Genomic DNA, 56,568 nt, shown 5'->3' on the forward strand with positions numbered 1-56,568 from the left:
GGGCATGGGCCTGTCCGGTGGTCAGCAGCAGCGCCTGTGCATCGCCCGCGCCATCGCGGTCGAGCCGCAGATCCTGCTCATGGACGAGCCCTGCTCGGCGCTCGACCCGATCTCGACCTCGGCGATCGAGGACCTGATCCACGAGCTCAAGGACGAGTTCACCATCGTGATCGTCACCCACAACATGCAGCAGGCGGCGCGCGTCTCCGACGACACCGGGTTCTTCAACCTCAAGGCGACCGGCGAGCCCGGGCACCTGGTCGAGTTCAACCCGACCAAGAAGATGTTCGCGAACCCCGACGACCCGTCCACGGAGGCCTACATCTCCGGCCGCTTCGGCTGAGCCGGACGGTCTCGGACCAGCAGATGGGCACTCGGGACCGACGCCATGACGCCCGTCGCCAGTCGGTGCGCGCCTACCTCCACCGGTGGGTCGAGTCCTCGGGGGCACAGCTCCTCGTGGTCGACCCCTCCGACGACGGGGGTGCGCTCGCGGAGGCGATGGCCGGCCGTGGCGTCCATGTGACCTGGGTCGGGTCGACCCTCGACGGCCTCGTGGAGTTCGGGCGCACCGATCCGCACGCGGTGGTGGTGACGCCCGAGGCGCCGGGCATCCCGGCGGACCAGTTCGTCGGCGTCATCCGGCAGCACGGGGCGCCGTACGTCATCGCGGGGACCTGCTCGCCCGCGGGCGGCGGAGCGGACGGTGTGGGGCCGCTCATGCTCGCCGGCGCGTCGGCGGTCGCGCTGCGGCCGTACGTTCCCCAGCACCTGTGGGAGCTGCTCACCCACGCGCCGCGCTCGCTCGCCGAGCACGCCCGGCTCGAGGTCGGTCCGCTCGTGCTCGACGCGGCCGCCTACAGCGTGCGGGTCAACGGCGAGCGGATCGCGGACCTGCCGCTCAAGGAGTTCGAGCTGCTCCGGGCGCTCATGCTCGCCTCGCCGGGCGTCGTCACCGACGACGAGCTGCGCGACGCGCTGTGGGGCAGCGACGGCAAGCGCCCGGGCGGCAACACGATCGCCATGCACGTCACCCGGCTGCGCACCCGACTGGGTGACGTCGCCGACGTACGCCGGATCCGGGGGCGGGGCTACAGCCTCACCGTGGGGTGAGGTGGGCAACTGTAACTACCTGTTCGCGCCACCACCGCACCCGTCTACCGGTACGCCAGTGGCGCGAACAGGTAGTTACAGCGGTCTCAGAGGCGGGTGATGCCGTGGATGATGCCGTAGCTGAGCGCGGCCACCGACGCCGCGGCCGGGAAGGTCAGCACCCACGCCGCCAGGATGGTGCGCGCCACGCCCCAGCGGACGGCGGACAGGCGCTTCGTCGCGCCCACGCCCATGACGGCCGAGGTGATGGTGTGCGTGGTGGAGATCGGCGCCTCGTAGACGTAGGCGGTGGTGTAGAGCACCGACGCGGCGACGGACTCGGCAGCGAAGCCCTGCGGCGGGTCGAGGTGGATGATCCGCCGGCCCAGCGTCCGCATGATCCGCCAGCCGCCGGCCCAGGTGCCGGCGGAGATCGCCGCGGCGGCGGAGAAGATGACCCACAGCGGGAGCTCGTCGTTCGCGCCGACGTACCCGCCGGTGAGCAGGGCCAGGAAGATGACGCCCATCGTCTTCTGGGCGTCCTGGAGGCCGTGGCCCAGGGCCATGGCGGCCGCGGAGACGGTCTGGGCGATCCGGAAGCCGCGGTTGGCCTTGTGGGGGTTCGCCCGGCGGAAGACCCACAGCAGCGCCAGCATCACCAAGAAGCCCATGCCGAAGGCGAAGAGCGGCGAGATGAACATCGGGATGACGACCTTCTCGAGCACCGTGCTCCAGGAGACGCCGACCCCCGCGGCGATGGCCGAGCCGACCAGGCCGCCGATGAGCGCGTGCGAGGAGGACGACGGCAGGCCGAAGTACCAGGTGATCAGGTTCCACGCGATCGCCCCGATGAGGCCGGAGACCACGATGATCAGGCCGTGATTGGTCTGGGGTGGATCGATCGTCTCGCTCACCGTGTGGGCGACCTTCTGCCCGAGGAAGGCGCCCACGAAGTTCATGATCGCGGCGAGCCCGAGTGCGACCCTGGGGGTCAGCGCGCGCGTCGAGACCGAGGTGGCGATCGCGTTCGCCGCATCGTGGAAGCCGTTGGTGTAGTCGAACACCAAGGCGACGATGACGACCGTGATCACGATCGCGAGGGTGATGTCCACAGGCTCGCGGTCAGCTTTCCTTGACGGCGATCTGCTCCACCGTGTTGGCCACCCGCTCGAACGCGTCGATGGCGCTCTCGAGGGACTCGACGATGTCCTTGAGCTTGAGCACCTCGATGGTGGGGTACTCGCCGGAGAACAGCTTGGCCAGCGTGCGCCGGTGGTTGCGGTCGCCGGTGTTCTCGAGGCGGTTGATCTCGATCCAGTAGTCCTCGAGCGACTTCATCGACTGCAGGCGCGGCATCGCGGCCGCGGTCAGCTCGGCGCAGCGCTGGAGGACCTCGACCTGCTCGGAGAGCTCGGCGGGCAGCGCCACCTGCACCTCGTAGAGGAGGATCAGGTCGACCGCCTCGTCCATCATGTCCATGACGTCGTCGAGGCCGGACCCGAGTGCGTAGATGTCCTCGCGGTCGAAGGGCGTGACGAAGGTGCTGTTGACCTTCTTCACGATCTCGTGGGTCGTCTCGTCGGCGGCGTGCTCGGCGGCACGCATCCGCTCGGCGACGGAATCCTTGTCCGAGGACTCGGACAACATCTCCGCGAGGAGCTCGGCGCCGGCCACGAGGTGCTGGGCCGACTGGGTGAAAAGGTCGTAGAAGGAGGTATCGACCGGACGCAGACGCAGACCCACATGGACTCCCGTTGAGGCGGAGGCGAACGCGCTCATGCTAGGGGACCACGAGCGCGTGAATGCAACTGCGGGCGACCTCGGGAGCTGTGGAGCGCCGCACGGCGACGCGTTGTCGCAGGTCAGCGGCGGTTCAGGCGGTGGTACGCCGCCTCCGCTGCTGTTCGATGAGGGTCTCCTGCAGGTGGACCGTGCCGGCGTTGCGCTTCCACTCGCCGTCGGCCCCCAGCTCCCAGGCCTGGGTCGTCGCGGCGAACGCGAGATCCAGCAGGCGGCGTACCTCGTCGCGGCTGGTGTCGGGCAGGCGCACCAGGACCTCGACCCGGCGGTCGAGGTTGCGGTGCATGAGGTCGGCCGAGCCGATCCAGGTGACCGGCTCCCCGCCGTCCTCGAAGGAGAAGATCCGGCTGTGCTCCAGGAAGCGGCCCAGCACGGACCGCACCCGGACGTTCTCGCTCAGGCCGGGTACGCCGGGCCGCAGCGCGCAGATGCCGCGGACCAGGAGCTCGACGGGGACCCCCTCGCACGAGGCGAGGTAGAGCGCGTCGATGGTCTCCTCGTCCACGACCGAGTTGGCCTTGAACCGGATGCCGGCGGGCCGGCCCGCCCGGTGGTGCTCGATCTCGGCGTGGATCTGCTCGACCAGGCCCGAGCGGACCGAGTCGGGCGCGACCAGCAGCTGCTCGTAGGTCGCCTTCCGCGACCAGCCGGACAGGTTGTTGAACAGGTGGGCGACGTCCTCGCCGATGGCGTGGTCGGTGGTCAGGAGGCCGAGGTCCTCGTACATCCGCGAGGTCTTGGGGTTGTAGTTGCCGGTGCCGATGTGCGTGTAGCGACGGATGCCGCCCGCCTGCTCGCCCTCGTCGCGGACCACCATCGCCAGCTTGCAGTGGGTCTTCAGGCCGACGAGGCCGTAGACGACGTGGCAGCCGGCCTGCTCGAGCTTGCGGGCCCAGCGGATGTTGGCCTGCTCGTCGAAGCGGGCCTTGATCTCCACCAGCACCAGCACCTGCTTGCCGGCCTCGGCGGCGTCGATCAGGGCGTCGATGATGGGCGAGTCGCCGGAGGTGCGGTAGAGGGTCTGCTTGATCGCGAGGACGTGGGGGTCCGCCGCCGCCTGCTCGATGAAGCGCTGCACCGAGGTGGCGAAGGAGTCGTAGGGGTGGTGCAGCAGGACGTCGCGCCGGCGCAGCGCCTTGAAGACGTCGACCGGGGCCGCCGACTCGAACTCCGCCAGCCGCGTGTGGGTGCTCGGCACGAACGAGGGGTACTTCAGGTCGTCGCGGGGCAGGTCGGCGATGGAGTGCAGGCCGCGCAGGTCGAGCGGGCCGGGCAGCCGGAACACCTCCTTCTCGCTGATGTCGAGCTCGGAGACGAGCAGCTCGAGCACCGACGGCGCGATCGACTCCTCGACCTCCAGGCGCACGGGTGGGCCGAACTTGCGCCGCAGCAGCTCCTTCTCCAGCGCGGTCAGGAGGTTCTCGGCGTCGTCCTCCTCGACCTCGAGGTCCTCGTTGCGGGTGACCCGGAAGGTGTGGGCCTCCAGCACCTCCATGCCGGGGAAGAGCCGGCGCAGGTGGGCGCCGATCACGTCCTCCAGCGGGACGAAGCGGGCGTTGCCCAGCGCGACGAAGCGGTCGAAGTTCGAGGGGACCTTGACCCGGGCGAAGAGCTCCTTGCCCGTCTTGGGGTTGCGCAGCACCACGGCGAGGTTGAGGGAGAGCCCCGAGATGTAGGGGAAGGGATGCGCGGGGTCGACCGCCAGAGGGGTCAGGACCGGGAAGATGCGGTCCTTGAACAGCCGCTTGCACTCCTTCTGCTCGTCGCGGTCGAGGTCGGCCCAGCGGACCAGCTCGATGCCCTCGGTGCTGAGCGCGGGGATGACGTCGTCGTGGAAGACCCGGGCGTGGCGTTGGCTCAGCTCGGCCGACCGCTGCCAGATGGCCTCGAGGACCGCCAGCGGCATCAGGCCGCTGGCGGCGCGGACCGCGAGCCCGGTGGCGATCCGCCGCTTCAGGCCGGCCACCCGGACCATGAAGAACTCGTCGAGGTTGCTGGTGAAGATCGCCAGGAACCGGGCGCGCTCCAGGAGCGGCAGCTCGGTGTCCTCGGCCAGCTCGAGCACGCGTTCGTTGAACCGGAGCCAGGACAGCTCCCGGTCCAGGAAGCGGGTGTCGACCGCCTCGATCGCCGCGACCAGCGCGGGATCCGGGACGTAGCCGGGCGCCTGCCCGTCGTCCCCCCGGTCGTCCGGGACGGCCGTGAGGGTGCCCGGGTCGGCGTCCGGGACGAGGGACGTCGGCTGCTGCTCGGTCGACATGCTCGCGAGTGTGGCATCTGCGGGTGAACGGCAGGTGACGCCTGCGGGGCGGGCCGTACCCGAAGTATGTTGGCTCCCGTGAGCATGCGAACCGCCGTCGAGGCCCGGGCGCTGGCGATGTTGATGGGCCTCCCCGCCGGGGTGCAGCGACGGGTGTCCGGAGGTGCGCTCGTCCTGGACGGGCAGACGCTCGCGGACGACCTGCACCTCATGCTGACGCTGCAGCGCCTGGCCCGCCGGGGCGACCTCGCGGGGGAGGGCGTGCTCGAGGGTCGAGCCGCCATGCGGGCGAACGCCGTCCTGGCCGGCGGGCGTCAGCCGATCGGCCGGGTCCGCGACCTCGCCGTCGCCGACCGGCCCGCTCGGCTCTACGAGCCCTCGAGGCCGACCGGGCGCGGGCTGCTGCTGTTCTTCCACGGCGGCGGCTTCCTCTACGGCGACCTGGCCTCCCACGACGCGCCGTGTCGGATCCTCGCCGAGAGGTCCGGGGTGCGCGTGCTGGCCGTCGAGTACCGCGTCGGCCCGGAGGAGGCCTTCCCCGCCGCCTTCGACGACGCCGAGGCTGCGCTGCGCTGGGCCCACGAGCACGCCGACGAGCTCGGGATCGACCCGGAGCGGATCGGCGTCGGCGGCGACTCCGCCGGCGGCAATCTCGCCGCCTACACGGCCGTCGCGGCGGCCCGGGCCGGCCTCCCGCTGGCGTTCCAGCTGCTCGTCTACCCGTGCACCGACGCCGACCGGGAGACGGAGAGCCTGCGCCTGTTCGGTGAGGGCCTCTACCTCACCGCGGCCTCGATCGCCTCCTTCAACGACATCTACCTGCCCCGTCCCGAGGACCGGGACGACGAGCGGATGAACCTGCTCGACATCGACCTTCCCGCGGGACTCGCACCGGCGTACGTCGCCACGGCGGGCTTCGACCCGCTCCGCGACGAGGGCGAGGCCTATGCCCGCCGGATGGCGGACGCGGGCGCCGAGGTCGAGCTGCGCCGGTACGCCGACCAGATCCACGGCTTCCTCAACATCGTGGGCGTCGGCCGCAGCAGCCGTGCCGCGGTGCTCGAGATCGCCGGCCGGCTGCGCGCCGCGCTGGCGTAGCCGCCCGTCAGCCCCCGCGCGGGGCGCCGTCGGCGAACATCGCGCGCAGCGTCGCGATGACCCGTTGGGCCGCCGGGGAGGTCGATCTGTCGGGCATGGTGACGATCCCGAGCGTGCGGTCGACCTCGGGGGCGACGAGCGGGGTGGATGCGAGGTCGGCGAACGCCATCAGGGGCAGCACCGTCGCCGGCGCCGCCGCGACACCCAGGCCGGCCGCGACCAGTCCGGCGATGACCGCGATGTTCTGGGCCTCGATCGTGTCGGCGGGCCGGGCGTCGAGGGCGTCGAGGGTCGCGTCGGTGAGGATGCGCAGGCTCGCGGACGGGCCGAACATCACCAGGGTCTCCCCGGCCAGCTCGCGCCAGGTCACGGTGGCGCCGTCGGCGAACCGGTGGTCGCGCGGGTGCACGGCGTGGAACCGGTCGGAGAGCAGCGGGGCGAAGGCGGTGCCGGGGGGAAGGTCGGCGTCGCCGGCGATCGCCAGATCGGCCCGCCCGGCGACCAGGTCCTCGATCGCGTCGTGGGCGAGGACGTCGTGGATGTCGATCGTGACGTCGGGGGCGTCCTCGCGCAGCCGCGCGACGAGGGACGGCAGCAGGGTCGCCGCCACCGAGGGCAGCGCCGAGATCCGGACCACTCCGCCCGCGCCGTCGCGGAACAGGGCGAACTCGCGCATGCCGCGCTCGTAGTCGGCGATCAGGCCCGTGGCGATGCGGACGAACTCGCGTCCGGCGGGGGTGGGCTCGACGGAGCGCGTCGTGCGGTCGAACAGCCGGATGCCGAGGCGTCGCTCGGCGTCGTTCACGGCGCGGCTCAGCGCGCTCTGCGACAGGTGCGCCCGCTCGGCGGCCATCGTGAAGCTGCGCTGCCGCGCCACGTCCAGCACCAGGCGGAGCGTGCGCAGGTCGAGGTCGAAGGGGACGAGCATCCCGGCATTATCCCGCGGAGCGCATCAATCGATGTGTATTGAGGCGTGCAGAGAAAATGACCAGTGCATACGGTGACGGTCGTCATAGCGCCGGACGTGACCGGCGCCACCAGGCAGAGGCGATGCCCGACGTCGCCGAGAGAGTGAGAGATGACCTCCGTTCCCGTCCCCCCGGCCTCGTCGTCGGACGACTTCCGTCCCCTGGCGCACGTCCGCGTGCTCGACTTCACCCGCGTCCTCGCCGGTCCGTACGCCACGATGTCGCTCGCGGAGCTCGGCGCCGACGTCATCAAGGTCGAGATGCCCGGTGCCGGGGACGAGACCCGGGCCTGGGGCCCGCCGTTCGTCGGCGACTCGAGCGCCTACTTCCACGCCGTCAATCGCGGCAAGCGGAGCATCGCCCTCGACCTCACGACCGCCGGGGGACGCCGTACGGTCGACCGCCTCCTCGCGACGGCGGATGTCGTCGTCGAGAACTTCCGGCCCGGGGTGGCCGAGCGGCTGGGGCTCGGCGCGGACCAGGTCATGGCCGCCCATCCTCGGCTGGTCTACGCCTCCATCACCGGCTTCGGCCGCACCGGCCCCCTGGCGTCCGACGCGGGGACCGAGGTCATCGTGGAGGCCGCCTCGGGACTGATGAGCGTCACCGGCGTCCCCGGCGGGGAGCCGGTGCGCTTCGGGGTGGCCATGGTCGACCTGGCGACGGGACTGACCATGATCAACGGCGTCCTCGCGGCGCTGCTCGAGCGGGGACGCACCGGTCGCGGGCGCCGGGTCGACGTGTCGCTGTACGCCACCGCCGTCAGCGCGCTGGGCACCGTGATCGCGTCGTCGTCCGCCGGTGGTGGCGCCCCCCGGCCGTGGGGGAGCGCGCACCCCTCGATCGTGCCGTACCGGGCGTTCCGCGCCGCCGACGGTCACGTCGTCCTCGGGGCGACCAATGACGCGATGTTCCAGCGACTCCTCACCGCGTTGGACCTCGCTGCCGAGCTCGGGGGGCCGCGGTGGCGCACCAACGCCGACCGGGTCACCGATCGCGACCGGGTCGAGCTCGTCGTCCAGGAGGCGGTGGGCCGGCTCACGGTCGAGGAGGCCGTGGCGCGGCTGCGCCGGCACGGGGTGCTCGTCGCGGCGGTCCTCGATCCCGATCAGGCGGCGCGCAGCGAGCAGGCGCGGGCACTGGGCCTGACCACGGAGCACGACGGTGTCGTGATGACGCGCGGCCCGCTGGCCGCGGGCGGCGTCGATCGGCTCGGGCCGGCGCCGGCGCTCGGCCAGCACACCGACGAGATCCTCGCCGAGCTCGACGACGAGCATGAGGGTCGGCAGGGACACGACGACTACCAGGAGGTGGCGCGATGAGCGCGACAGGACGCGCGGCGGTGCTGCGTGGCTTCGGCCAGGACTTCACCGTGGAGACCTTCCCCCGCCCGCGGGCCGACGCCGGGGGCCTCGTGGTCGAGATCGAGACCGCGACGGTCTGCGGATCCGACGTGCACGCCTGGAAGGGACAGCTGTCCCTCGACGTGTCGCTGCCGATGATCCTCGGGCACGAGATGGCCGGCCGGATCGTCGAGATCGGTCAGGGCGCCGACGTCGACAGCGTGGGCCAGCCCCTCGCGATCGGCGACCGGGTGGTCTGGGCGCACGCATCGTGCGGGCGGTGCCACGAGTGCACCGTCGAGCAGACGCCGGTCCTGTGCTCGCAGCGCTACATCGGCTATCTCAACGACTGCTCCGTGCCGCCGCACTTCACGGGCACCTTCGCCGAGTACGGCGTGGTCCGTCCCGACGCGGGTCGCGTGCGGATCCCCGACGGCGTCGACTCGGCCTGGGCGTCGGCGGGGAGCTGCGCGCTGCGGACGGTGGTCAAGGCCCTCGAGCTGGCCGGTCCGGTCGACCGCGACGACACCGTGGTCGTCCAGGGGGCCGGACCGCTCGGACTCTTCGCGACGGCGCTGCTGTCCCTCAACGACCCGCGCCGCCTCGTCGTGGTGGGCGGCCCCCAGGACCGACTCGACCTGGCCGCGGCGTGGGGAGCCACCCACACCGTCCTCGTCGACCCGGCCGCGGACCCCGCCGGGCGGATCGAGGAGGTCATGTCGATCACCGGCCGCGGGGCCTCCGTCGCGTTCGAGCTCGCCGGTGCGCCCGGCGTCGTCGGCGAGGGCGTGCGGATGATGGCGCGCAACGGCCGGTACGTCGTACTGGGCACGCTGGGCGGCGCCCCGCAACCGGTCGACGTCGCGACGATCGTCACGCGCGGCCTCCGCGTTACCGGATCGATGAGCGGCGCGATCGGTGACTACCACCGCGCGATGCTCGCGCTCGACCGCTACCAGGACCGCTTCGACTGGGACCGGATGCTCGGCTCCACGTACGACCTCGACACCCTCGGCGACGCGATGGAGGCGATGGTCGCGATGACCGAGATCAAGCCGATCGTCCGCCCCGCCGGCCGCTGACCACGACGAAGGAGCTCCCCATGGCCGCAACCGACCGCGCCGACCTCGACAGCCTGCGCCCCGCGCTCGACGACCACCGCACGCCGCTGCCCGGAGCCTTCGGGCTGGACGTCGCCGGCGAGCCGCGCGAGCCGCGCCGGTGGCACGACGACATCGACCCCGCGACGGGCGAGCGCCTCGCCACCGTCGCCAGCGCCACCGGCGACGAGATCGCCGACGCCGTCGCGGCGGCGCGCGCCGCCGCGCCGGCATGGGCGGCCCGACCGCCCGCCGAACGCGGCGCCCTGCTGCGGCGGCTCGCCGACCTGGTGCGTCGCGACCAGGAGGTGCTCGCCCGGCTGGAGACGAGGGACACGGGCAAGCCGTTGGCGCAGGGGCGCGCGGACATCACCGCGGCCGCCCGCTACTTCGAGTTCTACGGATCGGTGGTGGAGGGCTTCCTCGGCGACTCGATCCCGCTCGGTGCCCGCTCGCTCGCCGTGGTGGAGCACGTCCCGCACGGAGTCACCGGCCACGTGGTCCCGTGGAACTACCCGGCGCAGATCACGGCCCGGTCGGTCGGCGCGGCCCTGGCGGCCGGCAACGCGACGGTCGTCAAGCCCGCCGACGAGGCTCCGCTGGTCGCGCTGGCCTATGGCCGACTCGCCCGCGAGGCCGGCTTCCCCGCGGGCGTCGTCAACGTGCTGCCGGGCGGGGCCGAGGCGGGCGCCGCGCTGACCGCGCATCCCGACGTCGATCACGTGTCGTTCACCGGCTCGGTCGCGACCGGCCGCTCGGTCGCCCGCGCCTGCGCGGATCGCGGACGCCCCGTCCTGCTGGAGCTCGGCGGGAAGTCCGCCCACCTCGTGCTCGAGGGCGCCGACATCGACCGTGCGGCGCCCGTGATCGCCCGCGCACTCCTGCTCCACGCGGGCCAGACCTGCACCGCGGGCACGCGGGTCGTCGTCCACGAGTCGCTGCACCGCCGCCTGGTCGACGCCCTCACGCCGTACTTCGCCGAGGCGACGCTCGGGCCGGGGCTGACCGATCCGACCGTCGGGCCGGTCGTCTCGGGAGCGCAGGCCGATCGGGTCACCGGCTTCCTGGAGCGGGCCGCGGCGCAGGGCGCGGTGGTCGCCGCCGAGGCGAAGCCGCCCGCCGAGGCGCTCGGTGGCTTCTTCGTGCCGCCGGTCCTCTTCGACGAGGTCGGCCAGGACACCGAGCTGTTCACCGAGGAGGTCTTCGGGCCGCTGCTGGCCGTCACCCCGGTGGACTCGGACGCGGCGGCGGTCGCGGCCGCGCACAACAGCCGCTACGGGCTCACCGCGGCGGTGTGGTGCCGCGACGTCGACCGGGCGCTGCGGGTCGCGCGGACGCTTGACGTCGGACAGACCTATGTCAACGGCTATGCGCCCGGCGGCGGCGTCGAGCTCCCGTTCGGCGGGACCCGCGACAGCGGCTACGGACGGGAGAAGGGCGTCGAGGCGCTGCGCGAGTACTCCCAGTCCCGCACCCTCTTCGTCGACATCGCGGGCGCGTGAGCACTCATCGATCCACGGAAGGAATCGTCATGTCACAGGTAGGCACCCCGGGTTCGCCGGGGCCGGAGGCGGGGCTCGTCGAGGTGTGGGGCGACACCGTCAACGAGACCCACGTGAAGATCTCGGTCCTCCTCGGGGCGGGTCTCGCCGTGCCGACGTTCCTCGTCGCGCGCGAGGTGCTCTCCGCGACGATGGAGAACCAGGACCTGGCCAAGACCTACGCCATGCTCGCGGGCCTCCTCGCCTGTCTGGTCGCCGCGATCGTGTCGGCGCGGCTGTTCGAGCCCAAGCGGATCGTCAGCGAGCAGACCCTCGACCGGGAGCAGCAGATCGAGGCCGCGCTCGACATCGCGCGCCAGCCCCTCGGGATGGGGCGCCTGTCCGACCTCGACGACGCCGGCCGCGAGGAGCTGCGCCGTCTGGGCCTGGACGAGGTGTTCGAGGAGGCCGAGCGCCGCCTCGCCGCGCAGACCGCGGTGGACGAGCAGCAGATCGACCAGATCGACGTGGCCGGGCCGGGAGCGGCGCGGTGAGCGCCGAGCTGATCGACGGCATCACGGCCGCGTTGCTCGCCGGCCTCGCCGGTGCCGTCATCTTCTCGCTCCTCGGCCTGGTCTCGGGCACCGACGAGACGGCGACCCTGGCCCCGCTGACGCTGGCGGTGGTCCTGCTCGGCGTGCCCCCGGCCGGCGTCCTGACCTTCTTCATCGCCGGCGCGGCGGCCAAGCACATGACCCACGCCGTACCGACGACCCTGCTGGGCATCCCCGGCGACACGATGGCGATCGCCCTGATGGAGGAGGCCAACTCGCTACGGCGCCTCGGCGTGCCGCACATCGCGCTGCGCAAGATGGTCTCGGCCGCCGTGCTGTCCGCCCTGATCGCGATCCCGGTGTCGGTGCTGGCCGCCAGCGCGCTCGCGACGATCGCCGACGACATCAAGCAGGTCATCCCGTACCTCTTCCCGGTCATCGCGATCGCGATCGCCTACCTGTCCAAGGGCCGCTGGGCCTCGGTGATCGCCCTGGTGCCGTTGACGGCGATGATCACGGGCCTGAACACCTTCGTCGCCGCCGAGACCGGCAAGACCCTGGCGATCAGCTTCTTCGTGGGACTCGCCGTCGGGCCGATGATCGTCGACCTGGTCGGCCTCGCCTCACCGTTGAGCCGAGCGGCCCTGCTGCGCGAGCGCCGGCCCACCTTCTGGCTGGCCCCCGAGGACGGGGGCGACGGCTCCGCCGCGGCCGCGCCGCGCAACCCGCTGCGCGTGCTGTCCCGCTCCGAGGCGACGACGACCGCCGCCGCGGCCGGTGTCACGAGCCTCACCTTCGTGGTCAGCCCGCTCGCCATGGCGATCCTGGTCGGCGACATCGTCGGCGCCCGCGTCAAGCACGCCTACCAGCGGCTCACCCGGGTGATCTCGGTGCGCAACGGCGTGACCGACTCGACCTACCTGGCGGAGACGCTGATCCCGCTGGTGGCCGTCGGCCTGCCGCTCAGCCCGATCGCCGCCGGCGCCGCGGCGCCCCTGTTCAACGCCCCGCCGGTCTTCACCGTCGGCGGCGACGGCGTCGAGCTCCACAACCTGCACACGCTCCTGAGCCCGACCCAGTTCCTGGTGTACGGCCTCATCGGGGTCCTCGCCGCCGCGCTGATCGCCTACCCGCTGACGGTGACCTATGCGCGCCGCGCGGCGCTCTTCGTGGCGCGCAACCTGAGCCACGAGGCCGTCGTCGGTGCGTTCGCGGGTCTGGTCCTCGTCGTCGCGATGTACGAGGGCGGCATCTGGGGCGTCGTCGTGATGCTGACCGTCGGCCTGGTCGGCGGCGTGCTGAACAAGGTCATCGGCATGCACGTCGGGGTGCAGTGCATGGCGTACTACGTCTCGGTCCTGACCGTCCCGGTGCTGCTGTGACGGTCCTGCCGTGACGGCGCGTGCGGACACCCTCGGCCTGCCGGCCCGCCACCCCGGGACGGGCCTGCCGGCCGCGGTGACGGTGTACGAGGTCGGCGCCCGCGACGGGCTGCAGGCCGAGAAGCGGATCGTCCCGACCACCGCCAAGGTCACGCTGATCCAGGACCTGCTGGCGGCGGGCCTGCCGGTGGTCGAGGCGACGAGCTTCGTCTCCCCGCGCTGGGTCCCGCAGCTGGCGGACGCGGCCGAGGTGCTCGCCGGCCTGGGGCCGGACCTGAGCCGGCACCCGGTGCTGGTCCCCAACCGCACCGGACTGCGGCGCGCGCTCGACGCGGGCGCGCGCGGGGTCGCGGTCTTCGTCAGCGCCACGGAGGCCTTCGCCCGCAGCAACCTGAACCGCTCGCTGGAGCAGGCGCTCGACGCCGCCGTCGAGGTGGCGGCCGAGGCCAGGAGCCACGGGCTGCGCGTGCGCGGCTACGTGTCGATGTGCTTCGGCGACCCGTGGGAGGGGCCGGTCGCGCCGGCACGGGTGGCGGCCGTCTCCCGTGCGCTGGTCGACGCCGGGTGCGAGCAGGTGTCGCTGGGCGACACGATCGGCGTCGGGACGGCCGGGCAGGTCCGCGCCGTCGTCGACGCCCACGGCGCCGCCGGGGTCGGCCCCGGCGACCTGGCGCTGCACTTCCACGACACCTACGGACAGGCGCTGGCGAACGTGTACGCCGGACTGCAGGCGGGTGTCACCTGCTTCGACAGCTCGGTCGCCGGTCTCGGCGGCTGCCCGTTCGCCGGATCGGCGACCGGCAACCTGGCCACCGAGGACCTGCTGTGGATGCTCGCGGGCCTCGGCATCGAGACGGGCGTGGACCTGATGGGGGTCGTCCGCGCCGGCGTCGTGATGGCGGACCTCCTCGCACGGCCACTCAGCCGGGTCGCCGCCGCTCTGCTCGGCTGAGGCCGGCCCGGCCGCCGGGCACGGGCGACTCAGAGGTCGGGACGGTGCTCGCGCAGCTGGCGCACGAACTCCTCGGCGTCGACCATGGACCCGTCGATCACGAACGGGTCCATGCCCTTGCGCGGGAACCGCACCACCCAGCCGGGGTCGCCGGGGCTGCCGACCATCTCCACGCGGGTGCTCGGCTTGCGGACGTCGAAGCGGTGCGTGGACTCGCCCTGCTCGATGTAGACGATGCCGCGCACGACGCTGACCTCCACCGGGACCACGCGGGTCCGGGCCGCTGCCCAGCCGAGTCCGATCGCGATGACCACCATCGCGACCCCGAACGGCGTGCCGAGCTTGCCGTTGATCAGGGTCAGCAGCGCCACCATGCCGGCCACGATCGCGGTCGCGCCGAGCACCATCGAGAGCACCCGGGGATCGCTGCCGTCGCCGGTCAGCCGGTCGCCCGCCGTCGGCTCGCCCTCGAAGAGCGAGAGCGAGTCGCCGTCCTGCGTCTCGAGGGCGCGGACCTGGGCCCGCGCGCTCTCCAGCTCGGTCGTCAGCCGGGCCACCTCGTCCTGGCTCGCCGTGAGCCGACGGGCCAGGTCGTCGCGCTCCTGCCGGAGCGCGGCCACCGGGTCGACGTCGGGCTGGGTCATCGGCCCCGGGTCACAGGTCGGTCCGCCACTGGCGCAGCGCCTCCAGGAACGTGGACGCGTCGACCATGCGCGCGTCGATCACGACCGGCGACATGCTGCGGCGCAGGATGAGCACCCGCCACGACTTGGATCCCGGCGTGCCGGTCTGCTCGATCTTGGTGTTCGGGCTGGTCAGGTCGAAGGTGCTGTTGGTGTCGCCCTGGGTGACCTTGAGGACGCCGGTCTCGTCGATGCTGACACTGCGCGAGGAGTTGCTGGCCTTGAGGGCGTAGCCGAGCAGGATCGCGGCGATGACCGTGAGCGTCGCGCTGAAGGCGATGTCGTCGGCCAGGGTGCCCTTGATCGCCATCCGGCCGACCATCGCCGCCAGCCCGATCGCGCCGAGGATGGCCAGCGGGGCCAGGCTGTCGCTGCCGCGCTTGGCATGGAAGGGGACCCGCTTGCGGGTCGGGGCCGGGACGGCAGCCGCGACCGCGGGCTCCCGCTCGGTCGCCCGCGCGGGGGCGACCGGCTCAGCGTCCGGCTCCGGCTCGGGTACGACGGCCTCGGGCTCGGGTACGACGGCGTCGGGTTCCGCCTCCGTGACTGCCTCCGCCTCGGCCGCGGGCTCCGGCTCGGGCTCCGGCTCCGGTTCCGGCTCGGGGCTGACGACCTCGGCATCGACCTCCGGCTCCGGCGCGGGAGCCGGCTCGGGCTCGGGGGCGACGACCTCGGGCTCGGGCTCCGCGGCCTTCGGTGGCGCGGCGGTCGGCGGGCTCACGGGCGCGTCGTCGTCCTCGGCTGCGACATCGAGGGTCTCGACGTCGTCGAGGAACTCATCGGTCTCGTCGGGCTCGCCCGTCTCGTCGGCCTCGGTGGGCGTGCTCGCCGTCGCCCGCCACTGCTCCAGCAGCGAGGGGGTCCGCTCGGCGGGCGTGCCGAGCGCGTCCGCGATGTCCGTGTGGGGCTCGACGCCATCGACGGGCTCGACGGGCTCGGTCGTCTCGGGTTCCGGCAGCACCGCGGGGGTCGCCTCCGCGGCGAGACGGGCGCGGATCTGGGCCATCTGGGCGGCCAGGTCGCCCACCGGCGGGACCGCCGAGGCCGGCTCGGCGTCGACGAGAGCGGCGATGTCGGGCAGGTCGGCGGGCTCCGGCGGACCGGCCGCGGACTCCGGCTCCCCGTCGCCCGCCTCCTCGGGCTCGGCAGCGAACCGCACCTCGGGGGCGGGTTCGGTGGCGGGTTCGGCCTCCGGCGTGGGCGCCGGGCCGGAGGCCGGTTTACGCTCGGCGACCGACTCGGCGACCGACTCGGCGACCGACTCGGCGACCGGCGCGGCGGTCGGGACGGGCTCGGGATCGACCGGCGCCTCGACCGGCGGCGCAGCCACCGGGACGACCGGCTGCTCGGCGACCGGGGCGGGCGCGGCGGCCGGGGCGGGCGCGGCGGCCGATGGCGCGGCGAGGACGTCCTCGGTCAGCTGGGCGCGGATCTGGGCGACCTGGTAGGCGAGCGCGGCGGCGTCGGCGAGGGCGCGCTCGCGCTCGCGGGCGAGCTCGGCCGCACGTGCCTCGGCCTCCTCCCGCGCCCGGGCGTGCTCGAGCGCCCGCTCCTCGGCCTGGACGAGGTCCGAGCGCAGATCCTGCACGGCGCTGGCGTGGGCCTCGGCGGCGAGCTCGAGCTGCTGGCGGGCCTCCTCCTCGGCGAGACGGCGCGCCTCGGAGGCGTCCAGCGCCCGACGCTCGGCCGCCTCGGCGGTCTCGAGAGCCAGGCGGGCCATCTCGGCCTGCTCGAGGGCGGCCTGCTCGGCGGCGCTGCGGGCCTGGTGGGCCTCCTGGGCCAGGCGTGCGTGGTCGGCGGCGGCCTGTTCGGCCGCGGCGCGCTCCTCGACGGCCTGACGGGCCAGGGCGCCGTGCTCCTGCGCGCTCGCGGCGGCCTGCTCGGCGAGCAGGCGGGCCCGTTCCTCGGCCGCCTCGGCGGCGCGGTGGGCGTCCTGGGCGAGGGCGGCCTGCTGGCGGGCGGCCTCCTCGGCGAGGGCTCGTGCCTGGGCGATCTCGGCGGAGGTCCGCTCGGCCGCCTCCCGCTCCTCGAGCATGCGGCGGGCGAACTCGGCGTGCTCGGCGGCGCTGACGGCCGCGGCCTCCGCCATCACCCGGGCCCGGGCCTCGGCGGCTTCGCGGGCTGCATGCGCCTCCGCCGCGCGCCGGGCCTGCTCGACCGCACGCAGCTCCGCCTCCTCACGCTGCGCGGAGGCAGCGTTCGCGAGCCGGTCGGCCTCGGCACGGGCCTCGTGGGCGAGCTGGGCGGCCTCCTCCGCGGCGAGCCGCTCGGCGGCCTGTTCGGCGGCGGCCAGCTCGGCGTCGCGACGCAGCCGGGCGGCGAGCGCGGCGACCACCTCGGCGTTGTCGGGGACGCCGGGGGTGTCGTCGGCGACCTCGCCGTCGGTCTGAGCGGGGGCGACCAGCTCCGCCTCGATCTCGGCGCGGGCGTGGGCCAGCACCTCCTCCGGCCGGCGGGGGGCCTCGGCCACCTCGTCGATGTGGGGGATCGGCTCCTCGAGCAGGGGCGGCTCGACGATCTCCTGACGGGGCCGCGACTGCGCCTTCGGTGCGGCACTCGCGCCCGGCCGGCGTCGCAGGCGGGCCAGGCCCTTGGGCTGGGGCGCGGGGACCGGCTCCGCGAAGCCACCGTCGACGGCAGCCGCGATCACGCGCTGCCCGGCCTCCTCGTCGCTGACCCGGCGTGCAGGCGAAGGAGTCGCGGCTGTCTGCTCGGGCTCCGCCTCCGCCTCGGGCTCCGCCTCCGCCTCGGGCTCCGGCTCAGGTGCGGGCTCCGGCGCCCCGACGGAGGCCGGCCCGATGTCCTGCGCGGGCGTCGGCTCGTCGGACGCGACCGCGGGGTCGTGCCGCTCCGCCTCGGGAGAAGGCGCCGCGACGGCGGGGTCCTCGTCGTGCCAGACCTCGGCCGTCAGCGGGTCGACCTCCGCGCCGCCGGCGTCCCGGGGGAGCGTGCCCGGCGCCGCGGCGGCCACGTCGAGCGCGTCACCGAACGGCCGGCGGGTGGCGCGCGCGATGATGTCCGACCAGTCGCCGGAGGCGTCGCCGGTCTCGTCGGCGCCACGCTCCTCCAGGGCGTCCGGCGCCCCGGCCGACGCCTGCCCTGGGGCCGGGTCGTCGGCGGCATCGCGGCCGGGATCGCCGGGCTCCGGCGCCGGCTCCGAGCGCATCCGCTCGAGACGGTCGGTCAGCGTGCCGCGCAACGTCGGGTCGTCGGTGGTGGCGCTCGACCCGGCCTCGAACTCCTCGGGGTCGATCTCCGTCAGCGGGCGGCCGAGCGAGCGGTCGATGACGCTGGCCCAGTCGGCGTCCGACGGCCCCGCCCCGGCCGGGGCGACGGCGTCGGTCCCCGCGTCGGCGCGAGCCTGCCCGTCGACGCCGTCGCCCTCCGCGGAGTCGGGGACGTCGCCGGCGTCGGCCGCGCGCAGCCGGCCGCTCCGGCCGCCGACGCGCGCCACCAGGTCGTCGAAGGGCTCGTCCGTCGCGGTGCCGGCGGTCTCGTCGGGGCCGTCGCCCTCCTCGAGCGGCACCGAGGTGTTGCTGCGCCGCAGCAGCTCCTGGATGTCGTCCGGGTCGAGCTCGCCGACCATCGGCCCGTCGTCGGTACGACGCCGCAGCAGGCCTCTCCGTCCCCGGCCGCGTCCAGGACGCGACTCAGCGAGCCGGGCGTCCTCGGGACCCGGCTCGCCGTCGGTGACAGAGCTCATGGTGGGTAAATCTACTCACCGGTCGCAGAGTTACGGGCCAGTTCCGGGCGCTGGTACTGCACGTGGGTGTCGGCCGCCGCGTGGCGGAAGCCGAGGGCCTCGTAGAGCCGGCGCGCGGGGGTGTTGTCGGACTCGACGTAGAGGAGCACCTCGCTCACGCCGCGCGCGGCGAGGTGGTGCAGACCGGCGATGGTGAGCACGCGGCCCAGCCCCCGGCCCTGGGCGGCGGGCGCGATGCCGACGACGTACACCTCGCCGAGGGAGGCGTCGTGCTGCTTGGTCCAGTGGAACCCGAGGAGCTCGCCGTCGTCGTCGACGGCCAGGAGCAGTCCGGCGGGGTCGAACCACGGCTCGGCCATCCGCTCGGCCAGGCCGGCGGCGTCCATCGCGCCCTGCTCGGGATGGTGGGCGAAGGCGGCCGCGTTGACCGCGATCAGCGCGTCGGCGTCGCTCGCGCCGTAGTCGCGGATCCGCACCCCGGCCGGCGGCTCCACGGAGGGCAGCGGCACGGCGGCCGGGCGACGCATCACCCACAGCTCCCGGGTGCGGACGAAGCCCCACCGTTGCGCGAGCGCCGCGGCGGCCGGATGGTCGCCGTGCGACCAGGCGGTGAGCGGGCCCGGCTCGGCGACGGCCAGGGCGCCGAGGCTCGCCCCCAGGCCCGAGCCGCGCCTCCCCGGGGCGACGACGAGGTCGAGCTCGGTGCCGCGGCGCAGGGCGAACCCGTCGTCACTCACCCAGGACCCGATCCCGTCGAGCCCGTGGTGCTTGAGCCGGAGCGTCACGGCCTCGTCGACCGGGTCGGTGCCGTCCGCCTCGCGGCTGGCGTCGCGCACCCGGCCGATCGCGTCGAGGGCGGGCGCGTCGGTCAACAGGCGCAGCTGCGAGGTCACCCCTCCGACGGTAGCGGCACCGCGTCGGGCTGCCGCAGGTGCGGCTGGGTGCGGGTCCACTCCTGGATCTGCGCGGCCAGCGCCCGGCCGACCAGATCGTGGGCGTCGGGGGAGAAGTGGAAGCCGTCCGGGACCGCGTCGTCACGGTTCGGGTACGTCGCCGCGACGATCTCGTTGGTGCGGAAGACCCGGACCTCCCGGTCTCCCCGCGCCTCGACCGCCTCGGCCAGGAGCCGGTTGAGCAGCTCGACCCGGGCCGGCATGCCGGGGAAGAGCTGCACGCCGTAGGTGCCCGGCAGGGGCGTCTCCATGAGGATCACCAACGGGCTCTGGATCTCCCGGACCCGCTCGGTGGCGCGCATGATGTCGGCGACGGCGTGGCGGACCCGGCGCTCGCCGTACCGCGGCGGGAGCCGCCGGTCGAGCGCCGTCTGCGCACGCACGAGCGAGCGCCACAGCGGGCGCAGCACCTTGGTCCGGTACGCCGTCGACAGCCGCCTCGGCAGCCAGGTGAAGGCGTTCGCGTGACGCTCGAGCCGGTTGGGCCAGAGCAGGTGCAGGGTCTCGTAGTGCCCGACCATGTAGATCACGACGTCCGGCGAGAAGCCGACCACGTCGCGCTCCCACATCCGCACCACGGCCGAGGTCGGCATGCCGCCGACCGTGACCGTGCGGACCTCGGTGGGCTGCCCCGAGGCGAGCAGCTCGCGCTCGACGACCCGGGGGAAGCCGAGGTTGCTGCGCGGGCCGCTCATCGGGCTGGTCCAGCCGGCCGTCGATGCGCCCCGGATGAAGATCCGGGTCGGGAGCCATCCGGTCTCGTTCACGGGGACGACCCTAGGGGATGGCGCGATCAGACGCCGCGGCTCTCGACCTCGGGCGCGGGCGCCGGTGCGGACGTCGGCGCGGTCTCGGCGTCCTTGGTGGGCAGCACGAACCGGTAGCCGACGTTGCGCACGGTGCCGATCAGGGTCTCGTTCTCGGGGCCGAGCTTGGCGCGCAGCCGCCGGACGTGGACGTCGACGGTCCGGGTGCCGCCGAAGTAGTCGTAGCCCCACACCTCCTGCAGCAGCTGCTGACGGCTGAACACCCGGCCGGGGTGCTGGGCGAGGAACTTGAGGAGCTCGAACTCCTTGAAGGTGAGGTCGAGCGCGCGGCTGCCGACCTTCGCGGTGTAGGTCGCCTCGTCGACGACGACCTCGCCCGAGCGGATCAGGTGGGCGTCGGGATCGGCGGCGTCGCGAGCGGCGGAGAGCCGGCCGATGGACAGCCGGATGCGGGCCTCGAGCTCGGCGGGTCCGCAGGTGTGCAGCACCACGTCGTCCATGCCCCAGTCGTGGTGGACCACCGCGAGGCCGCCCTCGGTCACGATGAGGACGACGGGGACGTCGGCGCCGGTCGTGCGGATCAGCCGGCACAGGTCCCGGGCGCCGGCGAGGTCCTGCCGGCCGTCGACGAGCAGCAGGTCCGACTCCGGCGCGTCGAGGAGGGCGCTGCCCTCCGCGGGGAGGATGCGGACCTGGTGGCCGAGCAGGGCGAGGCCGGGCAGCACCTCCGCCGAGGGCTGCAGGGCGCTGGTCAACAGCAGAAGCGTGCTCAAGCTGGCCTCCTCGCCGACGCCGCCGTCGTGGCGGCACCGAGTCGAGACCGAAACGCACCGTTGGGCCCCGGCCAGTTTTCTGATGGGGGATGATACCGACATACGCACGCCGTGGGGAAGGGTCGTCGAGGTGAGTGAGACGCAGGTCATCCGGGTCCGGTACTGGGCCGCCGCCCGCGCAGCGGCCGGGATCGCGGAGGAGGACGTGGCCGTCGCCGGCCCCGTGACCCTCGCCGAGCTGCGGGCCGAGGTGGTGGACCGCCACCCGGGCACCCGGCTGCCGGACGTCGTCGGCATCTGCTCGGTCCTCATCGGCGAGCGGCCCGTCTCGTCGGAGGATCCGGCGGCGGTGCTGGTGCGTCCGGGAGACGTCGTGGAGTTCCTCCCGCCATTCGCCGGAGGGTGAGACCGCGGCGGTCCCGCGCACCTATACTCCCCGCGTGCTCGCCTCCTCCCGAAAGCCCCGCCCGTCCGGGCGGTATCGGGCCGACAGCATCGCGGTGACCGCCTGCCTGGTGGTCCTGGCGGTGGTGCTGGCCGCGCTGGCGAGCCAGGGCACGATCGCGACGATCGTCGCCGGCGGCGCGGCCTTCTACGTCTTGATGCTCGCGCTCGTGGGTCGCGAGCGCACCGCGGTCTTCACGCTGATGGCGGCCTTCGCGACGGCCCCGATGTACAAGGGCCTCGCCCCCTCCGCCAGCTCGCTGGTGACCGCGACCGACGGTCTGGTGGCGCTCGGCGTGCTGCTGCTCGCCCCGTCGCTGTTCAACAAGCGGATCGAGGTGCCCGGACTCTTCGCCCTCGGCGTGACGGTCGTGTTCGTGATGTCCTCGATCGCCTCGGTGGCGTCCCCGGAGCCGGCGAAGAGCTACCTGACCATGATCCTGTGGCTCGGGGTGATGGCCGGGCTGCCGGCGGTCTTCGCGATCTGGCGGCCGAGCAACGCCGTCTTCGACCTCCTGTGCTGGTGCTACGTCTTCGGGCACATGGTCAGCTTCGGCTACGCGATGTACTACGGACCGTCCGACCAGGGCCGGTACGGCGGCCTCGCGACCCACCCCAACTACTTCGCCCAGGGCGGGCTGATCACGTTCTGCGTGCTCCTCTACCTGCTCTACCGCCATCGCACGTGGGTCGTGCGGACGGTGATCGTCGGTGCCGGCGTCGTGTGCGGGGCGACGATCTACCTCAGCGGGAGCCGCGCGGCCATGGTGGTCGCCGCCGTCCTCATCCTGATGATCCCCGTGGTGGAGCGCTCGGCGATCATGGGCTTCATCTACGCCATCGGCGGGGCGCTGTTCGTGATCGCGATCCCGATCCTGGTCGACATCAGCGGCGAGACCTCCTCCCTGGGGCGCCTGGTCGGCGGCAGCAGCTCGGGCTTCTCCGATCAGGCCCGCGAGCTCGGTCAGCAGACCGGCATCGAGCGCTTCCTGTCCCAGCCCTTCATCGGCACCGGACTGATCGACCTGTTCGAGATCCACAACATGTACCTCGAGATCGCGGCGGCCATCGGCGTCTTCGGCCTCGCCGGGTACCTCTGCGTGATTTTCGTGTTCGCGCGGCCTTTGTTCAGTGACGTTCCGCATCGTCGGCTGTTGTATGTCGCGTGGGCCTTCATCGGGTTCGGTGCGACAGTGCCGGGCTTCTACGACCGCAGCATCTGGTTGCCCCTCGCCCTGGGTGCCGTGGCCGTGATGGAGTACCGCCGCACGACACCCTGGTTCCTGCCGGAGCGACCGTCAGGAACGCCCCCCACGGTGCCCGCTCCGGCCGGCGCCGCCCCCCGAAAGGCTGATCGATGACGCTCGTCCGCAGTGGCGCCCACCTGGCCAAGCGCGTACGCCAGACGCCCCAGCTGTTCCGCAACTTCCCTGAGGTCTTCTGGGATCTCGGGACGCATCGGACGCGCCTGCGCCGCCAGGAGATGACCTTCCGGATGCGCAACGGGTACGTCGTGACCTGCCCGAACGTCAACGGCGCCCGGTTCCCCCTCTACGAGATCTTCGCCGACGACGCCTACCACCTCGGCGAGCTCACCGCCGGTGTCGACGCCGACGCCGCGGTGCTGGACGTCGGCGGCCAGATCGGCAGCTTCTCGCTGGCCCTGGCCCGGGTGCTGCCGAAGAGCCGGATCCACGTCTACGAGGCGTCGCCGGTGTCGGCGTCGTACATCACGCGCAACGTCGAGGACAACGGCCTCGGCGCCACGATCACGGTCCACGGCGAGGCGATGGCCGGCGAGCCCGGCGAGTTCACCTTCGTCGACAGCGGCACCGCGAGCGGCCACAACGGCCTCACCGCGCCCGGCTGGATGAAGGAGCAGGGCGCGACCGAGGTGACCGTGCCGGCCCAGTCGTTCGACCGCGCCGTCGGCGAGATCGAAGCCGAGGGACGCGCGGTGCAGATCGTGAAGATGGACGTGGAGGGCGCCGAGTACGACATCGTGCTGCGCAGCTCGCCGGCGTCGTGGGCCCAGGTGCGCAAGGTCGTCATGGAGTACCACCCGGTCGAGGGGCACACGCTCGACGAGCTGCTCGCCTTCTTCGCCGCCGTCGGGCTGGAGCCCGGCCGGCACGACCCGGGCCTGCGTCCGGGCCTCGGCGTCATCTGGCTCTCGCGACCGGCCTGAGCCTCGATCCGTGAGCCGCCTGCCCTCCCAGCTCCAGCCGCTCTGGCCGGTCGTCAAGCGGGGGCACCGCTGGGGTGCCCGGATGGTCGGCGCCGCCGGCCGGCACACCGTCGGGCCTGCCCGCGGGCTGCCGCGCACCGGCAGCGAGCGGTCCCGTGAGACGGCGCTGCTGGAGCCGGCCACGACCCGGATCGTCCCGGTCGGCGACGCCTTCACCGTCCGGCGCACGCTGCCCGTCGGCGAGCCGCCGGCGCACTGGTACTTCGCCGAGCGGCTGGAGCAGCGGGTCCCCGAGCGCTTCGTGCTGGAGCTGACCGAGGGGCGGCTGCAGGGCCGGCACGCGGCGGTCGTCACGGCCGGCGGCGTACTCGACCTGGAGACCAGCCACTACTTCGACATCGCCGGCTGGCGCGAGCACCCGGTGTTCTGGAACCCCCGACCGCGGCCGGCGGAGCGTGTCGACGGCACCGTGGCGGTGCTGGCCGCCCGCGGCACCGGCCACAACTACTACCACTTCCTCATCGACGCGCTGCCGCGCCTGGCGATGCTGGACGCGGCCCATCCGGGCCTCCGACCGGACCGCTGGGTGGTCGACACCGCCACGCGCTACCAGCGGGAGCTGATCGCGCTGCTCGGGCTGGAGGAGGAGCGCCTGGTCGCCCCCGGCCCCGGCTTCTCGCTGCAGGCCCGGCGGCTGCTGGTGCCCTCGCTGCCGAACGTCAGCACGCTGGTCTCTCCCGAGACCAGCGCGTGGCTGCGAGTCCGGCTGCCGCCGCGAGGCGCGGCGAGCGGACTGCCGGACCGCCTCTACGTCACGCGGGGCACGACGCCCCACACGCGCCGGCTGGTGCAGGAGGAGGCGGTCGTCGCGATGCTGCGGCGGCGCGGCTTCACGGTCATCGACCCCGGGACGCTCAGCGTGCAGGAGCAGATCGACCACTTCGCGGCCGCCCGCGTGGTCGTGGCACCGCACGGCGCCGCGCTGACCAATCTCGTCTTCGCGCGCGACGGCGTGCGGGTCCTCGAGCTCTTCGCGCCGACCTATGTCAACGGCGGCTACTGGTCCATCGTCGGCAACATCGCGGACAGCCGCTACCGGTACGTCGTCGGCGACGGTCCGCGCGCTGCCCGCCCGGGTCGGCCGCAGCGCGGCGTGATGGACGACATCGACCTCGCCCCGGCCCGGGTCGAGGAGGCCCTGGAGCGCCTGCTCGCGGACTGACGTCCGCTCGGCCGGTGGCAGCGGCCGCCGGGTGCGGAATCAGCCGGTGGGGGCAGGGTCAGGCGACCTCGGTGTTGTCCGCCCGCGGCGAGGGGTGCTCGTCGAGGGCGACGACGGAGCGCGAGCCGCTGTTGCGGGCGATGAGGTCCATCACCTCGGTGTAGCTGAGCGACGGCTTGACGTGGGCGACGATCAGGACCGTGCGGAGCAGGATCGTGAAGTCGAGCCGCAGCCGGTAGCCGTCGAGGACGGCGTGGCAGTAGGCGCCCTCGATGCGCAGCCGCTCGGAGTCGGTGAGCGCGTCGCGACCGACCAGCTGCGCCGGACCGGTCAGGCCGGCCGCGGTGAGGAAGCGGTCGCCGGCGTAGGAGTACTCGTCGAGCAGCGCGTTCATCACGTTGGTGGGCAGCGGCCGGTTGCCGACGATGCTCATCTTGCCGCTCAGCACGTGCACGAGCTGGGGGATCTCGGTCAGCCCGCACTTCTCGAGCAGCCGCCCGGCGCGGGTGTAGAGCGGCGAGTCGGGCGAGATGTTGAGGAAGCGGGTGTTGGTGACGGGCACCGTGTCGCGGTTGACCAGCCGGTCGGCGTTCTTGACCATCGTCCGGAACTTCACGACCTTCGTGGGATCGCCGTTCCCGACGAGCCGGTTCGACCGGTAGAACACCGGCCGTCCCGAGGTGATCAGGATCAGCAGCGCGCCGCCCGCCACGGCTGGCAGCCACACCACGGCAGCCAGGCTGACCACGACGACGTCGAACACCCGCTTGATGTGCATTCGCTACTCCCGTGTTCTCCCGGTCGACCCGCTGTCCCTAGCGCCCCCCAGCGCGCCGCGGCGTCGTCCCGATGAGAGACTCAACGAGCGAATTGCGAAAGAGATACTCCTCACGGCCAGCCAAATTCGCGAGTCCGCCCCGACGGTCCGTCCGACCGCCCCCAGGTCGGGGTCGAGCGCGACCCGGGCCAGCCGGTCGTACGACGCGTGGAGACGCTGCCACGGCAGTCCGCCCCGCCCGGCGCGCAGCCGCCCGGGATAGAGCACGGCGAGCCGAGCGCCGTGGCGGTCCACCCGCTGCTGGAGCAGCTCCTCGAGCAGGCACTTCCAGCCGCCGTAGTAGCGGCGGTCGTCTCCCGGGGCGAGCGCGATGACGGTGGAGACCAGCACGACCTCGACCCGGCGACCGCAGGCGAGGACCTCGTCGACGTAGCCGAGGTCGCGGCGGACGGCGGCCAGGTCGGCCTCGAAGTCCGGCTCGACCGGATGGACCGGACCGAGCGCCGCCACCACCAGGCGCACCGTGCCGTCGCCCAGGGCGCGGACCCGCTCGGCGAGCGTGCCGTCCGAGGCGTCGACCACCGCGGCGGGGCCGAGCCCTGTCGCGTCGGCCACCGCGACCGCGTCGGCGGCGTCGCGCGCCACGGCGAGAAGAGGGGATCCGCGACGGACGTCGACGACGGCGCGGCCCAGGCGGGTCTTCGGGCCGAGGAGGACGGTCGCGGACCGGCTCATCGGCCGGCCCGGCGCAGGATGGTCTCGAAGCGGTCGGCACACCCCGCCAGGGCGAACTCCTGCTCGGCGAGATCGCGCGACGCCTCGCCCAGCTCCTCGCGCAGCTCCGCGTCGGTGACGACCCGCGCGACCCACGCGGCCGCCTCGGGAAGCGAGCGGGCCTCGGGGGCGACGACCGCGCCCCCGGCCTTGGTGATCAGGGTGGACGCGAGGTTCTCGCCGGGCATCATGCCCAGCACCGGGCGGCCGGCGCACAGGTAGGACAGCGTCTTCGACGGCACCGAGAAGGCGCCCGCCTGCTTGTCGAGCAGGACGACGAGGACATCGCCGGAGCCGAGCACCTCGGACAGCCGGTCGTAGGGCTGGAACGGCAGCAGGGTCACCGGTACGTCGAGCCGCCGGGCCTCGTCGCGGATCACCTCGACGGCCGGGCCCTCGTTGACGACCACGAGGCGCACCGGCTGGCCGGCGTCGATCACCTCGCGGGCCAGCCCGACCAACAGGGTCGGATCGTGCTTGAGCCCGAGGGTGCCGGAGTAGAGCAGGGTCGCGACGTCGTCGAGCTCCTGCTCCTCGGCCCAGCGGTTGACCCGCGGGACGGGGACGATCTCGTCGAGCGGCGCCCAGTTGGGGATCACGGTGACCTTGTCGGCCGTCCCCCACTCCTCGTGGACGGGGACGAACGACGGCGCGATCACCACGATCGCCGCGGCCCGGCGCGAGACCCACCGCTCGGCGACGCTGAACGCGGTGGCGACGACGCGGAAGAGCCCGCCCAGCTTGTCGCCGGCGAACGACCTCACCGCGACGGCGTACACGTCCTGGTGCCACAGCACCCAGGGCCGGCGCATCAGCGCCATGCCGAGGGCGAACACCACCAGCGTCGGGATCTGCGCGTTGGACAGCATGGCGGTGGCGGCGCGGGTGCGGCGCACCTGGCGCAGCAGCTGCCACCCGACGACCGCCTCGATCAGGATCCGCCTGGCGAACCTGTCCTTGGCGATCGGCGTGGCCGGGCCGACCGGGTCGAAGACGAGGGTCTCGCCCGGCTCGGCGCGCAGGTGCCCCTTGCCGGACACCCATCCCGGGCAGAACGAGTGGGTGACCGCGTGCCCCCGCCGGGCGAGCTCACGGCTGAGCTCGACCTGGAACGGGTGACCCGAGTAGTCGTGGACGAGGATGCGCACGTCGGGGAGGAGTGCTCAGCCCTGGGCGCGCTTGACCTGGTCGTAGACCCAGGCGTAGGTCTTCGCGAGCCCGTCGGCGAGGCTGATCGACGGCTCCCAGCCGAAGACCTCGTTGATCATGGTGTTGTCGGAGTTGCGCCCGCGCACGCCCTGCGGGGCGGAGAGGTCGTACTTCCGCTCGCACTTGATGCCGGCGATCTCCTCGACGATGGAGTAGAGCTGGTTGATCGACACGAGCTCGGCGGAGCCGAGGTTGATCGGGTCCTCGAGGTCGCTCGCCAGGATCATCTGGGAGCCCTTCACGCAGTCGTCGATGTACATGAAGCTGCGGGTCTGCTCGCCGTCGCCCCAGATCTCGAGCTCGTGCTTGCCGGAGATGACCGCCTCGGCGATCTTGCGGCACACGGCGGCGGGCGCCTTCTCGCGACCGCCGGTCCAGGTGCCCTCGGGGCCGTAGACGTTGTGGTAGCGGGCGGTGCGGGTGATCAGGCCGAAGTCCTCGGCGAAGTGGCGCGCCATCCGCTCGCTGAAGAGCTTCTCCCAGCCGTAGCCGTCCTCCGGCATCGCGGGGTAGGCGTCGGCCTCCCGCAGCGCGGTCACCGCGGTGTCGGTCTGCTTGTCGGCCGCGTAGACGCAGGCCGAGGAGGAGTAGAAGTAGCGCTCGACGTCGTACTTCTTCGCGGCCTGGAGCATGTGGGTGCTGGTGAGCACCGTCAGCATGCACAGCGCCTTGTTGTTCTCGATGAAGCCCATGCCGCCCATGTCGGCGGCGAGCATGTAGACCTCGCGCGCGCCGGCCGTCGCCGCCTCGGCGGCGTCGAGGAGGGACAGGTCGGCCTGGACGTTCTCGGCGTCGGGATGGACCTGGTACCACTCCTCCTGCGGCTTCACGTCGACCACGCGCACGGACTTGCCCTGTGCCAGCAGGTCGGCCGCGAGGTGGCCTCCGATGAACCCTCCGCCACCAGCGACCAGCACGTCTACAGGCCGAGCCGTCATGTTCCCTCACTCCTTCGCGTTTCAGCCCCCCAGCTGCATGCGGATCTCAACGACCCAGGGGCTTCCACGTCACGGGACCGACGGGGTGAAGCCGCTCAGTCCTCCTCGGCGTCCTTCCCGAGGACGTCGAGGAGGAGGTCGGCGACGAGCTCCTGCTCCTCCGGATAGGGGTGGTACGCCGCGCCGTCCGGTCGCGGGGGAGCGGCGCCCGCGATCCAGGGCTCCTCCGAGCAGATGTCGTGTCCCTCGCTGGCGCCGGCCACGTCGACGTACTCGGTGTCGGTCTTGCGCGCGGCCGAGGAGACCGCGCTGTTCAGCGAGACGAGGGCGTCGTGGGCGAACGGGACGTCGCCGTCGGCGAGCGGCAGCTGCTCGCACCCCGCGGTGGCGGGGAAGGGCTGCGGGTAGCCGACCAGGAGGATCCGGGCCTCCGGGGCGCGCTCGCGGACCGCTTCGACCACGTCGACGAGGCGGTTGCGGATCTTGCCGATGTTGTCCAGGGACTCCGGGTTCTCCGCCACGAGATCGGCGCACGGAGATCCGGTCCGGTCCTGCTGGCCGGCGAGGACGCAGTTGACAACGAGGACGCCGAACACGTTGAAGTCGTTGCCGCCGAGGCCGATCGTGACGAGCGCGGTGTCCTCGCCGACCGCGTCCAGCTGCGGGGGCACCGGGCCGCCGCGGGTGGGGGTCTGGGCGGCGGTCACGTGCTCGGTCGTCGCGCCGCCGCAGCTGACGTCGGTCAGCTCGAGGTCGAGCGCGCGGGCGACGCGGTGGGGGTAGTTGTCGAGCGAGCGCAGACACCCGCCGGAGGCGGGATCGAGCTCGCCGGTCAGGTAGCCGGCGGTGTAGGAGTCCCCGAGCGCGACGTACGCGTCGCCCGCCCCGATGTCCCGGTCCCGGTTTCCGTCCGGGCCCCCGGGGCGGGCGGGGCAGGCCGCGAGGAGGAGGACGAGCGGAGCGAGGAGGGCCACGGCGCCGGCGGGAGCGGCGATGCGTCGACGTCGTGCGTGACGATGCATGCCGGCCAACCTACGTGCGGGATCCCAGCGGGTCGCGGAGGACGGCCGGCGGAGGACGGTCAGGCGGGCTTGCGCGCCGTGACGTCGAGGACGATGCGGGGGGCCAGGCCGCGGTCGACGAACTGGTCCATCACCCGGCTCCCGGCCTTGAGCGCGCGTCCGCGCAGCCCGGCGAAGTAGAGGTAGAGCTCCGAGGACAGGCTGTAGCGCGCCTTCGGCGTCGCCACGACGTCGGTGTAGCCGAGCCGCGTGAGCTGCAGCTCCATGCTCGCGGGGGTGTGGAGGATTCGGTGGTGCGTGGGCAGGCGCCGGTCGGAGACCTTCGTGACCCGGCCGTCGGTGATCTTGGCCATCCCGAGCGCGGCCCGGTCGGCGAAGGTGCGGTGCGGTGTCTGCAGGACCAGGCAGCCGCCGGGCCGCAGCATGGCGAGGGCGTCGGCGAGCAGGTGGTCGCCGTTGGGCACGTGCGCCAGGACGCACCACATGGTGACGATGTCGAACTCGTCGCGGTGCCCGAGCGTCCCGATGTCGCCGAGCTCGAGCCGGACCGCGTGGCGCTCCTCGGCGAGTCGGACGGCGGCCGCGGACGTCTCGTTGCCGAAGACCTCGCAGCCGAACTCGTCGCGCGCCAGCTGCAGGAAGCCGCCGTCGCCGGCGCCCACGTCGAAGACGCGGGTCCCGCGACGCGACCCCACCAGGTCGAGACTCGCGCCCAGCATCTCCCGCCAGATCTCCGGGCGCCCGCCGTCGCGCTTCGCGGCGACGTAGGCGGCGTAGAGCTCCGGGGTGATCTGCTCCTCGTCGACCACCTGCGGCGGCGCGTCGTCGTACTCGCCGTGGGCGGACATCCCGCAGACCGGGCAGGTCACGATCGTGCGGCCGGTCGCGCGCGACGCGGGCATCCTGCGGATCTGCTGGGATCGGCACGCCGGGCACTGCTGGACGTCGGGCATGGGGCTCCTTCGCGAATGTGCCGGGCGGACACGGCCTCGTGGGCGGGACGGATCCTAGGGCACACCGAACCCTCACGCGCTCGCATTGGGTGCTTTGCCCGCCGCGGGTGCGTCCCGCGGGTGCGTCCCGCGGGCGCTCGGCGCGGTCTCAGCCGAGCGCGTCGGCGAGGAGGTCGGCGACGACCTCCTGCTCCTCGGGGAAGGGGTGGTAGGCGAAGGCGTCGCCCCGCTCGGGCTCGGAGCCGGCGATCCACGGCTTCCTCGCGCAGATGTCGTGCCCGTCGGTCGCCGACCACACGTCGACGTACTCGATGCCCATCGTGTCCGCCGCCGACCGCAGCGTCTCGGTCACCTCGCGCGCCGCGTCGTAGGCGAAGGCGACGTCGCCGCGCGCGATGGGGAGGTCCGCGCACGGCTCGTCCGGGGGGAAGGTCTGCGGGTAGCCGATCAGGATCACCCGCGCCTTCGGCGCCTTGGCGGCGACCGTGCGGACGATCCGGGTGAGCGCGTCGCCGACCGCCGCCAGGTTGCGCTCCCCCTTGTCCTCGGCCCCCTCGGCCAGGTCGGTGCAGGGCGAGCCGTCGGGATCGCTCGCGGCGAGGCTGACGCAGGTGCCGATGACGATGCCGTAGAGGTCGATGTCGTTGGCGCCGACGCTGATGGTGACCAGGTCGGTGTCCGCGGTGACCGCGCCGATCTGCGGCGGGATCTCGGTGCCGCCCTCCTTCTCCTGCGGGGAGAGGACGTCGCGGCTGGTCGCGCCGCCGCAGCTGGCGTCGACGAGCTCGAGCTCGAGCCGCTCCGCGACCTGGCGGGGATAGTTGGCCAGCGACCGGAGGCAGGCACCGGAGTCGGGATCCGTCTCGCCGGTGAGGTACGCCGCGGTGTAGGAGTCGCCGATCGCGACGTACCGGTCCCCGGCGGCGATGCTCCGGCCCCGGTTGGCCCCGGCGTCCGGGCGCGGCTCCTCCTCCGGATCGCCGCACGCCGCCGACAGCCCGCCGGCCAGGAGGAGGGCGACGCAGACGGAAGCGGCTCGCCGACGGCTCATGGGGCTGGATGATACGAGCCGCCTCCCGATCGGCCTCCTCTAGGCTCTGCCGGGTGAAGCGCGCATTCATCACCGGCATCACCGGTCAGGACGGGTCCTACCTCGCCGAGCTCCTGCTCGACAAGGGCTACGACGTCCACGGCCTGGTGCGGCGCTCGTCCATGCTCAACCGGGGACGGATCGACCACCTGAAGGACAACCCGCGGCTGAGCCTCCACTACGGCGACCTCACCGACGGGGTGAGCCTGGTCAACCTGGTCCGGATGATCGAGCCGCACGAGGTCTACAACCTCGGCGCGCAGAGCCACGTCAAGGTCTCCTTCGAGATGCCGGACCACACGGCGTCGACCAACGCCATCGGCACGCTGCGGCTGCTGGAGGCGATCCGCGCCGCCGGGCTGGAGTGCCGCTTCTACCAGGCGTCGACCTCGGAGATGTTCGGGCTCACGCCGCCGCCCCAGGACGAGCTGTCCGTCTTCCACCCGCGCTCGCCGTACGGCGCCTCGAAGCTCCAGGCGCACTGGGTGACGGTCAACTACCGCGAGGCCTACGGCCTGTTCGCGGTCTCCGGGATCCTCTTCAACCACGAGTCGCCGCGGCGGGGCGAGAACTTCGTGACCCGCAAGATCACCAAGGCCGTCGCCGCCATCGAGGCGGGGATCGCCGACCACGTCGAGCTCGGCAACCTCGACGCGGTCCGCGACTGGGGCTTCGCGCCGGAGTACGTCGAGGGGATGTGGCGGATGCTCCAGGCCGACGAGCCCGACGACTACGTGCTCGCGACCGGTGTCGGTCACACCGTGCGCGACTTCTGCGACGCGGCGTTCGGCCATGCCGGGCTCAACTGGGCGGACCACGTCAAGCACAACGGAGCCTTCGAGCGCCCGGCCGAGGTCGACGCCCTCATCGGCAACGCGGCCAAGGCCGAGGAGCTGCTCGGGTGGACCGCCTCGGTGCGGGCGCCCGAGCTCGCGCGGATCATGGTGGACGCCGACCGTGAGGACCTGAGCCGGCTTCTGGGCGGACGCTGAGCCGACGGAGCGGTCCGGCAGCGGATGCCTCGGAACCTGGCCGGGGTCCGGACGTTGTGACTCTAGGATCGCCGGACCCCCCAGGAGGAAGTGGCACGTGGACATGGCCCCCGCAGAACCCGACGAGGTCGCCCAGTCGACCCCAGCCCAGCACGTCCAGGAGGAGGAGGCGGCGTGGCGCGCCATCGTCGCTGCCGTGCTCGGCGACGGGGCCGAGCTGGTCTCCGTGAGCCGGTACATCACCGACAGCCGGACCTACCGCGCCGGTGACCGGCTGGCGAAGATCCGCCGGATCGACCCCGCGTGGCCGGCCGACGCCGGCATGGAGGTCGAGGCCGGGTTCCTGCGCTCGCTGGGTCGTGAGGTCGACTACACCCAGCGCGACGGCTGGGAGGTCTCGGTGCAGGACGTGCTGCCCGGCAGCACGTTCAGCAGCCACCTGTTCGACCAGCAGGAGACGTCGTTCACCACCGGGGACCGGGTGCGGGTGCTGCGCTCGCTGGTGCCCGAGCTGCGGGCGCTGCACCGCCAGGGCATCTCCCACGGCGACCTGCGCACCGACAACATCCTCGTCGAGGGGGACGCGGTGCGGCTCGTCGACTTCGACCGCGCGGCCCGCACCTCGCCGCGCCGGGCGGCGCTGCGGGACTGGGTCGGCATCGGCGGCAGCCCCACGCCGTTCTGGAAGCTCGCGGCGGTCTCGCTCGCGCCGAAGAGCCTCACCGCGGCCCGGCGGCTGCGCTACCAGCTGGTGAAGAACCGGCCCGCGGCCAAGGTCGCCGGCGAGCCCCGTGACGTGGCCCGGCTGCGCGACGCGTGGCACCTCGCCGAGCAGTCCGCCGCCAACGCCCGCGGTCAGGGGCTGGCGTACTACGCCCTGAGCTACCGTGGCCGGCACCTGTCGGGGGAGCGCGCCTGGCCGTTGCGCTGGGACCCGATCGCCGCCTCGGTCGACTTCACCGGCAAGCGGATGCTCGAGCTGGGCTGCAACATGGGCCTGCTGTCGAACTTCGCGAAGATGCACGGCGCCGCCGAGACCCACGGCGTCGACCACGACCCCACGATCGTCGACGCCGCGCGCACCGTCGCGGACGCCTTCCAGACCGGCTCGACCTTCGAGCAGCTGGACCTGATGGGCTCGGAGAGGTGGGAGGAGCGGCTGTCCGGCTACGACCTGGTCACCGCGCTGTCGGTCGTGCACTGGCTGCCGGACCGCGACCGGGTGCTGCGCTTCCTCGCCCGGCACGCCGAGCTGCTCTACGAGGGCCACGACGAGCTGCCCGACGAGATCGCCCTGCTCAACTCCCTCGGCTTCGACCAGGTCGACGTCGTCCTGCGCACCGAGCGGGACCGGCACGTGCTGTACGCGCGGCGCACGGGCGGCTGAGGTGGCGCTCGCCGTCGCGACGGCGCGCCGGGACGCCGAGCCCCTGCGCGTCGTCATGCTGGCCACCGGCCTGACGGGCTATCTCGACGCGAAGTTCCGCGCCCTGGTGGCCCGTGGGGTCGAGCTGTTCGTCATCACCCAGGCCAAGCGGGACAACGTGGCCTACGAGCGGTTCCCGCTCGAGGACGTCGCCCGAGTGCACGCGTGGCACGAGCTGCCGACGGGGGAGGAGCTCGACCGTCTCGTCGACGACTTCGCGCCGCACGCGATCCTCGTGCACTCCTGGCACATCCCGCCGTACCGCGACGTGCTCAAGGGCCGGGAGGGCCAGTGCCTGCGGGTGTGCTGGATGGACAACAACTGGCTGGGCACCCCTCGGCAGTGGGTCGGCCGGGCGACCTCGCGCTGGTTCCTGCGACCGATGTTCGACGCCGCGATGGTGCCCTGCGAGCGGACCGAGACCTTCGCGCGCCACCTCGGCTTCGCGCCGGACGCGATCCTGCGCGGCAGCCTGTGCGCCGACACCGACCTCTACGGTGCCGGCCCGTGGCCCGGCACGGAGCTGGCGGGCCGCGGCGCCTTCCTCTCGGCGTTGCGGATGGTGCACCACAAGGGAGCAGACGTCCTCGCCGACGCCTACCGCCGCTACCGCGCCGCCGTGGCGGAGCCGTGGGAGCTGCACCTGGCCGGCGTGGGACCGCTGGAGGCGGAGTTCGACGGCGTGCCCGGCGTGGTCCGCCACGGGTTCGTGCAGCCGCGCGACCTCGCCGGGCTGTTCCACCGCAGCAGCGCCTACGTGAACCCGTCCCTGGCCGAGCCCTACGGCGTCGTCCTGCACGAGGCCACCGCGGCCGGCCTGCCGGTGATCACCTCCGACATGGTCGGTGCCGCGCCGACCATGGTCCAAGACGGTGTCAACGGCTTCCTCTACCCCACCGGGGACGCCGCCGCGCTCGCCGACCGCATGGCCCGCACCAGCACGGCGGGGCCGGAGCGGCTCGAGGAGATGTCGGCGGTGAGCAAGGCGTTGTCGATGCGTCTCTCCCCGGCCTCGTGGGCGCGCAACCTGGAGGACTTCCTGCGCACCTGTTGAGCCCGGGCGGTCGCCCGGGCGACGGTCCGGCCGGTCAGGACTCCCGGAAGAACACGCCGTCGGCCTGGAGCACCGCGCCCGACGCCGCGGCGAAGCCGGGCTCCAGGCCGGTCAGGACGAACCCGGCGTCGTACATCCGGGTGATCGCCTCGTCGACGAGCATGCCGCCCTCGTAGGTCGTCGTGAAGGACAGCTCCAGCTGGACGCCGACGCAGCGGTCCAGGGTCCGGGCCGCGCCGTCGAGGACCTGGCGCTCGAAGCCCTGGGTGTCGACCTTGAGGAAGATCCGCTCGCCGCGCACCGGGAGCTCGCCGACCAGGTCGTCGAGCCGGCTCACGCGCACGGTCTCCGTGCCGACGTACCCGACGTGGGGCGCGGCGGCGGCGTGCCGCTCGCCCATCGGCAGGAACGAGCTGCTGTCGCTGTTGGAGGCGACGTGGATGTCGGCGGTGCCGTTCTCGGCGCCGAGGCCGACCTGGACGGTGTGCCAGTGCGGGTCCGCGGCCGCGGCGGCGGAGAGCACGGCGTACGGCGCGCTCATCGGCTCGCAGGACACGATCGGGCCGCCGTAGCCGAAGTGTCGCAGCTCGGCACCGTAGGTGCCCTTGGCGGCGCCGACGTCGAAGACCAGGTCCACCTCGCGGGCGGCGAGCTGGGTCTGCAGGCGCACCGCCGGGTGGCGGCGGACGACGAAGCCGCGGTCCGCGACGACCTGGATGGCCGAGCGCAGGGCGCGCGAGGTGAGCTGCCGTCCCAGGTTCTGCTCCATGGGTGCACACCGTAGCGGTGGTCCGCCGTGCTGCGTGCGGCTATGCTGCGGCCCTTCCTGGATCGCGACCGTGGGGTGTGGAGAGGTGTGATGACGACCGTTCTCGTCGAGCCGAGTCCGGTCGGGCACCGGTTCCAGGCCGTCGCCAACGTCGCCCGGGTGGCCCTGCGCAGCGGGGAGGTGGTCCTGCTGACGTCCCACGGCGCCACGGCGCACGAGGCGTTCGGCGACTATCTCGGCGACCTCGACGTGCGCGTCGAGGAGGTCTTCGACGGGGTCCTGCCGCCGACCCGCGCCATGGCCGCCGCCGCGGCCGAGATCTGCCGGCAGCGGCCGGCGGGGCCGGGGGAGCGCCACACGATCGTGGTGATGGATGCCGACCAGGCGCTCAAGCGCTGGTGGTTCGAGGCGCCCCGCATCCTGAGGGGCATCGAGCCGCGCCCGCGCGTGGTCTTCATGCTGACCCGCTACCCGGCCAAGCTCGGGCTGGGCGACCTGACCGGCTGGAAGCTGCGGATCCCCAAGGCCACGCTGGCGGTCGCGGCGATGGCGACCCGCACGCTCGACCGCACGGCGGGCTTCGCCGGCCGCGACGACCTGACGCCCGGCTGGATCGTCAAGCGCACCCGCGACCCCGACCTGTGCGACGCGCACTCCCGCGACCGGGCGCAGCACCGCGCGGAGCTCGGCCTGCCGGCCGAGCGCCGGATCGCGGGCATCTTCGGCGTGATCAACGAGCGCAAGAACGCCCGCCTGGTCTGGGAGGCGATGGGGGAGGCCGGCCTCGACGCCGACCTGTTGCTCGCCGGCCCGATCGCGCCGGAGGTGCTGGCGTGGGCCGAGGCGCTGCCCGCGGAGGAGCGGGGCCGGGTGATCGTGCGCGACGGCTTCCTCGCCGGTGACGTGCTCGACCGGCTGGTGGCGTCGGTCGACGTGGCGCCGGTCATCCTGACCAACAACGGCCCCTCGGGGATCATGGGCAAGGCGCTCGCCGCCGAGGTGCCGGTCGTCACCGCGGGCTCCCGGGTGCGGGCCCGCGAGCTGGTCGCGACGGACGCGGGCGAGGTCGCCGACCTCGACGCCGCCAGCATCGGCGCCGCCATCGCCCGGGTGTTCGCCTATCCGCCCGACCGGAAGCGCTCCAACGCGATCCCCCCGGCGACCGCCGACGAATTCGCGGAGAACCTGCTGGGCGTCGACTCGTTGGGACGGGTACGTCGTCCTCGGTCGAGCCAGCGCGCCTGACCGAGCCGCGGCTCCCACGATCCCCCAGGAGGCGTTCCCCCGATGAGGCTTCACCCGTCCGAGCACCCGCGGCTCTACGCCGCGGCCCGCGCGACCGCGCACGCGGTCAACACCCCGATCGCCAAGCGGCGGATGGGGAGGGCCGCGGCGGCGGCCCAGCGCCCGATCAAGCTCGAGATCGGCGGCCTCTCCGACCGGGCGGGCTGGCTGGTCGTCAACGTCAACGCGCGCACCCGCAACTACCTCGACGCCACCGGGCCGTGGCCGTTCGAGGACGGCGCCCTCGACGTCGTGTACGCCGACAACATGATCGAGCACGTCCCGCTGGAGGCCGGCCGCCGGATGTTCGCGGAGGCCCACCGCTGCCTGCGCCCCGGGGGCGTGATCCGGCTGGTGACCCCGGACCTCGGCAAGCACGTCGAGCTCTACCTCGCCGGCACCCGCTCGGTCGAGGACGAGGTCGGCGGCTTCTACCGCTCGCTCGGGCTGACCGTCGAGCACCCGACCGACCTGGTGCGGGTGCCCATCGCGTCCTTCGGCCACCACACCGGCTACCTCTACGACGTCGCGTCGCTGTGTGCCGAGCTCACCAAGGCGGGCTTCGCCGACGCGCGGGAGTGGTCCCTGTCCGACAGCCAGCACGAGGCACTGCGCGGGCTCGACAAGCGCACCGGCGAGGGCGGCGCGCAGATGGCGATCGAGGCGGTCCGGTGACCGGCCCGGCCGCCGAGCCGGTGGCGGGCCTCACCACCTCGGCGGGTCTGGGCTTCCGCGACCTCGTGTTCTCCGACCTGCTGCGCTACCGGCCCGACGTGCGGCCGTCCTGGCCCGCCGTCGCGATGAAGGCGGTGTCCAACCCCGGCCTGGTCGCGTCGGTCATCCTGCGGGCCCAGCAGATCGCCGTGCGCCGCGGCCGGACCCGGCTGGCGTTCCTGCTCCGCTCGATCGGCATGGTGCTGGTGAGCGCCGACTTCGTGCCGGGCATGGATGTCGGCCCCGGCCTGCTGATGCCCCATCCCAACGGGGTCGTCATCGGCAACGGCCTGCGGGTCGGCGCGAACGTCACCTTCGGCGGCGGGGTCACCGCGGGCGTCAAGCAGCCGGACACGCCGCCGGAGGAGGACGGCTTCCCGACGGTGTGCGACGGCGCGATCGTGCTCGCGAACGCCGTCCTGGTCGGCAAGGTGACCGTGGGCCGCTACGCCCAGGTCGGCGCCAACTCCGTGCTGCTCTCCGACGCCCCGGAGCGGGCGGTGATGTTCGGCGTCCCGGCCCGCAAGGTCGCGGTGCGCGAGGCGATCATCCCGGGCTCGTACGAGCGGATCGACTGACCACGGCCCCGCTCACGGACGGCAGATCTCGCAGGACGGCGGCCCGAGCTCCGGGTCGTGCGCGGCGACGAACTCCTCGACGCGCGGCGAGTGGATGATGTCCTTGTGGGCGGCGACCTTGTCGACGTCCCAGTCCCACCACTTGATCCGCAGCAGCGCCTCGCGGACGGGCTGCTCGAAGCGGTACTTGATGTGCTTGGCCGGGTTGCCGCCGACGATCTCGTAGGGCTCGACGTCGCGCACGACCACGGCCCGGGTCGCGACGATCGCGCCGTCGCCGATGGTGACGCCGGAGGAGATGATCGCCTCGTAGGCGACGAACGCGTCGTGCCCGACGGTGATCGGTCCCTTGTTGTGGATGGCGTTGGGCGCCTGGACCCACTCGCCGTTCTCGACGTGGGCGTGGACGGTGGTGACCCAGTTCGCGTGATGGAGGCCGCCGGGCATGAAGATCGCGGTCGGGTTCACGCCGGCATAGCTCTTGACGTGCACCGGCTGGCCGTCGTTCTCGACGGTCTCGACGATCTTCATCCAGGGGTAGGACGGGTACTCGAAGGTGAGCAGCCGCTCGTCGAGCTCGTCGAAGTGGCGCAGCTGGGGGCCGTCCACCCAGCGCCGGACGCTTCGCCTGAGCCGGGCGGCGATCTTCTCGCGGACGGTCCTGGGAGCAGGGACACGCATGTCGGCGGTCATGGCAGAGGAGGCTACCGGTGGAACGCCCGTCGTGAGGACCGAGTTGCGGCTATGGTTGGCCCGCCATTTCCGGGCGAGACGAGGAGCAGGCTGGCATGCAGGATCGGGTGGAGCAGGTCGTACGAGAGTTCGTCGCGCGGGTGAAGCCCGAGGCCGGTGAGCTGAGCGTCGAGACGCCGCTCTACGCCGACGGCGTGGGCCTGGACTCGCTGGAGGCCGCCGAGCTCTCGGCCGTGCTCGAGGACGAGTTCGGCACCGACCCGTTCCAGGGCGACACGATGCCCGAGACGCTGAACGACATCGTGTCGTTCTATGTGACCGCCTGAGCCGGACTGCATGATCGAGTTCCTGCGCCGCGGCGCGCAGACCCGGCCGGAGCGGCCGGCGGTGGTCACCCACGAGCGGAGCGTCTCGTACGCCGAGCTGCTGGCGATGGCCGAGCAGGCCACGGCCGCCCTGGGCGAGCTCGGGGTCGACCGGGTCGCCCTCGCCGATCACGAGGCGGCACCGGTCGTCGCCCTCATGGCCGCCGCGTCGGCGACGGGGGTGGAGCTGTGCCTGCTCCCGCCCGACCCCGCCGAGCAGGTCCTCGACCTGCTCGGCCGCTTCGACCACACCGTGGTCGTGACCGACCGCGCCGACCTGCCGGCGTCCGCGCTGCCCGACGGCGTCCGCCGCGTCGGGCTCGCCGACCTGCTCGCGACGCCCGCACAGGGCGCTCCCGACGACCTGCCCGCGCGCCGGCCCCACCTGGTCCTCACGACGGGCACCACGGGGGCTCCCCGCGGCGTCCGCCACGACTGGGGGCGTCTGGTGCGCACGACCGCGCACGTCCGGCCCGCCGACGACGAGCGCTGGCTGCTGGCCTTCGGCCTGCACCAGTTCGCCGGTCTCCAGGTGCTGCTGCACGTCTTCGCCGCCGGCGCCACCCTCGTCGCGCCGGCACCGCGCCGCCCGCGCGAGGGTCTCGCGGCCATGCGCGGGCTCGGAGTGACCCACGCGAGCGCCACGCCGACGTACTGGCGCTTCCTGCTCGCCGAGCTGCGCGCCGACGGGGGACCGGTGCCGTCGCTGCGCCAGATCACGCTGGGCGGCGAGGCGATCCCGGGCCCGCTGCTGGGCGAGCTTGCGTCGGTCTTCCCCGACGCCCACGTCTCGCAGGTCTACGCGGCGTCGGAGTTCGGCTCGACCGGGTCGATGCGCGACCGCCGGGCCGGGCTGTCGACGGCCGTGCTGGAGCGGGGCGAGGACGCCGACGTCGCGCTCAAGGTGATTGACGGCGAGCTGTGGATCCGCTCGCGCACCGGCATGGTGGGCTACTACGGCGAGCCCGACATCGACCCCGAGGAGTGGCGTCCCACCGGCGACCTCGTCGCGGTCGAGGACGGCCGTCTGGTCTTCCTGGGCCGCTCCTCGGAGATCATCAACGTCGGTGGGGTGAAGGTGCACCCGCTCGTCATCGAGGAGCGGATCGGCGCCGTGCCGGGCGTCGACGTGGCCCGGGTCTACGGCAGGCGGAACCCGATGACGGGTCAGATCGTTGCGGTGGAGGTGGTGGCGTCCGCAGGCGCGGACACAGCCACGATCGACGCCGCCATCCGGGCGGCGTGCGCCGACCTGCCGTCGGCGTCCCGCCCCCGCAGCATCCGGTTCGTCGACGAGGTCAGCACGACCGGGAGCAAGATCGTCAGGAGAGAAGCACCGTGAGCGAGACCAGCACCGCCGAGCCGCGGGTCGTCGTCGTCACCGGCGGCAGCCGGGGGCTCGGCGCCGGCATCGTGCAGGCCTATCTCGACGACGGCGACATCGTCGCGACCTGCGCCCGCAGCAGCACTCCCGAGGTCGAGAAGTGGCAGGGCGACCCGGCCGTCGCCGACCGGTTCCTGTTCCAGGCCGCCGACGTGTCGAGCTCGGCCGACTGCGCGGCCTTCGTCAACGCGGTGATCGAGCGGTTCGGCCGCATCGACGTGCTGGTCAACAACGCCGGGGTCGCGCGCGACGGCGTGATCGGGCTGACGTCCGACGAGGACATCGACGTCGTGGTCGACCTCAACGTCAAGGGCTCGCTCTACATGGCCCGCCAGGTGAGCCGCCGGATGATGGTCAGGCGCAGCGGCACGATCGTCAACATCTCCTCGGTCGTCGGCCGCTCCGGCTACCGCGGCCTCGCCGTCTACAGCGCCACCAAGGCCGCCCTGGAGGGCATGACCCGCGCGCTGGCGCGCGAGCTCGGCACCCGCGGCATCACCGTCAACGCCATCGCGCCGGGCTACCTGCGCACGGAGATGAGCCACGGGCTCGACGAGGACCAGCTGCAGCAGATCGTCCGCCGTACGCCGGCCGGGCGACTCGGCGACCCCGAGGACATCGCGCGTGCCTGCCAGTTCCTCACCGACCCGCGCAACACCTACCTGACCGGTCAGGTGCTCGTGGTCGACGGCGGCCTGACCGGCTGACGCGGCCCCCTCGCCCGGCTCAGTACCAGGGGCGGCGCAGCCCCCGGGCGGCCGCATAGGTGCCGTAGACGAGCTCGGCCGCCCGGCGGACGGGACGGGTCTCGTAGGGCGCGGTGAGCGCGGCGTCGTACCGCGTGAGGGCCTGCTCCCACGCGACCTCGAGGGTCTGCGCGGGATCGGAGTCGGGCCGGATCCGGCGGGCGACGTGGGTCCACAGCCGCTCGTCGAGGCGGGTCCGGCGGGCCAGCAGCTCCCGGGTCCGGCCGTCGAGCTCCGGGCCGAGGTCGGGCCGCCGACGGCGCGGCACGGAGACCCGCTCGTTGAGCCGGATGTCGGGGAGCTCGAGGCCGATGGCGCTCCCCAGGTGCTCGAGGAAGCGCGGGTCCTCGACCAGGCCCACGTGGTCGAAGCGGTCGAGCGAGTCGAGCGCAGCGGCGAGGATCTCCTCGTCCTGGCTCTCCTCGATGAAGGACGTCGGCGCCAGGAGCGGGTGCGGCCAGGCGAGGAAGCGCGTGATGGTGTTGTCGATGTTGGGCGCGATCATCGCGTGGTCGAGATAGTCGCCCAGACGGCCGCGCGCGACCCGGAAGGCGACCGAGCCCGCGTGCCCGAAGTGGCGCAGGTCGAAGTCGGACAGGGCCCGGCTGTGGACCCACTGCGAGAGCACCCGTAGCCGCGGGTGGCGCAGGATCGTGACCTCCCGACGCTCGGCGTACCGGGCCCGGGTGGTGCCGGGAGCGACGTGCCCGGTGACGAAGTCGCCGTCCGCGGGCAGCTCCTCGGGGCCGCGGACGAAGGTCGCCGCCGCCTGGGGACGGAGCGCGTCGATCCGGTCGTAGCCGCCGACCAGGGACAGGTCGACGCGGTAGACGGTCGTGGCCTCCGCGGGCAGGGCCGCGACGATCGCGTTGCGCACCGAGGTGCCGGCGCACTTCGGGATGTGGTTGAAGACGAGGGGTCGCTGGGGGGACGGCGCGCTCACGGAACTCCTTTCGCAGGCCCGGCGGCGTTCGCCGCACACCCATCGGACCCGGGTTCTCCAACGACCGTCCGGGGGGCTGCGTTACCCGTATCCTGCACCCGTGTCGACGTCCTCCCCCGCCACCTCCGTGCCCGCGGCCGACCGGCACCGGCCGGTGCCGTGGTGGCTGCTCGCCGGGGCGGGCGTGCTCACCCAGCTGCTCACCATGGCCAGCGGCATCATGGCCGCGCGGATGCTGGGGGTGGAGGGCCGGGGCCAGGTCCTCCTCGTGGCGACGCTCGGCGCCGTCGCCGCCCAGCTGAGCCTCGGCGGCGGGTTGCCCAACGCGATCACCAAGCAGCTCGCCGAGCGGGGGATCCCGGCCCGTGACGGCCTGCGCGGACTCGCGCGCTCCTGGCTGGCGATCGGTCTGGCGGCCGGCGCGGTCGCGGCGGCGTACTTCGTGTTCGTCGACCGCGACCGGCTCGGCGTCGACACGGCCCTGCTCGCCGTCGCGGTCGTGCTCACCGCGGTCAACGCGATGGCGGCGCGGATCCTGATGGGCGCCATGCTGGGTGAGGGCACCGAGCCGGTCCGCATCGCGCTCACCGGGGTGCTGCCCCAGGCGGCTGTGGTGGTCGCCTTCGGCATCTGCCTGGCCTTCGGGTGGAACCTCGGGCCGGTCGGCGTGCCGTTCGTGATCCTCGCCTTCAGCGGCGGCGTGCTCCTGGCGCGGATCCGCAGCCTGCGTCCCTCGCTCGGCCCGGACGCACCGCGCCTGGACCGCGACGAGCTGCGCGGCCTCGCGCGCCGCGGCCATGTGAGCAGTGTCGGGCCGATCGACGGCCTCCAGCTCGACCGGTTCCTGGTGGGCTCGCTGCTCGGCAACACGATGCTGGGCCTGTACGGCGTCGCCTCCGCCCTCTCCGCCCTCCACAACGTGCTGGGCATGTCCCTGGCCGGCGTCGCGCTGCCGCGGCTGGCGGTGCTGCAGACGGACCCCGCGGCGGAGCGCGAGTACGTCCGGCGCACCCTGACCCTGACGGTCGTGCTGATGGTCGTGATCACCGTTCCCCTGGAGCTGGCGATGGAGCCGCTGGTCCGCTGGACCTTCGGGTCTGAGTTCGTCGGTGCCGTCGAGTGCGCGCGCTGGGTCGTGTTCGCCGCGTGCCTGCTGGGCACCCGACGGGTGCTGATCGCGGTGCTCCAGGCCCGCGACCACGCCCGGTACGCCTCCGTCGTGGAGTTCGTCCTCGCCGCCGCGCTCGCGGCCGGCATCGTGGTCGCGGCACTCAACGACAGCATCGTGCTGGTCGGCATCCTGCTGACGGCCGTGGCGGTCGCCGCCTGCCTGCTCCTGGGCTTCGGCGTGCTCGTCACCACGGCGTCGGGGCACGTCGCGGAGACCGGGTCCGCGGAGTCTGCCGCCGACGGTGCCGCCGGTGCGTAGGATCCCGGCCATGTCGAGTGTCGAAACTGCTCCCGAGGTCGCCCCGCCGGCGACGGAGCGCACCACCCACGTGCCGTTCACCGGCCGGGTCAAGCGTCTCCTCACCCGGTTCGCGCCGGGCTTCCTGATCTCCTTCCTCGACCGAGTGGTCTTCCGGGCCCGCCGGGCCCGGATCCGCGGCGTACGCCGGGTCTTCGGCCGACTCGGCTACAACGTCGCCCACCGGGCCGACTACTACTCGACCCTGCCGGTGCTGGAGGAGATCGAGGAGACCCGGGCCCGCTGGGACCGGCCCTCGGGCCTGCCGGGCCTCGATGTCGACCTCCCCGCGATGCGCGAGCGGCTCGACGGTCTCGCGGCGCGCTGGGAGGCGGAGTTCGTCGCCGAGACCGGCGACTACCTCGCCAACACCCGGCGGGGCTTCGGCCCGGGCTACCCCGAGTTCGACGCGCGCACGCTCTACTACATGCTGCGCGAGCACAAGCCGGCCCGCTACCTCGAGGTCGGGTCCGGCCTGTCGACCTACTACGCCTCGCTCGCCGGGCGCCGCAATGCCGCGGAGGGGGCGCCGCTGCAGATCACCTGCGTGGAGCCGTACCCCTTCGACGCGCTGCGCTCCCTGCCCAACTTCCAGCTCGTCGAGGGCTTCGTCCAGGACGTGCCGACAGCGCGGTTCGAGGAGCTGGAGGCCGGCGACCTGCTGTTCATCGACTCGTCCCACTCGCTCAAGATCGACAGCGACGTCGCCTACCTCTTCCTCGAGGTGCTGCCGCGGATCAAGCCGGGCGTGATCGTCCACATCCACGACGTGCCGTTCCCGTTCAACACCCCCTATCCCGCCGACACCTGGCTGTTCGGCGAGCGGTGGCCGGTCTACTGGAACGAGGCGATGGTCGTGCAGACCTTCCTCGCCTTCAACAAGGAGTTCCCGATCGAGCTGTCGGTGCCGATGCTCCGGCACGACGACGAGGCGGCGCTGCGACGCAGCCACCCGCGCTACGTGCCGGTGGCCGACGACCCCAACCCGCCGTCGTCCCTCTGGCTGCGCCGGGTCGGCTGACCGGGTTTTCGGTACCCCCGACGACGTCCGCGACCGAGACGACGAAGGGCCCCGCCGGACGGCGGGGCCCTTCGTCGCGTCAGGCCGGGGTCGACCCGGGGAGACCGGCTCAGCGTGGGGCGGCGCGCTTGCCGCCGGACCCACCGGACTTGCCGCGTTCGGGGCTGGTCTCCTCGTAGTAGTAATAGTAGTAGGAGCCGATCGCGCGCTTGGCGACCATGTTGACCACGATGCCGTAGAGCCGACCGCCGACCTGCGAGAGCCGCTTGACCGCCTCGGCGACCTGGTCGCGCGTGGTCGTGGCGTGGCGGACGACGAGGATGACGCCGTCGCCGATGGTGGCCAGGACCGAGGTGTCCGCGACGGGCAGCAGCGGCGGCGCGTCGATGATCACGATGTCGTACGACGCCCGCAGCCGCTGGAGCAGGTCCTGGGTGATCCGGGACTGCAGGATCTCCGTCGGGTTGGGCGGCTTCGCACCGGAGGCGAGCACGTGCAGGCCGCTGGCGTCGTGGACCTGGATCGCGTCGTGGATCTCGGTGCGGCCGATGAGGGCCGTCGTCAGGCCGATCGCCGGGTCGAGGCCCAGCGTGGTCGCGACCCGGGGCCGGCGCAGGTCGGCGTCGATGATGAGCGTGTTGCGACCGGTCTGCGCGAGCGCGACGGCGAGGTTGGTGGCCGTCATGGTCTTGCCCTCGCCCGGCACCGCGCTGGTGATCACCAGGCAGCGCGGTTGGTTGTCGAGGTCGATGAACTGCAGGTTGGTGCGCAGCAGGCGGAACGCCTCGGTGCGCGCGGCGAAGCCACCCAGGTCGGTCAGCAGGGGGGCGTTGCGCATGTCGGTGTCGAACCCGACGCTGGCCAGCACCGGCGCCTCGGTGATCTCGCTGACGTGGTCGGCGGTGCGGATCGTGCGGTCCAGCAGCTCGCGCACGAGCGCCAGCGCGATGCCGAGCAGCAGGCCGACCAGCCCCGCGACCACGAGGTAGAGCGCCGTGCGGGGGCTCACCTGGGAGGGGTTGTAGCTCGCCTTGTCGGTGATCTGGGCGGTGATCTGGGGCGACTCGCCCGACGACGTCCCGCCCGGGGTCTCCAGCTCGGAGATGTAGCGCGTGAACTGGTCGGTGAGGACGTCGTTGATGGTCTGCGCCTGCCGGGCGGACGTGTCGGTCACCTTGAGCTGGATCAGCGAGGTGGTCTCGACGACCTCGGCACTGATCTCGCCGGCGAGCTGGCCGGGCGTCATGTCCAGGTCGAGGGCGTCGATCACCCGCTGGGAGAGCTCCTCGCTGCGCGCCAGGTCGGCGTACGCCGTGGCCCGGGTCTGGGCGAAGTACAGCGCCGTGATGGCGTCGGTGCTCTCGCGGACGTCGACACTGAGGAAGACGGTCGACTTCGACTCGTACTTCGGCGTGAGGACGACGAAGCTCAGCAGCGAGGCGACACCGACTCCGACTGCCATGAGAGCGACGACGCTGAGCCACCGGCGTCGGAGCACTCCGACGAACTGTTTGAAGTCCAAAGTGTCGACCCTCGTCCTCGCGTGTGGGGGCAGTGTGATCCGGCACGCGGCCGGCGGTCGAAAGTGTAGGCGGTCACTGCCCCCGATGGCGCAGGACGCCACACGTCGGAGGGTGACCGGTCATCTATGCTCGCCCCCATGTCGACCGAGCGGCGCCGCCGGCGCCGCAGCCGGCCGCGGACACCGATCGAGCGGGCGCGGCGTCGGCTGCGCCGCCTCGCCCGCGGTCGGCACCGTGGGCTGCTGATCCTGGCGGCGGTGCTCCTCGTCGCCGGGGCCTGGGTGGGCTGGACCCTGTGGTCCACCAGCCGGGCGCTGGCGGAGGTCGCGACGCGCGCGGAGGTGATGCGGGCCGCGCTCGTCCGCGGGGACGCGGACGGCGCCCGCCGGGCGATGGCGGAGTACCGCGACGCCGCGGAGACGGCGCAGGCGCGCACCAGCGGTCCGACCTGGTCGGTGCTGGAGCTGCTGCCGGTCCTGGGGGACGACCTCGACGGCATCGCCGTGGTCTCCGGCGTGCTCGCCGACCTGGGCCGCGACGGCCTCCCCCCGCTGGCCGATGCCGCCGAGGAGGTCTCCGGCGAGGCCTTCCGGCCGCGGGATCACGCCTTCCCGGTCGAGGCGATCGCGGGGCTGGCCGACCCGGCCCAGCGCAGCGAGGCCGCCTTCGACCGGGCCGACACGGCCTTGGCCGAGGTCGACCCCAGCTCCTTCGCCGGCCCGGTCCGGCACCGGTTCGAGCAGCTGCGCGACCTCGTCGTGGACGCGCGGCAGACCCTCGACACGACGTACCGCGCCGCGCGCCTGATCCCGCGCCTCATCGGTGACGACCGCCCTCGCCGCTTCCTCATGGTCCTGCAGAACAACGCCGAGGCACGCAGCAGCGGTGGCCTGCCGGGCGCCTTGACCCTGATCGAGGCCGACCGGGGCCGGGTCGAGGTCGTCGAGCAGGCCGACGCCGCCGACCTGGGGAGCTCGGACCAGCCGATCCTGCCCCTGAGCGCCGAGGAGCGGGAGGCGTTCGGCGAGCTGCTCGGGGTCTATCCGGTCGACGCGACCCTCACGCCGGACTTCGGCCGGGCCGCCGACCTGCTCCGGACCCGGTGGCAGCAGGTCCGCGGCGGCCGGGTCGACGGCGTCGTCTTCGTCGACCCGGTCGCCGTCAGCTACCTGCTCGCCGGCACCGGCGCCGTGCCGGTTCCGGGCTATCCGGCGGTCACCTCGGACACGGTCGTCGCGGCCGTGGAGAACCAGATCTACCGGCTCAGTGAGGACCGGGGCGTGCACAGCGACTACCAGCAGGCGGTCGCCGAGGCGGTGTTCGACGCCTTCGCGAACGGCTCGGGCAACTCGGTCGCCGTGCTCACCGGGCTGGTGCGCGGGGTCCAGGAGGGTCGGATCCGGCTCGCGCTGACCGAGCCCGAGGCGCAGCAGGAGATCGCGGGCACCGCGATCGCGGGCGAGCTCACGCCCGACGGCGACGCCGACCCGCACGTCGGCATCTACCTCAACGACGCCGGCCCGACGAAGATGCAGTACTACCTCGCCTACGACGCCCGCGTGTTCGCGCGCTCGTGCACCGGTGACCGGCAGAGCATCGCCGGCGAGGTCGAGTTCCACAGCGACACCCCGCCGGACGTCGGGCAGCTGCCCGCGGCGATCACCGGGGCGACGTACCCGGGTGTGCGGGTCGCTCCCGGCCACCAGCTGCTGGTCGTCTACCTGACCACCCCGGTCGGAGGCGAGGTCGAGGAGGTCGAGGTCGACGGCCGTCCGCAGTCCATCGACGCCGTGCCGTTCGAGGGGCGCGACCTGGTGCGCGTCGCGGTGTCTCTCGCGCCGCAGGAGCGGCACCGGCTGTCGTTCGTCATGCGCGGCGCTCCGGGCCAGGACGGGGACATCGACGTCGAGGTCAGCCCGGGGGCGCGGCCGGTGAGCTCCAACGCGACCGTGCCGTCGGCCTGCGCGGTGCGCTGACCGCGACCCGGTCGGCGGCCCCATCTCTTTACCTTCGGGTCACCGGGCCGCCACGGACCGAAGGCCCGGCCGTCACCCGGCGTCGTGAACATGGCTGCCCGTGCCCCCCACCACCCAGGTGGCGCGACTGGCCGACGCCCTTCTCGTCCCCTCCCTCGATGACCGACTGATCGACCTGGTCGGCGCCCCCGGCTTCGTCCCGGTGGCGTTCCTGCTCGCCTTCGTGGCGGGCGCGGCCCACGCCGTCGGGCCCGGCCACGGCAAGAGCCTCGCCGCTGCCTACCTGATCGGCTCGGACGGCAAGGTGCGCGACGCGGCGTGGCTCGGGGTCTCGGTGGCGGTCATGCACACCGTCTCGGTCCTCGTCGTCGCCGTCGCGTGGACCTTCCTCTCGCTGTCGCAGCTGCTCTCCCTCGAGCGGCTGACCAGCGCGCTCCAGCTGATCGCGGGGGTGCTGGTGGTCGGCGTCGGGATCTGGCTGTTCCGCCGTCACCTGCGCGGAGGTCACGGTCACGGGCATGGGCACGGCCACGGGCACGGGCATGGGCACGGCCACGGGCATGGGCACGGCCACGGGCACGGCCATGGGCATGGGCAGGGGCCGGGCCCCAGCCGCCCGGGACTGGTGCTGCTCGGCATGTCCGGCGGCCTCACCCCGTCCCCCGCGGCGTTCCTGGTGCTCGTGACAGGCATCTTCACCGGCCGCTCCGGGTTCGCCCTGCTGCTGGTCATCACCTTCGGGCTGGGCCTGGCCACGGTGCTGTTCGGGGTCGGCCTGCTGGCGCTGGCCGGACGCGACGTCGTCGTGCGGGCTGCCGAGTCGCGCGCCCTCGTCGCCGCGGCGACCCGGGTCGCGCCGGTCCTGGCGGCGACCAGCATCACCGTGATCGGCGGCGTGCTCACGACCACCGCGGTCGGCCGGCTGGCAGGCGCCGCGTGAGCGGCATGGTCGCGGCGCACCCGTTCGGCGACCCGCAGACGGTCGAGATCGCCGCCGACCCGACGGACCCGGCCGTCGTGCACGTGACCTGGAAGGTCGGCGCCGCCGACGACCTCACCCTGCTCGGCATCCATCTCGGTGTGCTGCCCGAGGACCGGGTGATGCTCGACGGCGCCATCAGCTACGACGACGGTGACGCGACGCTCGTGGAGCAGGCGCCGGAGGTCCGGGAGTACCTCCTCGAGCACGTGGCCGTGAGCGCGGACGGCCGGGCGTGCACCGGCCGGGTGGAGGCGACCGGCGACCTGATCGCCGACGGGGCGGACCTCGTCTTCGCCTGCCCCACCCCGCCGGCCCGCGCGACGGTCGAGGTCAGCACGCTGACCGACCTGCACCCGGCGTACCGCACCCTCGCGACCGGCCCGGACGGACAGCACCGGGTCTACAGCGCGGACGCGCCCCGCCACGACTGGGCGCTCGGCGTCACCAGCACGACCGGCACCACCGGCGGCACCGGCGACGCGACCGGCGGCACCCAGGAGCAGTCCCTGGGCACCGGGACCAGCGCCGCCCTCCAGATCGGCGGCGTCCTCGGCGCCGTCCTCCTCGTCGTCGTCGCGGGGGCCGTGGTGGCCCGGCGTCGGCGACGGGTCCCTCCCACCCCCACCCTCTAAGGAGACATGTCGTGCCCGCACGACCGATGCGCAGGCTCCGGTTGGCCGCCACCTCCGTGGTCGCCGTGGCCGTCGCCGCGGGTGGCCTGCTGGCCACCCCGAGCCAGGCGGCCCCCGCCGCCGCCCCGACGCTGCTGCCGGACACCCCGGCGACGACCGCCGAGGCGGCGCCCACCCCGGACATCCTCGATGTCGGATTCCCGGACGGCGTCCCCACCGACACCGCCCAGTCGCTGACGCCGATCACCTACGGCACCCCGACGTACGGCACCGACGACCGGCAGGGACCGGTGATGACGGTGGACGGCGTCGACGACGCGGTCGGGTTCGCGTTCGAGGACCAGTGGCCCAAGCTGGCGACGGGCGCGAGCTTCGAGTGCGTGTTCCGCGTGAACACCGCCATGCCGGTGGTCCGGGAGATGGACCTGTGCTCCGACAAGGAGGCAGGCGGGCTGTCGATGTACGTCACCGGCGGCAACCTCGGCTTCATGGGCCACATCGGCGGCGGCTACAAGAGCGCGCTCACCCCGATCGAGGGCGACCGGTGGTACCACGCCGTCGCGACCTGGGACGGCAGCCAGATCAGGCTCTACGTCAACGGGCAGCTCGCCCAGACCTCGGCGGCCAGCGGCACGCTCACGCCCCCGGTGGCCACGGCGCAGCGCTTCATCGTCGGTGCTGACGCCAGCCCGACCGGCATCGGCCAGCCGGCGCCGCCGAGCACGTTCGCGGCCGCCGGCGTCTTCTCCCGCGCGGTCACCGCGGCCGAGGTGAAGGCGCTCGCCGCGGAGTGGGACACCGCCGTCCCGACGCCCGAGGCCGACGTCCTCGACGTCGACTTCGCCGACGGTACGCCGAAGGAGCGGGTCCGCGACCTCGCGGTGAAGACCTTCGGCAGCCCGACCATCGCGCACGACGGCGCGCTCGGGCGTGACGTCGCGGCCTTCGACGGCAACGACGCCTACGGCTACGCGCTCACCCCGCACTGGGGCGAGATCAGCAACGCGGTCACCCTCGAGTGCACGTTCCGCTACCTGGGCACGCTGCCGCGGAGCACCGAGGCCGCGGTCTGCTCCGGCAAGGAGGCCGGTGGCCTCTCGATCTACATCAACGAGGACAAGGTCGGCCTGATGGCGCACATCGGCGGGGGCTACAAGACCGCCCGCGCCACCTTCAGCGCCAACCGCTGGTACCACGTCGTCGGCCTCTGGACCGGCACCGAGATCCGGCTGTACGTCGACGGCGTGCTCGCCGCCACGACGCCCGCGACCGGCGCGCTGACCCTGCCCAACGCCACGGCCCGCGCCTGGACCCTCGGCGCCGACTCCTCGCCCAACGGCGGCGCGCAGTTCTACGCCCCGGCCAAGCTGGCGAACGCCCGCATCTACAGCCGCGCGCTGAACGACACCGAGATCAAGGCGCTCGACATCGCCGCCTTCGGCGAGCACCCCGATGCCGGCGTCAGCCTGAACGCGTCGGTGCCGGCGGCCGGGGACCACCTCTCCGCGCCCGTCGAGCTCGACCTGGACATCGCCCACGAGGACAACGCCACCGGCTGGACCTACCTCCTCGACGGCAAGCCGGTCGCCGAGGGCGACCTGGTCGGCCCCGGCCTCCAGGCCGGCCCGCACACCCTGACGGCGTCCGCCGTCGACGTGTTCGGCAAGGACATCGCCTTCACGATCCCGTTCGCGTCCGACACGATCCCGACCGGCGGCGGCACCGGGTCCGGCGAGGGCCGGGGCGTCGTCCAGCTGTCCGCGATCGCGACCAGCCCCGACGGCAGCGACGTCACGACGACCTTCCGCAAGGCCACCGCGACCGTGGCCGAGGGCGGCGTCCAGGGCGTCGTGAAGAAGGTCCCGACGACCCTCGACTTCGAGCACGAGGACGAGCAGCCGATCGCGGACCCGCTGACGCCGGACGACGACCGCGCGCAGACCAGCGCCACCAGCGGCGACATCCCGTTCCAGCGCTTCGACGTGGAGGTCGGCGCGGCCGTCACCGGACAGCAGGTCGTCTGGAAGGGCGTCGTCGACCCGGAGCGCTCGGTCACCCTGCACGCCTGGAACACCGAGACGTCGCGGTGGGCCGAGCTCGCCACGGCCCGCGGCGTGCGTGACGGCGAGACGGTCCTCAACGCCGTCGTCCGGCCGGCGATGGTCGACCAGGGCACCGTGCACCTCCTGGTGCTCGGCACCGACCCGTTCGCCGACGACCTCGCGCCGCGCGACGAGACGGCCGCGGAGACCAAGGACGGGTTCGAGGACCCCGAGGACTACGACTTCTCCCTGGCCCACTTCACCGACACCCAGTACCTCGCCGAGGGCGCCGCCGGCGGCACCTACGACGACTGGGACGGCAACGTCGAGCCGTCGGATGTGATGAAGGAGGAGGAGCGGGCGATCTGGGACCGCGCCTACCGTGCCACGACCGAGTGGATCGCCGAGCAGGCGAAGGACCGCAAGATCGCCTGGGCCGGACACACCGGCGACATCATCGAGAACGACTACTACGACCCGCTCGCGACGAACAGCAGCGGCGGGCTGCTCTACCCCGGTCTCGACGAGCAGGTGACGCGTGAGTTCGCCTTCACCTCGGACGCGCAGAAGGCGCTGGACGAGTCGGGCGTGCCCAACCAGGTGATCGCGGGCAACCACGACAACCAGCTCGGCAACGAGACCGGGCCGACGTCGCGGTTCAACCGGTACTACGGCCCGGACCGCTACTACGAGGTCGCGAAGGGCTGGCCGGCCGGCGCGTCGTACCACGCCTGGGACGAGGTCACCGACGCACAGGGCGCGGTCAGCACGCCGGGGCAGGACAACCAGAACAACTACGTCCTGTTCTCCGCGGGCGGCCTGGACTTCGTCGCGGTGGGCCTGTCCTACGGCGTCACCCAGGAGGAGGCGGACTGGGCCAGCTCGGTCTTCGAGCGCTACCCCGACCGCAACGGCATCCTGCTGACGCACGCCTACATCGCTCCCTCCACGGCGAAGGACGGCCGGGGCGCGAGCTTCTCCGGCGACGGCTCGAAGCTGTACGACGAGGTCGTCTCGGCGAACCCGAACGTCTTCTTGATCCTCGCCGGTCACGAGCACGGCGTCGGCACCAACCTGAAGACCGGCGTGGGCGCGACCGTGCAGCACAACGTGGTCGAGCTGCTCGCGGACTACCAGTTCTACAAGGTGTCCGCGCGCGAGCTGTGGCCCGACAAGGTCGACAGCAGCGGCAACATCGACCTCGACGGCGACGGCGTCACCGACCACAAGGCGACCGACCTGCTGCAGTTCGGCGCCAGCTGGCTCCGGCTGCTCCAGTTCGACGTCGACCGGGCCGAGGTCAGCATCGACACCTACTCGCCGCACTTCGACAACTTCGGCGCGACCGAGTACGACGACCGCAAGCGCTACAACGGGGCCGAGGACAACCTGGTGCTGCCGGTGGACCTGTCCAGCCGCACCACGACGTTCTCGACCGACGGGCTCACGGTGGTCACCCCGAGCGCCGAGGTCATCGGTGTGCAGACCGCCAGGTCGGGCTGGCCCGCCACCGTCGAGTGGAAGGGGCTGACGGAGGGCGAGGTCTACGCCTGGACGGCGGAGAGCCGCACGGAGTCGGGCGACCGGATCGGCTCGCTGCCGCAGTTCGGCACCGTGTTCCGGGCGACGTCGGCGGGCACCGACGTGACCGCGCCGACGCTCGTCGTGCCGGCGGAGACCACGCTGACGGTCGGGGACGCCTTCGAGCCGAAGGCCGGTGTGACGGCGACCGACGACGTCGACGGTGACCTGACCGCTCAGGTCGAGGTCGTCGGCGACGTGGACACGGACCGAGCCGGGAGCTACCCGCTGACCTATGTCGTCGTGGACGCCAACGGCAACCAGGCGATCGCCTCCCGCGTCGTGCGGGTGGTCGAGGCGGTCGACACGCGTGCCGCCACGGCGGTCACGGTGGGCAACGTGTCGGTGGCCTTCGGGCAGCAGCCCACGCTGACGGCGAAGGTCGGCCCCGCGTCGGCCACGGGTCTGGTCCGCTTCCTCGAGGGTGAGGAGACGCTCTGCGAGGCGATGGCCGTCAACGGCACCGCCACGTGCACGGTGAAGATCCTGCCGCCGCCGGGCGACTACGTGGTCGTCGCGTCCTATGTGGGCGACGCGGACCACCGGGAGGCGCAGCGCTCCTTCGTGCTGAAGGTCGCGGACGCGGCGAAGGCGGACCCGAACCTGCGCGCGAAGGTCGCGAAGGCCTCCCTCGCCCGCGGCGCGAAGGTCAGGCTCAAGGCCAAGGTCGCCGCCGGCGTGACCGGCCGGGTCGTGTTCAAGAGCGGCGGGCGCACCCTGTGCACGGCGACGGTCGAGGACGGGGTCGCGACATGCCGGGTCCGGCTCACGCCGGGTGCCTGGAAGGTCAAGGCGAAGTACACCGGCAGCACGGCGTACGCCGCCGACAAGGCGGTGGTGCGCTTCCGCAAGCGCTGACCCGCCCGCTCGACACGACCGCCGTACGGCGGGGCCCCGGTCCCGTCGTACGGCGGTCACGTGTAACTACCTGTTCGTGCTGGTACCTGACCTGTCGACCGATCAGGTAGGGGCGCGAACAGGTAGTTACAGTGGCGGCGTCTCATTATCTGGATATGGATCTCAAGATGTAGAACGCCGAGTTCGTGGATCCGGGAAAGCCGCCTACGCTCTTCCTCATGTCGACGACCCTGCTGCTGACCAAGCGGCGCGCGGTGGACAACTGCCGCGTCAGCTCGGCGCTGTGTCGACCCTGCTGACGGGTCCTTGAGCTCTCGGCCTCTCTGCCGTCTCACCCGTCGTCCCGCGGCGCTGTCGTGCGCCCAGGCGTCGTCCTGTGCGTCCGACGTGTTGCTCGTCTCGAGCTCGCGCTGCAGCACCGTCCGTCGTACCGCATCATCGCAACCACCGATAGGAATCATCATGAGCCGCGAGAATTCGCTCGTCTCCACCCAGTGGGTCGAGGACAACCTCGGCGCCGACAAGGTCGTCATCATCGAGGTCGACGAGGACACCACGGCCTACGACAAGGGTCACATCAAGGGCGCCATCAAGCTCGACTGGACCACCGACCTCCAGGACCAGGTCCGCCGCGACTTCGTCAACAAGGAGCAGTTCGAGGCTCTGCTGTCCTCGCGCGGCGTCGCCAACGACGACACCGTCATCCTCTACGGCGGCAACAACAACTGGTTCGCGGCCTACGCCTACTGGTACTTCAAGCTCTACGGCCACCAGGACGTCAAGCTCATGGACGGCGGCCGCAAGAAGTGGGAGCTCGACAGCCGCGAGCTGACCGACGAGCTGCCGCAGCGCGCCGCGACCACCTACGTCGCCCAGGAGCAGGACCGCTCCATCCGCGCCTTCCGTGACGACGTCGTCGCCGCGATCGGCAACCAGAACCTCGTCGACGTGCGCAGCCCCGACGAGTACGCCGGCCGCCTCCTCGCTCCGGCCCACCTCCCGCAGGAGCAGTCGCAGCGCGCGGGCCACATCCCGACCTCGGTCAACGTCCCGTGGAGCAAGAACGCCAACGACGACGGCACCTTCAAGTCCGACGCCGACCTGCAGGCGCTGTACGCCGAGGTGGGCTTCGACGAGGACAAGGACACCATCGCCCTGTGCCGGATCGGCGAGCGCTCCTCGCTGACCTGGTTCGTGCTGCAGGAGCTGCTCGGCAAGAAGAACGTCAAGAACTACGACGGCTCGTGGACCGAGTACGGCTCGCTCGTGGGCGTGCCGATCGCGCTCGGCGACGAGCCCGGTGACGCCTGATGTGCGGGGCGAAGGTCGGCGGGCTGTCGCTCGACGGCGTCAACGTCGCCAAGGAGGCCGTGATCCAGGGTCAGGTCGTGCGCGGCAGCGGTGAGGACGCGGCGCCCGTGGCGAGCGCCTACGTCCGGCTGCTCGACCAGACCGGCGAGTTCACCGCGGAGGTCCCGACCTCCGCGACCGGCCACTTCCGGTTCTTCGCCGGCGACGGCCAGTGGACGCTGCGCACCCTGGCGCCGAAGGCCGACCCGGTCGACCGCGTCGTGCAGGCACAGACCGGCTCGGTCGCCGAGGTCCTCATCTCCATCTGAGCACCGAACGCAACGGCCCGGGCGCCGCGTGGATCCACGCGGCGCCCGGGCTCTCTGCGTCTCCGGGGCGGTCCGCGTCTCCCGGCCCCCTGCGCGGCCGGGCCGGGTCAGCTGGCCGGAACCGACGAGATGGTCGCGAAGTGGGGGGTGTCCCCGCCGGGCACGCCGCGCAGGCCGCGGCCCGGCGTGCGCATGGTGATCCGCACGCGGTCGGAGCGGAACAGGTCGTGGGAGAACTCGAACGGCGTCCCGGTCGTGTCGTACGTCGTCCGGGTGATCGACACCAGCGGGTCGCCGACGGCGACGGCGAGCAGCGCCGCCTCCTCGTCGGTCGCGTGGACGACCTCGACGACCTCCTCGGCGTCGGCGATGACGACGCCGTAGTCGTGCT

At 73.0% G+C, this 56,568-nt stretch carries 52 protein-coding genes (2 of these 52 running past the window's edge); 31 read left to right on the forward strand and 21 right to left on the reverse strand.

Going from position 1 to position 56,568, the window contains the following annotated elements; genetic code table 11:
- Positions 1-343, forward strand: the 3' end of a protein-coding gene (gene pstB, locus ACPZVR_RS02265) for a phosphate ABC transporter ATP-binding protein PstB (RefSeq protein ID WP_436697939.1). 437 nt of this gene lie to the left of the window's left edge; 343 of the gene's 780 nt are visible here — the last part of the coding sequence; the start codon falls outside the window, past its left edge; the stop codon is at positions 341-343.
- A 23-nt stretch (positions 344-366) separates the two neighbouring features.
- On the forward strand, positions 367-1,113 hold the full coding sequence (locus ACPZVR_RS02270; protein ID WP_436697940.1) for a winged helix-turn-helix transcriptional regulator: 747 nt from the start codon (positions 367-369) through the stop codon (positions 1,111-1,113).
- Positions 1,114-1,199: 86 nt separating this feature from the next.
- On the opposite strand, the gene ACPZVR_RS02275 is transcribed toward ACPZVR_RS02270, so the two are convergent.
- From ACPZVR_RS02275 to ACPZVR_RS02285, 3 genes are all read right to left on the reverse strand, one after another.
- Positions 1,200-2,198: an inorganic phosphate transporter gene (locus tag ACPZVR_RS02275; protein WP_436698217.1), complete on the reverse strand. Its 999-nt coding sequence runs from the start codon at positions 2,196-2,198 to the stop codon at positions 1,200-1,202.
- Between the two features lie 16 nt (positions 2,199-2,214).
- On the reverse strand, positions 2,215-2,835 hold the full coding sequence (locus tag ACPZVR_RS02280) for a DUF47 domain-containing protein (protein ID WP_436697941.1): 621 nt from the start codon (positions 2,833-2,835) through the stop codon (positions 2,215-2,217).
- A 130-nt stretch (positions 2,836-2,965) separates the two neighbouring features.
- A complete protein-coding gene (locus ACPZVR_RS02285) occupies positions 2,966-5,152 on the reverse strand; it encodes an RNA degradosome polyphosphate kinase (RefSeq protein ID WP_436697942.1) in 2,187 nt (728 codons plus the stop codon).
- 84 nt (positions 5,153-5,236) lie between these two features.
- Between ACPZVR_RS02285 and ACPZVR_RS02290 the strand changes: the two genes are divergently transcribed.
- Positions 5,237-6,250, forward strand: coding sequence for an alpha/beta hydrolase (locus ACPZVR_RS02290; protein WP_436698218.1), 1,014 nt, complete (start codon positions 5,237-5,239; stop codon positions 6,248-6,250).
- Positions 6,251-6,257: 7 nt separating this feature from the next.
- Here the strand turns inward: ACPZVR_RS02290 and ACPZVR_RS02295 are convergent, their stop codons facing one another.
- Positions 6,258-7,178 (reverse strand): LysR substrate-binding domain-containing protein, encoded by a 921-nt coding sequence (locus ACPZVR_RS02295; protein ID WP_436697943.1) that lies wholly within the window; start codon positions 7,176-7,178, stop codon positions 6,258-6,260.
- Between the two features lie 150 nt (positions 7,179-7,328).
- On the opposite strand from ACPZVR_RS02295, the gene ACPZVR_RS02300 reads away from it, so the two are divergent.
- Genes ACPZVR_RS02300 through ACPZVR_RS02325 form a run of 6 tightly spaced genes read left to right on the forward strand, consistent with a single transcriptional unit; the run spans position 7,329 to position 14,030 of the window.
- Complete coding sequence (locus ACPZVR_RS02300; protein WP_436697944.1) at positions 7,329-8,540, forward strand: CaiB/BaiF CoA transferase family protein; 1,212 nt, start codon at positions 7,329-7,331, stop codon at positions 8,538-8,540.
- Positions 8,537-9,643 (forward strand): zinc-binding dehydrogenase, encoded by a 1,107-nt coding sequence (locus ACPZVR_RS02305; protein WP_436697945.1) that lies wholly within the window; start codon positions 8,537-8,539, stop codon positions 9,641-9,643. The genes ACPZVR_RS02300 and ACPZVR_RS02305 overlap by 4 nt, the downstream gene beginning before the upstream one ends.
- A 20-nt stretch (positions 9,644-9,663) precedes the next feature.
- A complete protein-coding gene (locus ACPZVR_RS02310) occupies positions 9,664-11,163 on the forward strand; it encodes an aldehyde dehydrogenase family protein (protein ID WP_436697946.1) in 1,500 nt (499 codons plus the stop codon).
- A 29-nt stretch (positions 11,164-11,192) separates the two neighbouring features.
- A complete protein-coding gene (locus ACPZVR_RS02315) occupies positions 11,193-11,696 on the forward strand; it encodes a hypothetical protein (RefSeq protein ID WP_436697947.1) in 504 nt (167 codons plus the stop codon).
- A complete protein-coding gene (locus ACPZVR_RS02320) occupies positions 11,693-13,078 on the forward strand; it encodes a tripartite tricarboxylate transporter permease (protein WP_436697948.1) in 1,386 nt (461 codons plus the stop codon). The genes ACPZVR_RS02315 and ACPZVR_RS02320 overlap by 4 nt, the downstream gene beginning before the upstream one ends.
- A gap of 10 nt (positions 13,079-13,088) precedes the next feature.
- On the forward strand, positions 13,089-14,030 hold the full coding sequence (locus tag ACPZVR_RS02325) for a hydroxymethylglutaryl-CoA lyase (RefSeq protein ID WP_436697949.1): 942 nt from the start codon (positions 13,089-13,091) through the stop codon (positions 14,028-14,030).
- A 29-nt stretch (positions 14,031-14,059) separates the two neighbouring features.
- Here ACPZVR_RS02325 and ACPZVR_RS02330 read toward each other — a convergent pair whose 3' ends face one another.
- Genes ACPZVR_RS02330 through ACPZVR_RS02350 form a run of 5 tightly spaced genes read right to left on the reverse strand, consistent with a single transcriptional unit; the run spans position 14,060 to position 20,909 of the window.
- Entirely contained in the window at positions 14,060-14,674 is a 615-nt protein-coding gene (locus tag ACPZVR_RS02330) for a PspA/IM30 family protein (protein WP_436697950.1), read from the reverse strand.
- Between the two features lie 10 nt (positions 14,675-14,684).
- On the reverse strand, positions 14,685-18,416 hold the full coding sequence (locus ACPZVR_RS02335; RefSeq protein ID WP_436697951.1) for a hypothetical protein: 3,732 nt from the start codon (positions 18,414-18,416) through the stop codon (positions 14,685-14,687).
- An 11-nt stretch (positions 18,417-18,427) separates the two neighbouring features.
- Positions 18,428-19,309 (reverse strand): mycothiol synthase, encoded by an 882-nt coding sequence (gene mshD, locus ACPZVR_RS02340; RefSeq protein WP_436697952.1) that lies wholly within the window; start codon positions 19,307-19,309, stop codon positions 18,428-18,430.
- Positions 19,306-20,136: an SGNH/GDSL hydrolase family protein gene (locus ACPZVR_RS02345; protein WP_436697953.1), complete on the reverse strand. Its 831-nt coding sequence runs from the start codon at positions 20,134-20,136 to the stop codon at positions 19,306-19,308. Before ACPZVR_RS02345 ends, mshD begins: the two co-directional genes overlap by 4 nt.
- Positions 20,137-20,162: 26 nt before the next feature.
- Positions 20,163-20,909, reverse strand: coding sequence for a winged helix-turn-helix transcriptional regulator (locus ACPZVR_RS02350; RefSeq protein ID WP_436697954.1), 747 nt, complete (start codon positions 20,907-20,909; stop codon positions 20,163-20,165).
- A 130-nt stretch (positions 20,910-21,039) separates the two neighbouring features.
- On the opposite strand from ACPZVR_RS02350, the gene ACPZVR_RS02355 reads away from it, so the two are divergent.
- Genes ACPZVR_RS02355 through ACPZVR_RS02370 form a run of 4 tightly spaced genes read left to right on the forward strand, consistent with a single transcriptional unit; the run spans position 21,040 to position 24,763 of the window.
- Positions 21,040-21,315 carry a MoaD/ThiS family protein gene (locus tag ACPZVR_RS02355; protein ID WP_436697955.1) on the forward strand — a complete coding sequence of 92 codons (276 nt, stop codon included), beginning with the start codon at positions 21,040-21,042 and terminating at the stop codon, positions 21,313-21,315.
- Between the two features lie 34 nt (positions 21,316-21,349).
- Complete coding sequence (locus tag ACPZVR_RS02360) at positions 21,350-22,714, forward strand: O-antigen ligase family protein (RefSeq protein ID WP_436697956.1); 1,365 nt, start codon at positions 21,350-21,352, stop codon at positions 22,712-22,714.
- On the forward strand, positions 22,711-23,541 hold the full coding sequence (locus ACPZVR_RS02365) for an FkbM family methyltransferase (protein ID WP_436697957.1): 831 nt from the start codon (positions 22,711-22,713) through the stop codon (positions 23,539-23,541). Before ACPZVR_RS02360 ends, ACPZVR_RS02365 begins: the two co-directional genes overlap by 4 nt.
- 10 nt (positions 23,542-23,551) lie before the next feature.
- Positions 23,552-24,763: a glycosyltransferase family 61 protein gene (locus ACPZVR_RS02370; RefSeq protein WP_436697958.1), complete on the forward strand. Its 1,212-nt coding sequence runs from the start codon at positions 23,552-23,554 to the stop codon at positions 24,761-24,763.
- Positions 24,764-24,821: 58 nt separating this feature from the next.
- On the opposite strand, the gene ACPZVR_RS02375 is transcribed toward ACPZVR_RS02370, so the two are convergent.
- From ACPZVR_RS02375 to ACPZVR_RS02405, 7 genes are all read right to left on the reverse strand, one after another.
- Positions 24,822-25,541 (reverse strand): sugar transferase, encoded by a 720-nt coding sequence (locus ACPZVR_RS02375; protein WP_436697959.1) that lies wholly within the window; start codon positions 25,539-25,541, stop codon positions 24,822-24,824.
- A 3-nt stretch (positions 25,542-25,544) separates the two neighbouring features.
- Positions 25,545-26,276 carry a hypothetical protein gene (locus tag ACPZVR_RS02380; protein ID WP_436697960.1) on the reverse strand — a complete coding sequence of 244 codons (732 nt, stop codon included), beginning with the start codon at positions 26,274-26,276 and terminating at the stop codon, positions 25,545-25,547.
- Positions 26,273-27,463, reverse strand: coding sequence for a glycosyltransferase family 4 protein (locus ACPZVR_RS02385; RefSeq protein ID WP_436697961.1), 1,191 nt, complete (start codon positions 27,461-27,463; stop codon positions 26,273-26,275). Before ACPZVR_RS02385 ends, ACPZVR_RS02380 begins: the two co-directional genes overlap by 4 nt.
- Before the next feature lie 15 nt (positions 27,464-27,478).
- The gene (locus ACPZVR_RS02390; protein WP_436697962.1) at positions 27,479-28,462 is read right to left on the reverse strand and encodes an NAD-dependent epimerase/dehydratase family protein; all 984 of its coding nucleotides are present in this window, start codon (positions 28,460-28,462) and stop codon (positions 27,479-27,481) included.
- A gap of 95 nt (positions 28,463-28,557) precedes the next feature.
- The gene (locus ACPZVR_RS02395; RefSeq protein ID WP_436697963.1) at positions 28,558-29,484 is read right to left on the reverse strand and encodes an SGNH/GDSL hydrolase family protein; all 927 of its coding nucleotides are present in this window, start codon (positions 29,482-29,484) and stop codon (positions 28,558-28,560) included.
- A gap of 59 nt (positions 29,485-29,543) precedes the next feature.
- A complete protein-coding gene (locus tag ACPZVR_RS02400; protein ID WP_436697964.1) occupies positions 29,544-30,437 on the reverse strand; it encodes a class I SAM-dependent methyltransferase in 894 nt (297 codons plus the stop codon).
- Between the two features lie 148 nt (positions 30,438-30,585).
- The gene (locus ACPZVR_RS02405; protein WP_436697965.1) at positions 30,586-31,488 is read right to left on the reverse strand and encodes an SGNH/GDSL hydrolase family protein; all 903 of its coding nucleotides are present in this window, start codon (positions 31,486-31,488) and stop codon (positions 30,586-30,588) included.
- A 53-nt stretch (positions 31,489-31,541) separates the two neighbouring features.
- On the opposite strand from ACPZVR_RS02405, the gene gmd reads away from it, so the two are divergent.
- From gmd to ACPZVR_RS02420, 3 genes are all read left to right on the forward strand, one after another.
- Complete coding sequence (gene gmd, locus ACPZVR_RS02410; protein WP_436697966.1) at positions 31,542-32,519, forward strand: GDP-mannose 4,6-dehydratase; 978 nt, start codon at positions 31,542-31,544, stop codon at positions 32,517-32,519.
- A 103-nt stretch (positions 32,520-32,622) separates the two neighbouring features.
- On the forward strand, positions 32,623-33,906 hold the full coding sequence (locus ACPZVR_RS02415; RefSeq protein WP_436697967.1) for a methyltransferase: 1,284 nt from the start codon (positions 32,623-32,625) through the stop codon (positions 33,904-33,906).
- Position 33,907: 1 nt separating this feature from the next.
- Positions 33,908-34,999, forward strand: a complete 1,092-nt coding sequence (locus ACPZVR_RS02420) for a glycosyltransferase family 4 protein (RefSeq protein ID WP_436697968.1) — start codon at positions 33,908-33,910, stop codon at positions 34,997-34,999.
- A 34-nt stretch (positions 35,000-35,033) separates the two neighbouring features.
- On the opposite strand, the gene ACPZVR_RS02425 is transcribed toward ACPZVR_RS02420, so the two are convergent.
- A complete protein-coding gene (locus ACPZVR_RS02425; protein WP_436697969.1) occupies positions 35,034-35,768 on the reverse strand; it encodes an FkbM family methyltransferase in 735 nt (244 codons plus the stop codon).
- Positions 35,769-35,858: 90 nt separating this feature from the next.
- On the opposite strand from ACPZVR_RS02425, the gene ACPZVR_RS02430 reads away from it, so the two are divergent.
- Genes ACPZVR_RS02430 through ACPZVR_RS02440 form a run of 3 tightly spaced genes read left to right on the forward strand, consistent with a single transcriptional unit; the run spans position 35,859 to position 38,344 of the window.
- A complete protein-coding gene (locus ACPZVR_RS02430) occupies positions 35,859-37,013 on the forward strand; it encodes a glycosyltransferase family protein (protein ID WP_436697970.1) in 1,155 nt (384 codons plus the stop codon).
- 42 nt (positions 37,014-37,055) lie between these two features.
- Entirely contained in the window at positions 37,056-37,727 is a 672-nt protein-coding gene (locus ACPZVR_RS02435) for a class I SAM-dependent methyltransferase (RefSeq protein WP_436697971.1), read from the forward strand.
- The gene (locus ACPZVR_RS02440) at positions 37,724-38,344 is read left to right on the forward strand and encodes a serine O-acetyltransferase (protein WP_436697972.1); all 621 of its coding nucleotides are present in this window, start codon (positions 37,724-37,726) and stop codon (positions 38,342-38,344) included. The genes ACPZVR_RS02435 and ACPZVR_RS02440 overlap by 4 nt, the downstream gene beginning before the upstream one ends.
- 12 nt (positions 38,345-38,356) lie before the next feature.
- Here the strand turns inward: ACPZVR_RS02440 and ACPZVR_RS02445 are convergent, their stop codons facing one another.
- Entirely contained in the window at positions 38,357-39,037 is a 681-nt protein-coding gene (locus tag ACPZVR_RS02445; RefSeq protein ID WP_436697973.1) for a CatB-related O-acetyltransferase, read from the reverse strand.
- A 95-nt stretch (positions 39,038-39,132) separates the two neighbouring features.
- Here ACPZVR_RS02445 and ACPZVR_RS02450 point away from each other — a divergent pair, with 95 nt between their 5' ends.
- From ACPZVR_RS02450 to ACPZVR_RS02460, 3 genes are read left to right on the forward strand one after another with little or no spacing between them, the layout of a single operon-like run.
- Entirely contained in the window at positions 39,133-39,363 is a 231-nt protein-coding gene (locus tag ACPZVR_RS02450; RefSeq protein WP_436697974.1) for an acyl carrier protein, read from the forward strand.
- Between the two features lie 10 nt (positions 39,364-39,373).
- Positions 39,374-40,744, forward strand: coding sequence for a class I adenylate-forming enzyme family protein (locus ACPZVR_RS02455; RefSeq protein ID WP_436697975.1), 1,371 nt, complete (start codon positions 39,374-39,376; stop codon positions 40,742-40,744).
- Positions 40,741-41,493 carry an SDR family NAD(P)-dependent oxidoreductase gene (locus ACPZVR_RS02460; protein ID WP_436697976.1) on the forward strand — a complete coding sequence of 251 codons (753 nt, stop codon included), beginning with the start codon at positions 40,741-40,743 and terminating at the stop codon, positions 41,491-41,493. The genes ACPZVR_RS02455 and ACPZVR_RS02460 overlap by 4 nt, the downstream gene beginning before the upstream one ends.
- Before the next feature lie 19 nt (positions 41,494-41,512).
- Here ACPZVR_RS02460 and ACPZVR_RS02465 read toward each other — a convergent pair whose 3' ends face one another.
- Complete coding sequence (locus ACPZVR_RS02465) at positions 41,513-42,475, reverse strand: hypothetical protein (RefSeq protein WP_436697977.1); 963 nt, start codon at positions 42,473-42,475, stop codon at positions 41,513-41,515.
- Positions 42,476-42,575: 100 nt separating this feature from the next.
- On the opposite strand from ACPZVR_RS02465, the gene ACPZVR_RS02470 reads away from it, so the two are divergent.
- Together ACPZVR_RS02470 and ACPZVR_RS02475 are read left to right on the forward strand one after the other, a co-directional pair.
- The gene (locus tag ACPZVR_RS02470) at positions 42,576-43,904 is read left to right on the forward strand and encodes a lipopolysaccharide biosynthesis protein (RefSeq protein ID WP_436697978.1); all 1,329 of its coding nucleotides are present in this window, start codon (positions 42,576-42,578) and stop codon (positions 43,902-43,904) included.
- A gap of 10 nt (positions 43,905-43,914) precedes the next feature.
- Complete coding sequence (locus tag ACPZVR_RS02475; protein ID WP_436697979.1) at positions 43,915-44,964, forward strand: class I SAM-dependent methyltransferase; 1,050 nt, start codon at positions 43,915-43,917, stop codon at positions 44,962-44,964.
- 109 nt (positions 44,965-45,073) lie between these two features.
- On the opposite strand, the gene ACPZVR_RS02480 is transcribed toward ACPZVR_RS02475, so the two are convergent.
- Complete coding sequence (locus tag ACPZVR_RS02480; protein ID WP_436697980.1) at positions 45,074-46,588, reverse strand: tyrosine-protein kinase domain-containing protein; 1,515 nt, start codon at positions 46,586-46,588, stop codon at positions 45,074-45,076.
- 36 nt (positions 46,589-46,624) lie between these two features.
- On the opposite strand from ACPZVR_RS02480, the gene ACPZVR_RS02485 reads away from it, so the two are divergent.
- From ACPZVR_RS02485 to ACPZVR_RS02515, 7 genes are all read left to right on the forward strand, one after another.
- Positions 46,625-48,463, forward strand: coding sequence for a DUF4012 domain-containing protein (locus tag ACPZVR_RS02485; protein ID WP_436697981.1), 1,839 nt, complete (start codon positions 46,625-46,627; stop codon positions 48,461-48,463).
- A gap of 100 nt (positions 48,464-48,563) precedes the next feature.
- A complete protein-coding gene (locus tag ACPZVR_RS02490) occupies positions 48,564-49,403 on the forward strand; it encodes a HoxN/HupN/NixA family nickel/cobalt transporter (protein WP_436697982.1) in 840 nt (279 codons plus the stop codon).
- Positions 49,400-50,077 carry a hypothetical protein gene (locus ACPZVR_RS02495; RefSeq protein ID WP_436697983.1) on the forward strand — a complete coding sequence of 226 codons (678 nt, stop codon included), beginning with the start codon at positions 49,400-49,402 and terminating at the stop codon, positions 50,075-50,077. Before ACPZVR_RS02490 ends, ACPZVR_RS02495 begins: the two co-directional genes overlap by 4 nt.
- Before the next feature lie 11 nt (positions 50,078-50,088).
- On the forward strand, positions 50,089-54,558 hold the full coding sequence (locus ACPZVR_RS02500) for a LamG-like jellyroll fold domain-containing protein (RefSeq protein ID WP_436697984.1): 4,470 nt from the start codon (positions 50,089-50,091) through the stop codon (positions 54,556-54,558).
- A gap of 218 nt (positions 54,559-54,776) precedes the next feature.
- Positions 54,777-54,857, forward strand: coding sequence for a putative leader peptide (locus tag ACPZVR_RS02505; RefSeq protein ID WP_372449664.1), 81 nt, complete (start codon positions 54,777-54,779; stop codon positions 54,855-54,857).
- Positions 54,858-55,020: 163 nt separating this feature from the next.
- Positions 55,021-55,869, forward strand: a complete 849-nt coding sequence (locus ACPZVR_RS02510; protein ID WP_436697985.1) for a sulfurtransferase — start codon at positions 55,021-55,023, stop codon at positions 55,867-55,869.
- The gene (locus ACPZVR_RS02515; protein WP_308087105.1) at positions 55,869-56,177 is read left to right on the forward strand and encodes a DUF1416 domain-containing protein; all 309 of its coding nucleotides are present in this window, start codon (positions 55,869-55,871) and stop codon (positions 56,175-56,177) included. The genes ACPZVR_RS02510 and ACPZVR_RS02515 overlap by 1 nt, the downstream gene beginning before the upstream one ends.
- Before the next feature lie 107 nt (positions 56,178-56,284).
- Here the strand turns inward: ACPZVR_RS02515 and ACPZVR_RS02520 are convergent, their stop codons facing one another.
- A protein-coding gene (locus tag ACPZVR_RS02520) for a GntR family transcriptional regulator (RefSeq protein ID WP_282402960.1) crosses the window boundary here: on the reverse strand, positions 56,285-56,568 show its final stretch. The gene runs 505 nt beyond the window's last position; only the last 284 of its 789 coding nucleotides appear in the window; its start codon lies off the right edge, out of view; it ends in the stop codon at positions 56,285-56,287.

The sequence above is a fragment of the Nocardioides segetis genome (assembly GCF_051390595.1).
In the GTDB taxonomy this organism is placed as follows: Bacteria; Actinomycetota; Actinomycetes; order Propionibacteriales; family Nocardioidaceae; genus Nocardioides.

Excerpts from the sequence above, each read along its gene's own strand:
- ACPZVR_RS02270 (WP_436697940.1), top strand. The coding sequence starts at position 367 with ATGGGCACTCGGGACCGACGCCATGACGCCCGTCGCCAGTCGGTGCGC.
- ACPZVR_RS02285 (WP_436697942.1), bottom strand. The coding sequence starts at position 5,152 with ATGTCGACCGAGCAGCAGCCGACGTCCCTCGTCCCGGACGCCGACCCG.
- ACPZVR_RS02290 (WP_436698218.1), top strand. The coding sequence starts at position 5,237 with ATGCGAACCGCCGTCGAGGCCCGGGCGCTGGCGATGTTGATGGGCCTC.
- ACPZVR_RS02295 (WP_436697943.1), bottom strand. The coding sequence starts at position 7,178 with ATGCTCGTCCCCTTCGACCTCGACCTGCGCACGCTCCGCCTGGTGCTG.
- ACPZVR_RS02300 (WP_436697944.1), top strand. The coding sequence starts at position 7,329 with ATGACCTCCGTTCCCGTCCCCCCGGCCTCGTCGTCGGACGACTTCCGT.
- ACPZVR_RS02305 (WP_436697945.1), top strand. The coding sequence starts at position 8,537 with ATGAGCGCGACAGGACGCGCGGCGGTGCTGCGTGGCTTCGGCCAGGAC.
- ACPZVR_RS02310 (WP_436697946.1), top strand. The coding sequence starts at position 9,664 with ATGGCCGCAACCGACCGCGCCGACCTCGACAGCCTGCGCCCCGCGCTC.
- ACPZVR_RS02315 (WP_436697947.1), top strand. The coding sequence starts at position 11,193 with ATGTCACAGGTAGGCACCCCGGGTTCGCCGGGGCCGGAGGCGGGGCTC.
- ACPZVR_RS02330 (WP_436697950.1), bottom strand. The coding sequence starts at position 14,674 with ATGACCCAGCCCGACGTCGACCCGGTGGCCGCGCTCCGGCAGGAGCGC.
- ACPZVR_RS02335 (WP_436697951.1), bottom strand. The coding sequence starts at position 18,416 with ATGAGCTCTGTCACCGACGGCGAGCCGGGTCCCGAGGACGCCCGGCTC.
- ACPZVR_RS02365 (WP_436697957.1), top strand. The coding sequence starts at position 22,711 with ATGACGCTCGTCCGCAGTGGCGCCCACCTGGCCAAGCGCGTACGCCAG.
- ACPZVR_RS02375 (WP_436697959.1), bottom strand. The coding sequence starts at position 25,541 with ATGCACATCAAGCGGGTGTTCGACGTCGTCGTGGTCAGCCTGGCTGCC.
- ACPZVR_RS02380 (WP_436697960.1), bottom strand. The coding sequence starts at position 26,276 with ATGAGCCGGTCCGCGACCGTCCTCCTCGGCCCGAAGACCCGCCTGGGC.
- ACPZVR_RS02390 (WP_436697962.1), bottom strand. The coding sequence starts at position 28,462 with ATGACGGCTCGGCCTGTAGACGTGCTGGTCGCTGGTGGCGGAGGGTTC.
- ACPZVR_RS02395 (WP_436697963.1), bottom strand. The coding sequence starts at position 29,484 with ATGCATCGTCACGCACGACGTCGACGCATCGCCGCTCCCGCCGGCGCC.
- ACPZVR_RS02400 (WP_436697964.1), bottom strand. The coding sequence starts at position 30,437 with ATGCCCGACGTCCAGCAGTGCCCGGCGTGCCGATCCCAGCAGATCCGC.
- ACPZVR_RS02405 (WP_436697965.1), bottom strand. The coding sequence starts at position 31,488 with ATGAGCCGTCGGCGAGCCGCTTCCGTCTGCGTCGCCCTCCTCCTGGCC.
- ACPZVR_RS02415 (WP_436697967.1), top strand. The coding sequence starts at position 32,623 with ATGGCCCCCGCAGAACCCGACGAGGTCGCCCAGTCGACCCCAGCCCAG.
- ACPZVR_RS02425 (WP_436697969.1), bottom strand. The coding sequence starts at position 35,768 with ATGGAGCAGAACCTGGGACGGCAGCTCACCTCGCGCGCCCTGCGCTCG.
- ACPZVR_RS02430 (WP_436697970.1), top strand. The coding sequence starts at position 35,859 with ATGACGACCGTTCTCGTCGAGCCGAGTCCGGTCGGGCACCGGTTCCAG.
- ACPZVR_RS02435 (WP_436697971.1), top strand. The coding sequence starts at position 37,056 with ATGAGGCTTCACCCGTCCGAGCACCCGCGGCTCTACGCCGCGGCCCGC.
- ACPZVR_RS02445 (WP_436697973.1), bottom strand. The coding sequence starts at position 39,037 with ATGACCGCCGACATGCGTGTCCCTGCTCCCAGGACCGTCCGCGAGAAG.
- ACPZVR_RS02450 (WP_436697974.1), top strand. The coding sequence starts at position 39,133 with ATGCAGGATCGGGTGGAGCAGGTCGTACGAGAGTTCGTCGCGCGGGTG.
- ACPZVR_RS02455 (WP_436697975.1), top strand. The coding sequence starts at position 39,374 with ATGATCGAGTTCCTGCGCCGCGGCGCGCAGACCCGGCCGGAGCGGCCG.
- ACPZVR_RS02475 (WP_436697979.1), top strand. The coding sequence starts at position 43,915 with ATGTCGAGTGTCGAAACTGCTCCCGAGGTCGCCCCGCCGGCGACGGAG.
- ACPZVR_RS02485 (WP_436697981.1), top strand. The coding sequence starts at position 46,625 with ATGTCGACCGAGCGGCGCCGCCGGCGCCGCAGCCGGCCGCGGACACCG.
- ACPZVR_RS02505 (WP_372449664.1), top strand. The coding sequence starts at position 54,777 with ATGTCGACGACCCTGCTGCTGACCAAGCGGCGCGCGGTGGACAACTGC.
- ACPZVR_RS02510 (WP_436697985.1), top strand. The coding sequence starts at position 55,021 with ATGAGCCGCGAGAATTCGCTCGTCTCCACCCAGTGGGTCGAGGACAAC.
- ACPZVR_RS02515 (WP_308087105.1), top strand. The coding sequence starts at position 55,869 with ATGTGCGGGGCGAAGGTCGGCGGGCTGTCGCTCGACGGCGTCAACGTC.